Source organism: Micromonospora sp. NPDC049240, from assembly GCF_040647835.1.
Classification (GTDB): Bacteria; Actinomycetota; Actinomycetes; order Mycobacteriales; family Micromonosporaceae; genus Micromonospora.
The window spans coordinates 225,985-281,888 of sequence record NZ_JBEZCX010000005.1; the positions used below are offsets into that span (position 1 = coordinate 225,985).

Sequence of the window (55,904 nt, forward strand, 5' to 3'; positions counted from 1 at the left end):
AGCCGCCAGCCCGGCCGGATCCAGATCGAAGGAGTAGGCGTCCTTCATCAGGAACTCGCGCCCGCGCAGCACGCCGGCCCGGGGGCGGGCCTCGTCCCGGAACTTCGTCTGGATCTGGAACAGCGTCACCGGGAAGTCCCGGTACGAGGTGAACAGGTCCTTCACCAGCAGCGCGGCCATCTCCTCGTGGGTCGGCGCGAGCAGGTGCTCGGCTCCCCGACGGTCGGCGAGCGTGAAGATGTCGTCCCCGTACTCCGTCCACCGCCCGCTGGTCCGGTACGGCTCGGCCGGCAGCAGCGCCGGGAAGTGCACCTCCTGGTCGCCGATCGCGACCATCTCGTCCCGAACGATCGCGGTGATCCGGTCCAGCACCAGCTTGCCCAGCGGCAGCCAGGTGTAGCCGCCCGGCGCGGCCCGGCGGACGTAGCCGGCGCGGAGCAGCAGCCGGTGGCTCGGCACCTCCGCGTCGGCCGGGTCCTCGCGCAGGGTCCGGAGCAGCAGGGTCGACATGCGCAGCAGCATTGCCGCAGCGTACGGCGACCAGCCGGGACCGGGCGATCCGTTTCGGCCCGGTGCTGCCGCACCGGCTGCCGGTTCGGGTGACTGTCGTAGGCGTCGGGTAGGAAGGCCGCCATGAGTGAGCGACCGCGTTTCTCGTTGACGTCCACCGTGCTCGACGCGCCCTCCGCGCAGGAACTCGCCGGCTTCTACGAGCGGCTGCTCGACTGGCCGCGAAGCGAGGACGAGCCGGAGTGGGTGGTGCTGGCCGCGCCGGGCGGCGGGGCCACGCTGGCGTTCCAGGACGAGCCGGCGTACGTGCGTCCGGTGTGGCCGGCCGGCCCGGGGGACCCGCCGATGATGCTCCACCTCGACATCAAGGTCGACGACCTGGAGGCCGCCTCGGCGTACGCGGTGTCGCTCGGGGCCACGCTGGCCGACCACCAGCCGCAGGACGACGTACGGGTGCACCTCGACCCGGCCGGCCACCCGTTCTGCCTCTACCTGTGAGGACGTGCGAGCAGGCCTACGAACCTGATGGCGTGAACGGTTCGTGGCCCCCGCTGAACCGGACGAAGGCACGCCAGGCGTCGGCGGTGAAGGTGAGCACGGGACCGGTCGGGTCCTTGCTGTCCCGCACCCCGACCACCCCGACCAGGCTGCCCGCCACCTCGACGCACTCACTCTGGCCACTACGGCTCGACTTCCGCCAGATCGCGCCGGTCAGCTCCATGACTCGACCACTTCCTTCATCAGCTCGATCGACTGGCGGCGGGACAGCGCGTCGCTCCGGACGCTCTCCCATCTGGACAGCAGGGCAGCCACGTCCTCATCGCGGTCGATCACCGTTCCGCCGAGCTGGTTTTCCAGGTAGCCGATCCACCCACCGTCGCCGCCCCGGGCGAGCGTGAACGGGCCGGTCAGTCCGATGTGCAGGCTGACGTCGGTCGGAACGACATGGACAGCGACATGGCGCAGCTCGCTCGCCTCTATCAGATGCGTGAGTTGCTGGCTCATCACCGCACGAAAGGACTCGTTCGCGCGTCGCAGCACCGCTTCCTCGATCACCGCCACGAACTTGGGTGGGTCCGCCCGGGTGAGCACGGACTGCCGGTCGAGCCGGACCGCCAGCCGGCGGTCGGCGTCCTCGGTGCCGAGCATGTCGTCCGTACCGATCATGGCGCGGGCGTAGTTCTCGGTCTGCAACAGGCCCGGAATCAGGCTCGGCTGGTAACAGCGCAGTTGTTGGGCCTGGCGTTCGGCGTCCAGCCAGGGGCGGAACCAGCTCGGCTGGCCGTCCCGTTCGGCGAGCTTCAGCAGCGACATCAACAGCCCGCCGGTGCCCAGCACCTCGTCGGCCCGGCTCAGGAAGAACCGGTCCAGCGGACGCTGGCCCAGCTCCACGGCCGACACCTGCGAGTTGGAGAAGTGCACGAGTTTCCCGAACTCCTCCTGACTCAGTTCGGCCTTCAGCCGCAGCCGGCGGAGTTGTGCGCGGATCAGCTCAGCGGTCGGCTCGTTCTCCACCCGTCCTCCTCGATCGGCCGTGCGGTTCCCGGATCCGCCCCGCCCCGGCCGTGGCGACTTCCGAGCGTAGTGGTCCGATCAGCACACTGTCACGCATGAACCTGCCCGTACCTCGGCTCGGGCCGCACCCGGACCGACCGCGTCCCTGCCCGCCGGGCCACCCGGCGCACCTGCCGCTCCGGCCGCTGTGGCTCTGCCGCGCCTGCGGCGGCCCGTGGCCCTGCGCCCCGGCCCGGCTGCTGCTCACCGCCGAGTACGCCGACCACCCGGTCGACCTGGCCGTCTACCTCTCCGGGCTCTACCACGAGGCCACCCATGACCTGTTCCGGCTCGCCCCGCACGACGGACCCACCCCACGCGAGTTGTTCGACAGGTTCGTCGGCTGGGGGCCCTACCGTCGAGGCGCTGCCGGGCGAGGCTGACCGGGAGCGTCGGGGATACGATCCACCGACGTGACCGCCCGCAGGAATGTCGTGTCCGGGGACTTCGACCTGACCATGGACGAGTTGCGTGTCGTGGCGCACTACGTGCTCCGGCACGCCGAGGACGTCCTGCCGGTCTTCGAGCGGGCCGTACCCGATGATCCGCGTCCCCGCGCCGCGATCGACGCGGCGCGGACGTTCGCGGATGGCGCCGACCGGACGCGACGGCAACGCGTGACGTCCGTGGATGCCCACCGGGCGGCCCGGTCCGCGCCCACCGAAGCCGCGCGTCTGGCCGCGCGGTCCGCCGGGGACGCCGCTGCGGCGGCGTACCTGCATCCGCTCGCGCAGGCCAGCCAGGTCGGCCACATCCTGCGGGCCGCGGCGAGCGCGGCGTACATCGGAGAGCTGACGGCCGGCGGCGACCCGGCGGTCGGCGACGCGTTGCTGGACCGTTCGCGGCGGTGGGCCACCCCGGCGCTCGTCGACGTGCTCCGCCGCTATCCGCCCGTGACCGGGCGAAGTAGCCGGGTGGCTCACCTGATGAGCATCTTGGACGACGCCCTGCGGCGGACGCCGGCCGCTGGTGAGGAGAGGGACGACTCGTGATCCTGCCGAAGGTCCGGGACCCCCGCTTCGTGACGATCCGTCGCGGCGGGACGCTCACCGACGACGACCACCGGCTGCTCGCGCTCTGGGCCGCCGACTGCGCGGAGCACGTCCTCGGCCTGTTCGAGGCGGTCCGGCCGGACGACCTGCGTCCGCGTGAGGCGATCGCGCACATCCGGGCCTGGGTGCGGGGCGAGGTCACGATGATGGTGTCCCGCGCGGCCGGCGGCCACGCCATGGGGGCGGCCCGGGACCTGCGGGGAGCCGCCCGGCACGCCGCGTACGCGGCCGGTCAGGCCGGGGCCGTCGCCCACGTCGCCGCGCACGAACTGGGCGCCGCCGCGTACGCCATCAAGGCGGTGCGGGCCGCCGCGCCGGACGGGCAGGCGGACGCGGCGGGCCGACGCGAGTGCCGGTGGCAGCGCGACCGCCTCCCGGCAGCGATCCGTGAGCTGGTCCTCGACGACCAGCGGCTGCGCAACGACATCTGCTGGTCGGTGTTCGAGGACTGAGCCACCGGAACCGACCATCCGACGGCGGCAACCATCGAGCGGCGGGGCGACGTCTGGGGAGGCATCAGACCGACGCACCACTGACCCGAAGGATCGGCTCGTGTGGACCCTCTCCTGAGTGAGTTCGACTCGTTCGTGCGCACCCGCACACCGGCGCTCCTGCGCTCGGCGTACCTGCTCACCGGTGACCAGCACCTGGCCGAGGATCTCGTCCAGTCCGCCCTCGCCCGTACCCACCGCTCCTGGAGCCGGCTGCACGACAGCGGCAACGCGGAGGCGTACACCCGGAAGATCATGTACCACCTCCAGGTCTCCTGGTGGCGACGCCGCCGGGTGGCCGAGTCGATGACGGGCGACCTGCCCGAGCCACGCGGAGGCGACTCGGCCCCCGACCACGCCCAGCAGACCACGCTCCGGCTCACGCTCCGGGCCGCGCTGGCCCGACTGTCCGCGAAACAGCGGGCCGTGCTGGTGCTGCGGTTCTTCGAGGACCGCACCGAGACCGAGGCCGCCGACCTGCTCGGCGTCACCGTCGGCACGGTCAAGAGTCAGACCTCGAAGGCGCTCGCCAAGCTGCGCACCGTCGCCCCGGAACTCGCCGACCTGTACGCCACGGAAGGGACCGTCCGATGAACCAGGATCGTCTGCGCTTCGACCTGGCCGACCTGGCCGACGAGGTCACCCCGGTCGACCTGCGGGACCGGGCCCTGCGTACCTCCCGCCGGCTCGGCATCCGGCGGGCCGTCGCCACCTCCGCCGCCGTACTGCTGGTGCTGGCCGCCGCGACCGGGACCGCGCTCGCGATCCGGCCGGACGGTTCGGCGCCCGCGCCGGCCGTCCCGTCGGTGACCAGCACTCCGCCGCCGGTGGAGCCCACCCCGACGCCGTCCGTCGAGCCGTCCGGCACGCCATCGTCGTCGAGGGAGCCGGGCACGAGCCCCGGCCAGCCGCAGTCGGTGTTGACCGGCACCCGCTTCTACCTGGAGCAGGCGCCCACCCGGTCCCGCATCCACGCGGTCCGGGGCACCGAGGACCGGGTGGTCCACGAGGTCGTCCACTCCGGCGACGGCTGCGAGGCCAACACCGTGACCGTCTCGCCGGACGGCCGGCGGGTGGTGTGGGTGCAGGACAGCACCGACAACAACATGAGCGGCGTCCTGTTGATCGCCACCGTCGGGAAGGCCGGGGCACGGACGTTCGCCGAGGGGATCAGCTGCCTCGGCAGCCGGCCGCTGCGCTGGCAGCGCAGCGACCTGCTGATGGTGCAGAAGAAGAACGGCCAGTCCCTGCTGCTGGACGCGTCGACCCGCCAGCCGGTGCCCGGCGACCCCGGCCAGGAGACGGATCGCTGCTGGTCCGTCGACGGCACCTGGCTGGCCGCCGTGGCCGAGGGCACGCCTTACGTCACGGGCGGCACCGGAATACGGCAGTACACCTACACGCCGCCGAAGCAGGAGGCCGACAAGTGGGGCGGCTGGGAGGCGCGCAGCGTCTCCACGGACGGCCGGTACCTCGCGGTGGGCTGGATCGGCACCGACCCGTCCCGCCGGGACGGTAGCTTCGCGGTGGTCGACACCACCACCAGCAAGGTCGTCGACCTGCCCGGGTCGGGTGAGGTGCGCTCGGTCCTGTTCAACGCCGACGGCACCGTGCTGCTGCGGCGGGGAACCGGCATCACGGTCCTCGACAGCACGTTCACGCCGCTCGGCACGGTGACCGAGCCGGCACCGACCCGCAGTCGGGCGCTGCTGGCGTACCTGCCGTGAGTTGATCTCGACGCCGGGCGGTCCAGCCGATGGATCGCCCGGCGCCGAGACGTCCACCACGTCCGGGCCCGGGGGGCGAGCGGGAGCGCACCGGACGGTGACAGACTGGACGACGCTTCTGCGGGGGACGTCGGAGGGAGGCGCCGTGCGCTGGCGCAGCTTCGTGGCGGTGGGCGACAGCTTCACCGAGGGTATGGACGACGCATATCCGGACGGCAGCTACCGAGGGTGGGCCGACCTGGTCGCGACCCGGCTCGCCGCCGAGGCCGGCCCCGACTTCCGCTACGCCAACCTGGCCATCCGGGGCCGGCTGTTCCCGAACGTCGTGGCCGAGCAGGTGCCGGCCGCGCTGGCCATGAAGCCCGACCTGATCAGCTTCGCGGCCGGCGGCAACGACGTGCTGCGCCGCAGCTTCGACCCGGACGTCTTCGTCCCGCGCTTCGACGCGGTGATCGGGCGGCTGCGGTCCGGCGGTAGCGACGTGGTGCTGTTCCGGTTCGCCGACGTGATGGCCCGGCTGCCCGGCCAGCGGCTGGTGGCGCCCCGGGTGACGCTGCTCAACAGGGCCGTCGGTGAGGTCGCCGAGCGGCACGGCGCGATCCTGGTCGACCTCTACGCCGACGAGGCGTACCTCAACCCGATGCTCTGGAGCACCGACCGGCTGCACCTGTCGGCGGCCGGGCACCGGCGGGTCGCCGCGCAGGTGCTCACCGCGCTCGGCGTGGGCTGCGAGGAGGAGTGGCTGATGGTGCCGCCGCACCCGGCGCCCACCCCGTGGCTCGCCGCCCGCGGCGCCGACCTGCGCTGGGCCGGCCGGCACCTGGCCCCGTGGATCAAGCGTCGGCTGACCGGCCGCTCCTCCGGCGACTTCGTCACCGCCAAGCGGCCCGTGCTCGGCCCGGTCGACGCCGGCTGAGCGGTGCGCACCGTCCACGTCGCCGACCTGCTGCGGCTCACCCTCGACGACGAGCCCCGCGCCGGGCTGGCGGTCCTGGTGGGCGGCGACCGCGTCGAGGCGGTCGCGCCGCTGGGCGAGCTGACCGGCGCGTACCCCGAGGTGCGGGTGCGGCGGTGGGCCGGCACGCTCGGGCCGGCGCGGGTGCACGACGGCCCGCTGCCGCCCGCGCCGACGCCGCGTGAACGGGTGCACGCGCTGTTCCGGCTCGGCGTCGCCGCGGTGCTCGACGCCCATGTCACCGATCCGGCGCTACGCGCCGCCGCGACCCGCAACGGGATGACGGTGCGGCCCGCCGCCCGGCCCCCGACGCTGGTGGCCGGTGGCCGGGCCGACCTCGCCGTGTTCGACGCGGACGGCGCCTGCCGGGCCACCGTGGTCGCCGGACGGCTGGTGCACCGCCGCGCCTGACCACCGTCGGTCAGCCAGGCGGGTCAGGAGAACCGCACCCACGTCCGGTCCGTCCCCCGACCGATGCCGAGGAACCACGACGGCCCGCGCCGGACCGTGATCGTGCCGTCCGGCAGGACGCCCAGCGCCGTGTCCGGTGCCGGCGTCGGCAACGCCTCGCGCAGCTCGGGCACCTCGGCGTAGCGACCGCTGGTCACGAACCCCAACCCGCCGTACGCGTCGGCGACCACCAGGAGACCGTCGCCGGGCGCGGCTACCGTCGCGGTGTCGTCCGGCAGGTCCGCCCCGGGCTGCCAACCGTCGCCGGCCGGTCGCCACGTGCCGTTCGGCCGGTCGGTCCGGATCAGCCAGACGTCCCGCCCGTCCGGGGCGAGCGCGAGCTGCCGGGCACCCGCGACCGTCGGCAGCTTCCGCCAGGTGGAACCCTGGTCGGAACTGGTGACCACGGTCAGTCTCCCGGCGGACCAGACGGTCAGCCAGAGCCGGCCGTCCGCGCCCTCGACCAGGGTGTCCTCCGTGTCCGACCGCATCGTGACCGGCGGCTGCCGGAAGTGCTGGCCACCGCTCACCCGGAGCACGCGTCGTCGCTCGCAGTCCGGTCGGACGCCGTCCGGGGGACAGCCGAGGTAGAGCCCGCTCGGGGTGGCGAAGACACGCCGGACGGCCGCCGGCGGCGCGTCGTACGGGTGGCTGGTGAACGCGCGCCCGCCGTCGGTCGTGACCAGGTAGCCGCCGCGCGTCGTCACGACCAGCGTGTCCGCGTCCACGGGCAGGATCTGCACCAGGCCGTCGGGCACCGCCGGCAGGTCGGTGGGCCGCCAGGTCACGCCGCCGTCGGTGGTCCGCGCGACGGTACGCCGGCAACCACTCACCGACTCGTCGGCCGGACAGGTGTCGAAGAGCGCCCAACCGGCCCGGGAGGAGACGAAGCGCAGGTCGGCCAGCTCACCGCGTACCCCGGGAAGGGTGACCGTGCGGATGGTGAGCCGGTCGCCCGCGCTCGGCGAGACCGACGGCGTCGGCAGCGGTCCCGGCCGGTCGCCGCGATGGGCGACCGCGAGCGCCGAGGCCGGCCCGGCCAGCGCCACGGCGAGCAGGCCGGCCAGCAGGCCGCGCCGCCGCCGGCGCTCCCGGATGCGACGTTGCGCGTCGGCCACGCCGGGCGGCCGGAAGGTCGGTACCGCCGCGGTCTCGAACTCGACGAACAGTTCCTCCAGGTCAGGCACGGCGCAACTCCGATCCGGTCTCGGTGAGGTGACGGGCCAGCGCGGCCCGGCCCCGGGACAGCCGGGAACGGACGGTGCCTTCCGGCGCACCGACCTGCTGGGCGATCTCGGCGACGCTCAGGTGCGCCAGGTGGTGCAGCACGATCGCGTGGCGCTGGTCGGCGGGCAGGACGGCCAGCGCGTCGAGCAACGCCACCCGGTCCGGCTCCGGGCCGGGCACGTGCTCCTCCCGCTGCCGGGCCAGGTGCCGCACGGCGGTACGCATCCGGCGCAGCCGACTGGTGGCCAGGTTCCAGGCCACCCGACGGACGAACGCGGACGGATCGTCGTACCCGGCGATGCGGGGCCAGCGTTCCAGCGCCCGGCAGAACGCCTCCTGGGTCAGGTCCTGCGCCTCGCCGTGGTCACCCAGGTACGCGTAGAGCTGCACCGCGATGCGGTGGAAGTGGGCCCGGTAGAACTCGGTGAAGTCCGCCGGTGCGGTCCCGGCCCGGGGTGGCCCGGTCTGTTGCCGTGGGGTCATCGCGGTCCTCCGCGGTCGGGGGCGTTCGCAACTGTCACGTACGACCCGCCGGGTTCGCTGCATCCCGATCCTCCGGTCGACGTGATCATCCGGATGGTTCGGTCGCCTGACCGTTCCGTTCGGGGTGGCCGATTCCCGCGAATCGGGATCGCCCGATGTCCGTCCGCTGGATAGCGGCCGGTGTCACATCCGGCGCGTCCGATCCGGCGTACCTTGGGGCTCATGCCTGTGCCGAGTGATCCGCATCCCCGCCTCCAGTCGTACGCCGACCCGCAGCGCCTGGTCACCACGGAGTGGTTGGCCGAGCACCTGGGCGACGAGGGCCTCGTGGTGGTCGAGTCGGACGAGGACGTGCTCCTCTACGACACCGGTCACCTTCCCGGCGCCGTCAAGGTCGACTGGCACACCGAGCTGAACGACCAGGTCACCCGCGACTACCTGGACGCCGCCAGCTTCGCCGAGCTGTGCGCGGCCAAGGGCATCGGCCGCGACGACACGGTCGTCTTCTACGGCGACAACTTCAACTGGTGGGCCGCGTACGCCCTCTGGGTCTTCTCCCTGTTCGGCCACGCCGACGTGCGGCTGCTCGACGGCGGCCGGCAGAAGTGGATCGCCGAGGGGCGGGAGCTGACCCGGGACAAGGTCAGCCGGCCCCGCGCCTCCTACCCGGTGCCGGAGCGCGACGACGCGCCTATCCGGGCGTACCGGGAGCAGGTCATGGCGCACGTGGCGGCCGGCCGGCCGCTCGTCGACGTGCGGTCGCCGGGTGAGTACACCGGCGAGATGCTGCACATGCCGGACTATCCGCAGGAGGGCGCGCTGCGCGGCGGGCACATCCCGGGCGCGGTGAGCAAGCCGTGGAAGTCCGCCGCGAACGACGACGGCACGTTCAAGTCGGCCGACGAGCTGCGCGCCATCTACGCCGACCAGCTCGGGCTGAGCCCGGCCGACGACGTGGTGGCGTACTGCCGGATCGGCGAGCGGTCCAGCCACACCTGGTTCGTGCTGCACCACCTGCTCGGGTTCCCGCAGGTGCGCAACTACGACGGCTCGTGGACCGAGTGGGGCAACCTGGTCCGGGCGCCCGTCGTCAAGGGCGACCAGCCCGGCGGCCTGAACCGCTGAGCGTTCCCGGCCGGCTCCGGTCGGAGCCGGCCGGTCACCCCTCGATCGCCTCGGGGAACGGCTGGGTCAGATAGCGCTGGATCGTCGGGCCGACCCACCCGGCCAGCTCGTCCGCGTCGAGGTCGACCACCGGGGGCAGCCGGATCACGTACCGGGTGAGGGCGAGCCCGAGGATCTGGCTGGCCACCAGGCCGGCCCGACGGGCGGCAGTGGCCGGGTCGGCGCCGGAGCGGGCCACCGCCGAGGCGAGCTGCCCGGCGAAGATGCCGCGCATCCGTTCGGCCGCGCCGGGGTTGGTGCTGGCGGCCCGGAGCAGGGCGACAAGCGTGCCGTCGGCCTCCCACCGCCGCAGGAAGTGCCGGGCCAGCCTCTCGCCGAGCTGTTCGGAGGGCACCTGGGCCAGGTCGGGCAGGTGCAGGTCGAACTCGGCCGCCGCCGCGAAGAGCCCCTCCTTGCTGCCGTAGTAGCGCATCACCATGGACGGGTCGATCCGGGCGTCGGCGGCGACGGCCCGGATGGTGGCCCGGTCGTACCCGTCGGCGGCGAAGCGTTCCCGCGCAGCGCGCAGGATGGCGGCCCGGGTGGCGTCGGAGCGGCGGGTGCGGGACGGCGGCTCGGTCATGTCCACGACTGTAGGCCAACGCGCGTTGACATCGACGCTAGTGTTATGTCAACAAGCGTTGGCAAACAGTTGTTGACCTAACTTGGAGGTGAAGCGATGCTGACCGAACGCACGGACGTCCTGGTGGTCGGGGCCGGGCCGACCGGCTTGGCCGTAGCCGTCACCCTGGCCGGGCACGGGGTGCGCACGACAGTGGTCGACCGGCTGGTCGAGCCGCCGATCACCTCGCGTGCCGCGGTGGTGCACGCCGGCACGCTCGAGGTGCTCGACCGGATCGGGATCGCCGACCCGCTCGCCGACCGGGGCCTGCACTCGGCCCGGTTCAGCATCCGCGATCGGGACCGGCTGCTGCTCACCGTCCCGTTCGACAGGTTGCCGTCCCGCTATCCGTACGCGCTGCTGATCTCGCAGGCGGAGACCGAGGCGGTGCTCGCCGACCGACTCACCGCGCTCGGTGGGCGGGTGCTGCGGCCGTACGAGCTGACCGGGCTGGACCTCGACGACGACGGCGCGACCGCCCGCTTCGCCGATGGCGGCGCGGTCCGGGCCCGCTGGGTGGTCGGCGCGGACGGGATGCACAGCCGGGTCCGCGAGCTGGCCGGCATCGGTTTCGGCGGCCCGGCCGACCCCGGTGAGTCTTTCCTGCTCGGTGACGTGCGGGTGGACAGCGCGCTCCCGCGCGACCAGGTCAACCTGTTCCTGTCCCGTGGCGGCCCGCTGGTCTGGGCGCCGCTGCCCGACGGCACGGTCCGGCTGGTCGCCACCGTCGACGCCGCGCCGCGCGAGCCGCGGGCGCACCATTTTCAGGCACTGCTCGACGAGCGCGGCCCGGTCCGGCGGCCGGACCGGGTCACCGAGGTGGCGTGGGCGTCCCGGTTCCGGATCCACCACCGGATCGCCAGCCGGTACCGGTCCGGTCCGGTGCTGCTCGCCGGCGACGCGGCGCACGTGCACAGCCCGGCCGGTGGGCAGGGGATGAACCTCGGGCTGCGCGACGCGGTCGCCCTCGGTGAGGCGCTCGCCGCCGGCCCGGAGGCCCTCGACCGGTACGCCGCCGACCGTCGCCCCCGCGCCGAGGAGGTGCTCGGCTTCGCCGCCGGGCTCACCCGGCTCGCCGCTGCCCCGCCCCCCTTGCGACCACTGCGGAACCTCCTGCTCCGAACGGCCTCCGCACTGCCCCCCGCCCGACAACGACTGGCGGTCCGCCTGGCCGGTTTCGAGCCCTCTCCCGCCACGGCCCCGACCCCCTGACTTCGCCGGATCTTGCAGTTGCTGCCCGGGTCAGGTCCGCTTTCTGCCTTTCGCCGGGGCCAGAAGCGCAAGATCGGCGGGTTGGGGTGGGGTGGGTGACCTGACCGGCGGGTAACCACGGGTCCCCCACCTCGAAGGCGAGGTCTAGGCTGGCCCGGTGGCGGTGGAACAGCAGGCGCGGGGGGCGACGGGCGGGGCCCGGCGCCGGTCCCGGCGGGACGAGATCCTGGAGATCGCGGTCGGCCTCTTCGCCCAACGGGGCTATCACGGCGTGTCGATGGACGACATCGGTGCGGCGGCCGGCGTCACCGGTCCGGCGCTCTACCATCACTTCGCCGGCAAGGAGGCGATGCTGGTCGCGGCGCTGGTGCCGGTCAGTGAGGGGCTGCTCGCCGGGGGCCGGGAGCGGGCCGCCGGCCGCCCGGGCGACCCGCGCGGCGCGCTGGAGTCGCTGATCGACTTCCACGTCGAGTTCGCGCTGGCCAACCCGGCGGTGATCGCGCTGCACCTGCACGAACTGGACCGCCTCCCGGACGAGCCGCGCCGCCGGATCCGCCGGCTCCAGCGGATGTACGTCGAGGAGTGGGTCACGGTGCTGACCGCGCTGCACCCGGGCCTGCCGGACGGCGCCGCCCGGGTGCTCGCGCACGCCGCGTTCGGCCTGATGAACTCCACTCCGTTCCTCGGTGGCGAGGTGGATCGTCGGCGCCGGGCCGAGCTGCTGCGCGGCGCGACCCTGGCGGCCCTGCTGGCCCCCACCGACCCGGCGACCCCACCTGACACGCCGCACGCGCCTTAACGCATGTTAAGAAGGGGCCCTGGCTATACATCAGGCGTTAAGAAGGGGCCCTTCCTTGCCGAACATGTTTGATTCGCTGCTGGTGGCCAACCGTGGGGAGATCGCGCGCCGGGTCATCCGCACGGCCCGACGGCTCGGGGTGCGGGCGATCGCGGTGCACTCGGAGGCGGACGCCGACCTGCCGTTCGTGACCGAGGCCGACGAGGCGGTCTGCGTCGGCCCGGCCAACCCGGCGCTGAGCTACCGCAACGTGGAGGCGATCCTCGACGCGGCCCGGAGCACCGGCGCACAGGCGATCCACCCCGGCTACGGCTTCCTGTCGGAGAACGCCGACTTCGCCCGTACCGTCGAGGGGGCCGGCCTGGTCTGGGTCGGGCCCGGCGCGGACGCGATCACCGCGATGGGCGACAAGATCAACGCTCGGAACCTGATGGCGGCGGCCGGCGTGCCGGTCGCGCCCGGCACCACCGAGCCGGCGGCCGACCTGGACGCGGCGGTCACCGCCGCCGCCGAGATCGGCTACCCGGTGATGGTCAAGGCCGCGGCCGGTGGCGGCGGCATGGGCATGGGCGTGGCCGTCGACGAGGCCGCGCTGCGCACCGAGTACGACAAGGTCCGCGCGTTCGCCGAGCGCATGTTCGGCGACGGCTCGGTGCTGATCGAGCGGTACTTCCCCCGGGTGCGCCACGTCGAGGTGCAGATCCTCGGCCTGGCCGACGGCCGGGTGGTGGCGCTCGGCGAGCGCGAGTGCTCGGTGCAGCGGCGCAACCAGAAGCTGGTCGAGGAGTCCCCCTCCCCGGCGGTCTCGGAGGAGCTGCGGGCACGGTTCCTGGCCGCCGCGGTCCGGGCCGGCGAGGCGGTCGGCTACCGCAACGCGGGCACCGTCGAATGTCTGCTCGACCCCACCACGCAGGAGTTCTTCTTCCTGGAGATGAACACGCGGCTCCAGGTCGAGCATCCGGTCACCGAGTACGTCTACGGCGTCGACCTGGTCGAGGAGCAGTTGCGGGTGGCCGCCGGCCTGCCGCCGACGTTCGACCCGGACGCGCTCACCCCGCGCGGGCACGCCATCGAGCTGCGGATCAACGCGGAGGACCCGAAGCGCTTCCTGCCCGGACCGGGCGCGATCACCACCTGGAACGAGCCGTCCGGCACCGGCGTGCGGGTCGACTCCGGTTACGTCGCCGGCAACACGGTCACCCCGTTCTACGACAGCCTGCTGGCCAAGCTGATCGTCAGCGGTGACACCCGGGAGGAGGCCGTCGAGCGGGCGCGGGCGGCGGTCGCGCAGTTCGAGGTCGCCGGCCCGAAGTGCAACCTGCCGTTCTTCGCCGAGCTGCTGGAGAACCCGGAGTTCCGCTCCGGCGACTACGACACCGGCATCGTCTCCCGAATGCGCTGACCGTCGACACGAGTGAGGTGAACCTGATGGCTGAACTGCCCACGTCGGTGAGCATCCGCGAGGTCGGTCCCCGGGACGGGCTCCAGAACGAGGAACCGATCCCCACCGACTCGAAGGTGAAGCTGCTCGACGCGTTGTCCCGGACCGGGGTACGCCGCATCGAGGCCGTCTCCTTCGTGCACCCGAAGGCCATCCCGCAGATGGCCGACGCCGACGAGGTGTGGCAGCGGGCCGAGAAGGTCGACGGCGTGCGCTACTCGGCGCTGGTGCCGAACACCCGGGGCGCGCAGCGGGCCCTGGCCGCCGGCTTCACCGAGATCGAGGTGGTGGTGTCGGCGAGCGACACGCACAACCGGCGCAACGTGAACCGTGCGACCGAGGAGTCGCTCGACGACATCGCCGAGCTGATCGCGCTGCTGCACGAGGCGGGCGCGACCGCCGAGGTGATCGTGGCGACCAGCTTCGGCTGCCCCTACGAGGGCGACGTCGACCCGACGCGGGTGGCCGCCATCGTGGACCGGGTGGTCCGGGACGGCGCGGACCGCGTCGCCTTCGGCGACACCACCGGCATGGGTACGCCCCGGCGGGTCCGCGAGCTGGTCACCGCCGTACGCGACCGCAACGCGCAGGTGCCGGTGCTGCTGCACTTCCACAACACCCGGGGCACCGCGCTGGCGAACATGCTGACCGCCATGGAGCTGGGGGTCACCGAGTTCGACGCCAGCGTCGGTGGCCTCGGTGGCTGCCCGTACGCCCCGGGGGCGAGCGGCAACCTGGCCACCGAGGAGGCGGTGCACATGCTGCACGACATGGGCATCGAGACCGGCATCGACCTGGACGCCCTGATCGAGGCGGCCGAGTTGGCCGAGCACCTGCTCGACAAGAAGCTCCCCTCCGGCGTCCTCCGAGCCGGCCCCCGAACCCGCCTGACCCCCCTCCCCTCCTCTCCCCGTTGATCTTGCACTTCGGGCCCCCTTGTCGTGCGTCTTTTGTGCCGCATGTCGGGGCCGGAAGTGCAAGATCGCGCGGGTGGGGATCGTGGGGGTGGGTGGGGGTGGTGGGTCGCCGGAGGGGGTGGGGGTGGGGTAGCCTAACGATCGTTCAGGTCGGTGGGTGGCAGAGGGAGTTGGCGTGACGCTCGACGGTGAGGCACTGGAGCAGCTGCGCAAGCGCGCCCGCGCCGGCGGTGCGGACAAATACCACGCGGCCAACGCCGCCAAGGGCAAGCTCTTCGCCCGCGAGCGAGTGGCCTACCTGGTCGACGAGGGCTCCTTCGTCGAGGACGGGCTCTACGCCAACGCGATGGCCGACGGCCTGCCCGCCGACGGCGTGGTGACCGGCACCGCGACCATCGACGGGCGACCGGTCTGCCTGATGGCGAACGACTCCACGGTCAAGGCCGGCAGTTGGGGTGCGCGTACCGTCGAGAAGATCATCCGGATCATCGAGCGGGCCTACTCGACAAGCGTCCCGATGGTCTACCTGGTCGACTCCGCCGGCGCCCGGATCACCGACCAGGTCGACCTCTTCCCGGGCCGGCGCGGCGCCGGGAAGATCTTCTGGAACCAGGTCCGCGCCTCGGGTTCGATCCCGCAGGTCTGCGCGCTGTTCGGGCCGAGCGCGGCGGGCGGGGCCTACATCCCGGCGTTCTGCGACGTGGTGGCCATGGTCGAGGGCAACGCCAGCATGTATCTCGGCTCCGACCGCATGGTCGAGATGGTCACCGGCGAGAAGACCACGCTGGAGGCGATGGGCGGCGCCAAGGTGCACTGCGCCGAGTCCGGCGTGGGGCACTTCCTCTGCAAGACCGAGAACGACGCGCTCGACGTGGTGCGGACCTACCTGTCCTACCTGCCGTCGAACTGGCAGCAGGGCCCGCCGGCCGTCGAGGCGAAGCCGGCGCCGGAGAAGGCCGACCTGGCGGCGCTGGTCCCGGCCAGCGAGCGGCAGGCGTTCGACATGCGCCGGTACGTCAAGGGCCTGCTCGACGAGGGCAGCTTCTTCGAGATCCAGGCGCTCTGGGCCAAGGAGCTGACCATCGGCTTCGGCCGGCTGAACGGCGAGGTCGTCGGCGTGGTCGGCAACAACTCGATGTTCAAGGGCGGCGTGCTCTTCGTCGACTCGGCCGACAAGGCGACCCGGTTCGTGCAGCTCTGCGACGCGTTCAACGTGCCGCTGCTGTTCCTGAGCGACGTGCCCGGGTTCATGGTCGGCAGCGCGGTGGAGAAGCAGGGCATCATCCGGCACGGCGCGAAGATGATCACGGCGATCTCCGAGGCGACCGTACCGAAGATCTGCGTGGTGGTCCGCAAGGCGTACGGCGCGGGTCTCTACGCGATGGCCGGCCCCGGCTTCGAGCCCGACGCCACGATCGCGCTGCCCACCGCGAAGATCGCGGTGATGGGCGCGGAGGCCGCGGTCAACGCGGTCTACGCGAACAAGATCGCCGCCATCGCCGACGCGGACGAGCGGGCCGCGTTCGTCGCCGCCAAGCGCGAGGAGTACGAGCGCGACATCGACGTCGTCCGGCTCGCCAGCGAGCTGGTGGTGGACGCGATCGTCGAGCCGCACGAACTGCGCGCCGAGCTGGTCCGCCGGTACGCCGCCGCCCGTACCAAGTCCCGCCACTTCTCCACCCGCCGCCACGGCGTCACCCCCGTCTGACCGGTAAGGACGGGCCCCCTCCTAACGCCTGATGCAGAGGGCGGGGACCCTCCTGACGCTTCCGCCGCTCCCGGCGTCACGAGCGCCCGGCGGCCCGCCCCCTTCCAGGAGGATCGACATGGACTTCCGGCTCGACGAGGAGCAGCAGGCGCTGCGGGAGAGCGTGCGGGACTTCGCGCGCGAGGTGGTCGCCCCGGTGATCGGCGAGCACTACGAGAACCACACCTTCCCGTACGAGGTCGTCCGCCAGATGGGCAAGATGGGGCTGTTCGGGCTCCCGTTCCCGGAGGAGCACGGCGGCATGGGCGGCGACTACTTCGCGCTCTGCCTGGCGTTGGAGGAGCTGGCTCGGGTCGACTCCAGCGTGGCCATCACGCTGGAGGCGGCGGTCTCGCTCGGCGCGATGCCGATCCACCGGTTCGGCACCGCGGAGCAGAAGGAGCGGTGGCTGCCGAAGCTGCTCAGCGGCGAGGCGCTGGCCGGCTTCGGGCTCACCGAGCCGGGCACCGGCTCGGACGCGGGCGGCACCCAGACCCGGGCGGTGCTGGACGGCGACGAGTGGGTGATCAACGGCTCGAAGGCGTTCATCACCAACTCCGGCACCGACATCACCGCGCTGGTCACGGTCACCGCGGTCACCGGCACCAAGCCGGACGGCAGCAAGGAGCTGTCCACCATCATCGTGCCGTCGGGCACGCCCGGCTTCACGGTCGCGCCCGGCTACTCCAAGGTCGGTTGGAACGCCTCGGACACCCACGAGCTGACGTTCGACGACTGCCGGGTGCCGGCGGGCAACCTGCTCGGTGAGCGCGGCCGGGGCTTCGCCCAGTTCCTGCGCATCCTCGACGAGGGCCGGATCGCCATCGCCGCGCTGGCGGTCGGTCTGGCCCAGGGCTGCGTCGACGAGTCGATCAAGTACGCCAAGGAGCGTCAGGCGTTCGGCCAGCCGATCGGCAACTACCAGGCGATCCAGTTCAAGATCGCCGACATGGAGCTGAAGGCGCACACCGCCCGACTGGCCTACTACGACGCCGCCGCCCGGATGCTCGCCGGTGAGCCGTTCAAGCGGCAGGCGGCGATCGCGAAGTTGCACGCCAGCACCGTCGCGGTGGACAACGCGCGGGAGGCCACCCAGATCCACGGCGGCTACGGCTTCATGAACGAGTACCCGGTGGCCCGCTTCTGGCGCGACTCCAAGATCCTGGAGATCGGCGAGGGCACCAGCGAGGTGCAGCGCATGATCATCGCGCGCGACCTCGGCATGTGACCGAGGCCCGGCTCGGCCGTCTGTCGGATATCGGCGTCGGACGGTCGGGTGGTTGACGGTGGACTGTGGAGCGTCGGATCCCCTCCGTACTCTTCCTGCCCATGACTCCCGAACATGATCGTTCGCGGAGCCCGGGTGGTCGGGCGGCGCTGTCCGATCTGTTGCGCGGGCACCGGCTCGCACTCGGCCTGACCCAGGCCGAGCTGGCGGGCCGGGCCGGCGTGGGCGTGCGGACCGTCCGCGATCTGGAGCGGGGGCACGCGACCCGACCCCAACGCACCACCGTCGACCTGCTCGCCGACGCGCTCGGCCTGACCGGCTCGGCCCGCCGGGATTTCGTCGCCACCGCCCGGCCCGTGCCGGCCGCCGCGCCGCCCGCCGCGCCGGTCGAGGCCGATCCGGGTACGCCGATCGCGCTGCCCCAGCCCGTGCCGCTGCTCGGCCGGGACCGCGACGTGGCCGAGGTGACCGCCCTGCTCGACGCGCACCCGGTGGTGAGCCTGGTCGGGCTCGCCGGCGTCGGCAAGACCGCGCTCGCGCTCACCGTCGCCCACGCGGTCGCGGCCCGGCACCCCGGCGGCGTGGTCGGCGTGCTGGTCGGCGACGGCTCGGATGCCGCCGACGTGCTCGCCGCCTCGGTGGCGGTGTTCGGCGTGAGCCGCCTCACCGACCTGCCCTGCCGGCTCGCCGGCCGACCGGCGCTGCTGCTTGTCGACGCCGTCGAGCGGGCGCCCGGGCCGGTGGCCGAGGCGGTGCGGACGCTGACCGCCGCCGCGCCGACCGTACGGATCCTGGCGACCGGCCGTCGTCCGGTCGGGCTGCCCGGCGAACTGGTCCGGCCGGTGGCGCCGCTCGACGTGCCACCCGCCGGCGCCGAGCCGGCGGACCGGGCCGACCTGGACCGCTGGCCCGCCGCGGCGCTCTTCGCCGCCCGGTTCACCCAGGCCCGGCACGCGCCGCCCGCCCCGGCCGAGCTGCCGGCGCTCGCGGCGCTGGTCCGCCGCCTCGGCGGCCTGCCGCTGGCGATCGAGCTGATGGCGGCGCGGGGCCGCATCCTCGACGTCCCCGAGCTGCTGGACCGGTACGGCGACCGGGTCCTCGACCTGGCCGGCGGGCGTCCCGGCTGGGCACCCGCCGACCCGGTCGCCGGCACGGTGACGCTGCGGGAGGCGGTCGCGACCAGCTACCACCTGCTCGCCCCGGCCGAACGCGCGGCGCTGCGCCGGCTCTCCGCCTTCCGTAACCGCTGGTCGGTCGCGCTGGCCGAGGAACTGCTCGCCGACGGCGACGACCGGTGGGACGCGGTGCCGCTGCTGGACCGGCTCAGCGAGCTGGGCCTGCTGAGCGTCCGGGGCACCGGCCCGTTCCGGTTCCGGCTGCTCGACGCGGTCCGCGACTTCGCGGCCGAGCAGGCCGACCTGGCGGGCGAGACGGCGGCGATCCGGCTCCGGCACGCGTCGGTGATCGCCGCACTGGTCCGGCGTACCGCGCCCGGCCTGGTCGGAGCGGATCTGCCCGGCACCGTGCACCTGCTCGACGAGGCGACCGGTGACATCATCGCCGCGCTGGCGTACGCCGCCGAGGAGGCGCCGGCCACCGCGTTGCTGTTGGCCGCCGCGTTGCCCCGGTGGTGGCGGTTGCGCGGGCGGGACGTCTCCGGCCGTCGATGGCTGCGGCGGCTGCTCGCCGATCCGCGTACCGCCGACGCCCGCCCGGTGCTGCGGGCCTGGGCCCTGCTCGGGTCGGCGCGGCTGGCCGCGGAGCACGGTGCGGGGCCGGAGGAGCTGCCGGCGGCCCAGGCGGCGCTGGCCGTCTTCGCCGAGGTCGGCGACGTGACCGGGGAACTGTCCGCCCGGTCGGTGCTCTGCGCCGTGCTGCGCGGCCTCGGGGCCCACGACGAGGCGCGTGCGCAGGCCGAGGCGGCGCTGACGCTGGCCACCCGGCACGGCCGGGTACGCGAGATGGCGGTGGCGCAGCACCACCTGACCTGGCACGACGTACGCGTGGGGGAGCTGGCCGACGCCCGGCGGCGGCTGGCCACGGTGGACCGGTTGGCGGCGCAGTGCGGCGACCAGCGGCTCCGCCTGCTGGCGCGGGCTGATCTGGCCGAGCTGGCCCGGTTGGAGGGTCGCTACGCCGAGGCGGTCGAGCAGGGTCGGCGGGCGGCGTCCGCGCTCGTGGAGCTGGGTGATCCGGGGCGGCGTCGCCGGGCCATCGGTACGGTCGGGTTGGCGCTCGCACTTCAGGGGCGGGACGACGAGGCGCTCGCGGTGGTGACCGAGCTGTGGCCGTCCGGCCCGGTGCCGGGCCCGCGTCGCGCACCGGCCGTCGAGCGGTGGGAACCGGCCGGTACGAGCCGGGACGCCCACACCGAGGACGCGCTCCGCGCGTTGATCGAGGGTCAGGTGGCGCTGCACCGCGGCGACCGCGAGTTGGCGGCGGAGTGGTTCGCCGCGGCGGCGGAAGCGGCGGCCGGGGGCGCGGACCGGCGGGATCTGGTCGAGGCGCTGGTGGGTTTGGCGGCCAGCACCGGCGACCCGGCCGTGCTGGACCGGCTGGACCGGGCACGGCAGATCACCGGCGTGAATTTGCTGCCCCGTGAGGAGGAGTTGCTCTACGCGCTGGCTGCGCAGCGGAGACGCCCGGGCCGGACCTGACGCCTGGCTGCTGTGGCGGAGGGCGCGGGGGTGGCGCGAGCGAGGTAGCCCCCTGGTGCTGCCCCTCGCTCCACGCTCGCGCCGGCACCCCCCGGTGCTCCCCCCGCGTCGAAAGCTTATCCAGCCACCCTGACGGCTTTGGGAGTTATTGATCGCTTTTGCCCTGGCGTACCGGCGGTTCTGCCGGTCATTCTGCCGGTGACCGGCGGGTAGCGACCGGTCTCAGCAGTCGGCGTTCCCGGCCGGTTCGGTGCTGCCGGCCGTGGCGCCCGGGTGGACCGCGTCCCGCACCCGGCGCAACCCGTCCAGAAGCCCGTCGAGCTGGGCCGGTTCGAGCTGGCCGGTGAACCACTGCTCGATGATCTTCAGGTGGCCGGGCAGGATCTCGTCCAGCCGGCCCAGGCCCGCGGCGGTCACCACCGCGAACGAGCTGCGCCGGTCGGAGGGGCAGGCCCGACGACGGATCAGGCCGTCACGCTCCATCCGGTCCACCACCCGGGTCACCCCGCTGGTGGAGAGCGAGGTCTGGGCCGCCAGGTCGGTCATCCGGAGCTGGTTGTTGGGGGAGCGGGCCAGCCGGGTGAGCACCTCGAACTCGACCGGGGAGAGTCCGTGCTCCTCGAACTGGGCCGCGAACCGGGCGGAGAGCCCGGCGTGCGCCTCGACGAGCAGGCCGACGGCGGTGATCCGGGGGTCGTCGAACACGTTCTGATCCACGTCACCATCCTAGCAACACTTGACACAGGGAATATTGCTGTGGCTATAGTTGCTCAGTCAGTCGTTGGGCTACTAAACAATCTTCTCCGGAGGAGCGCATCATGACCAGCAGCACCGAGGCGACTACCCGCGACTGGGAGGGTCTCACCATCCCCGCCCCCGGCACGTACCTCCTGGACGCCGCGCACAAGCGCGTCGGCTTCGTCGCCCGGCACATGATGGTCAGCAAGGTACGCGGCGAGTTCGCCGACGCCACCGCCACCATCACCGTCGCCGACGACCCGCTGCAGTCCTCGGTCACCGCCAGCATCCAGGCGGCCAGCATCAACACCGCGCAGGCGGACCGGGACGGGCACCTGCGCAGCCCGGAGTTCCTCGACGCCGAGCAGTTCCCGACGCTGGAGTTCCGCAGCACCGGCGTGAAGTCCCGCGAGGGCAACGAGTTCGTGCTCGCCGGTGAGCTGACCGTGAAGGGCGTGACCCGTCCGGTGGACCTCCAGGTCGAGTTCGAGGGCGTCGGCCGCAGCCCCTTCGGGCAGGACATCTTCGGCTTCTCCGCGCACACCGAGATCGACCGGGAGGACTTCGGTCTCACCTGGAACGTGGCGCTGGAGACCGGTGGCGTCCTGGTCGGCCGCAAGGTCAAGATCGAGATCGAGGGCGAGGCCATCCGCCAGGGCTGAGCCCCTCGCCGGACCCACGGGCCCGCACCGTCCACCGACGGTGCGGGCCCGTCCCCGTCTCCCGCTCCGCCGGGTGCGGATTGTCACGTGTTGTTCGCTGGTTGACGGCGCTGGGCGGGGCGGCGGCGGGGTACAGGTGCAGACCTGCGCCCGGTCGGCAGTTCACGAGCCGGGCGCTCTTACGCACACCACCTGAATGGTTCACAATGCGTTGCGGAACGCCAACGGTTCCGTGGCACCGGCGCCGGGAGGACACATGGGCAGGGACGTCGAGCAGGGCGCCTTCTCCCGGGAGGATCGGGTCCGCTACCGGCAGAAGGTCCGGCGATGCCTGGACGTCTTCGCGCTGATGCTCGACGACTTCGGCTTCGACGCCGACCGGCCGATGACCGGGCTGGAGATCGAGCTGAACCTGGTCGACGCCACCGCCGAACCGGCCATGCGCAACGACCAGATCCTGGCCGACATCGCCGACCCGCTGTTCCAGACCGAGCTGGGGCAGTTCAACCTCGAACTGAACGCCTCGCCCCGGCTGATCGACGGCACCGGGTTCAGCGACTACGAGCAGGATCTGCGCGGCAGCCTCAGCCGCGCCGACGAGCGGGCCGCCAAGTCCGACGCCACCATCGTGATGGTCGGCATCCTGCCCACCCTCACCGAGGGGCACCTGGTCGCCGACAACCTCTCCACCGACGAGCGCTACCGGGTGCTCAACGACCAGATCGTCGGCGCTCGCGGCGAGGACATCGAGCTGGACATCAACGGTGTCGAGCGGCTGCGGACGCACACCGACTCGATCGCGCCGGAGGCTGCCTGCACCAGCCTCCAGTTCCACCTCCAGGTCGCCCCGGACAGCTTCGCCGACCACTGGAACGCCTCCCAGGCGATCGCCGGCGTGCAGGTGGCCGTCGGGGCCAACTCGCCGTTCCTCTACGGCCGGCAGCTCTGGGCGGAGACCCGCATCGCGCTCTTCGAGCAGGCCACCGACACCCGGCCCGACGAGCTGAAGGCCCAGGGCGTACGCCCGCGGGTCTGGTTCGGCGAACGCTGGATCACCTCGATCTTCGACCTGTTCGAGGAGAACGTCCGCTACTTCCCGCCGCTGCTGCCGATCTGCGAGGAGGAGGACCCGGTCGAGGTGCTGCACGCCGGCGGCGTGCCCCAACTCGGCGAGCTGCGGTTGCACAACGGCACCGTCTACCGCTGGAACCGACCGGTCTACGACATCATGAACGGCCGCCCGCACCTGCGGGTGGAGAACCGGGTGCTGCCCGCCGGCCCGACCGTGGTGGACATGCTCGCCAACGCGGCGCTCTACTTCGGCCTCGCCCGTGGCCTCGCCGAATCGGACCGTCCCATCTGGAGCCAGCTCACGTTCAGCTCGGCGGAGGAGAACTTCCACGCCGCCGCCCGGCGCGGCATCGACGCGGTGCTGCACTGGCCCAAGCTCGGCGACGTGCCGGTCACCACGCTCGTCCTCGACACGCTGCTGCCGGTGGCCGCGCAGGGGCTGGACCGGTTCGGCGTCGCCCCGGCCGAGCGGGACCGCCTCCTCGGCGTGATCGAGGGGCGCTGCCGTACCGGCCGCAACGGGGCGGTCTGGCAGACCGAGACGGTGTGGGCGGCCGAGCGGCACCGGGGCATGGACCGGAAGGCCGCGCTGCACCACATGGTCCAGCGCTACGCCAAGTTGCAACGCACCAACGAGCCCGTCCACACCTGGCCCGTCGACTGATCGTCGCCCGCCCGGCTGTTCGCCAGCCACCCGGGCGTGTCGCCTTCAGGAAAGAAGTCGGCCGGAACGGTATGACACAGAGGCATAAATATGCCCTGGAGGTATATCGCCTCCTGCGGTTTCCTCCCCGTGCAGACGTGACGGAGCGTATCCGTCGGTTCGCCTGCGTCGTGCCGGCCCGGACGCCGGCTGGCTGTCGGGCCGGCTGTCGGAGTCGGGCGGGATCAGCGGGCGCGGCGGCGCGTCTTCGGTTCGACGATCGGGGACCCCGACTCGGGCTGTGGCCCGGCCGGCGTGTCCTCGGTGCCCGACTCGCCCGGGCCCGGCTCCTCGTCGCGGCTGCCGGCGGGCCGGTCCGGCACCACCCCGGGCTGCCGCTGCTGCGGCACCGCCCGGCCCCGACGGTCGGCACCGGTCCGGGCGGCGCGACTCGGCGACCCGGGCCGCTCGCCGGCGCGGCCGGGTGACGCGTCCGGCTTCTCCGCGGTCGTCGGCTGCGAACCGGGGTCGGCCTCGCCGGCCGGCTCGGTGCCCGACGTGCTCTCCGGCTCCGGCTCGACGGAACTCGGCGACGTGGACCCGACCGGCTCCGGCTCGACGGGCCTCTGCGGCGTGCGACCGGCCGGCTCCGCCGGGTCGGGGCCGGTCGGCGTCGCGGTCGCGTCGACCGGCGGTTCCACCTCCGTGCCGCCCCGGCGGTCGGCCCGCTGGGCCAGCGCGGCCATCAGCATCGAGCCGCCCACCCCGGCGATCACCGCGTACGGGGCGATCAGGTGGGCCGACAACTGCTCGGCGGCGATCCCGGCCAGTCGCGGCACGGCCAGCAGGTAGGCCAACGCCACCAGCAGCGGCCCGGCCGCGCCGGAGGCGGCCGCACCCACCCGCACCCGCGGCGACCGGGTCGCGCGCCGGGCGGCCAGCACCCCGATCACCAGCGCGGAGCCCAGCGAGAGCAGCGCCCCCGGCCAGTAGAAGTAGTCACGGATCCAGAAGCGGGCGCTGTCCGCGCTGATCTGCCAGATGCCGAGTTGGGCGGTGGTCAGGCCCCGGCCGGAGAGCACCCCGTCCACCACCGACACCACGGCGAGCAGCCAGAGCCAGCCGGTGGTGGCGATCAGGTTGGTGGCGGCGGCACGGGTGTGCAACGCCCAGGTCGCCAGCAGCACGCCGAGCACCAGCCCCGCCGCCGCGTACGCGGCGGCGACGGTCTGCGGCGCGGTGGTGTCCGGCACCCGCGCGGCCCGGGCCGGCACCGCCACCAGCAGCACGGTGACCAGCGCGCCGACACCGGCGGCCAGGGCGAGCCCGAGCCGGGGCAGCACACCCACCGGCTCGTCGCCACCACCGCGCAGGCGCTGGGCGCAGACCGCACCGGCGATGACCGAGGTCGCGGCGATCCAGGTGGCCCAGGCGAGGCTCGCCACCCAGGCCGACTCGACGCGTACGGTGCCGGTGGGCGCCCAGTTGATGATGCCCAGCCCGTAGCCGAAGCCGAGCTGAGCGGCGCCCGCGCCGGCAGCGACGCCGAGCGCCGCGGCGATCGATGCTCCCCAGCCCCGTCTGGCCATGCCGGGCAGCGTAGCGTCCCGAGGTCGGCCCGGCGAGTCGTGGGAGCGGCCGGCCGGGCCCGGACGGCTTGGCGGCACCGGCTACGGTCGCCGATGACTGAGGCGGGAGACGCGATGACGGACGAGCAGCAGCCAGTACGCGACGAGACCGGTCCGGACCGGACCCGGCTGCTCGTCGGAGGCGGACTGGCGGCGGTCCTGCTGGCCGTGATCGGAGCCAGCGGTGGCTGGATCCTGGCCGGTGACCCGGACCGGCCCACCGCCTCCTCCGAGGCCGTCTCGCCGCCGGCCGCCCCGCCGCCCGTTCCGTCCGGCCCGACCGGGGCGGCCCCCACGACGGACCGTCCGGGCGACGACCGACCCACCGGTACGCGTTCGCGCACCCCGGCCGGCCTCACCGTGCCGGAACTGGTGGGTACCGACTTCGAGCGGGCCCGGCAGCAGTTGCGCGACCGTCGACTCGGTTGGCGGCTGGTGTTCGGCAGCGGCTCGGGACGCGCCGTGGAGCGCACGTCGCCCCGGCCGGGGGCGCCGGTGAAGCGCGGGGTCACCGTCACCGTCTGGGTCACCGGGCCGGCGCCCGAGGTCACCGTGCCCGACGTGGGCGGCGAGTCCTGCTCCGACGCCGCCGACGACCTGGTGGAGGCGGGGCTCTATCCCCGTTACCCGGCCGGTCGGCAGGGGCCGGTCAGCGGGCAGGATCCGGTCGCCGGGGGCACCGCCCACTGGAACGACCAGGTGTCGTTGACCTGTGGGAACGAGCCGTCGAGCACGCCGAGCGACGGCCCGCCGCCGACGCCCTGACGCCGTCCGGCGCGCTGATCCCGGCCGGCCCGGCCGGGGCCCGCTACCGTGGACGTCCGAGGCCGCGAGCCCCGTCCCGGTGCGGGAAGGACGAGTGTCATGAGCGACGACCGTCAGGAACCACCCGCCGACGACGCGGACGCCACCCGGGCCCTGCCCCGGAACGCGGCCGGGACGGGCGAGGACGTCGACGCCACCCGGGCCATGCCGCGGAACGCGGCCGGCGTGGGCGAGGACGCGGACGCGACCCGGGCGGTGCCACGCGACGCGGCCGGCGCCGGTGCCGGTGCCGGTGCGGACGCGACCCGGCCGTTGCCCGGCGGGGCACCTCGGCCCCTCGACGCCACCAGCCGGCAGGAGCCGGTCGGTGGCGCGCCCTGGTCCGGCCGGGCCGGCGTGCCACCGCCACGGTCGGCGGCCTATCCGGAGCCGGGTGCCGAGTGGTACGCCGACGAGCAGGCCGGTCGTCGCTGGTGGATGCCGATCCTGCTGGGCGTCCTGGCCCTGGTCCTGATCGGGCTGATCGCGGCCGGGGCGTGGCTGGCGTTGCGGGCCGCCGACCGCGACTCCGGTCCCGGGCCGGCACCGTCGGCGGTGCCGAGCACCTCCGCACCGACGAGCGCCGCCCCGACCAGCGCGTCGCCGAGCAGTTCACCGACGACCACGCCGCCGACCACGACGGCAGCCGCCGAGGTGCCGATGCCGCCGCTGGTCGGGCTGCCGGAGTCGGCCGCCCGAACGGTGCTGGACCGGCTCGGCATCGACTACCGCGTTCAGCGCCGAGCGTCGGACCGGCCGGCCGGGACGGTGATCGCCACGGATCCGGAGGCCGGTTACGCAGTGGGCGAGGGCGAGCGGGTCACCCTGGTGGTGGCCGCGTCCGCCGCGCCCACCACTGGCGCACCGACGACCGGGACGACCACTCCGGGCTCCGCGCCGGCCACCTCCGCCACGCCCTGACGCGTACTCACCACTGTCGGCGGCGGGCGCCGACCAGGCCGAGCCCGGCCAGCGAGATGGCGAGACCGAATAGACCGGAGTAGAACAGCGGTCGGCTGAGGTCCGTCGGCTCGGTGGGGCGGTCGGCGAGCATGCCGCCGCCGGCCCCGCTGCCCGCCGCACCGGACGGGGGTGACGCGTCGGCCCCGTCCGCCACCGACGGCTGCTCGATCTCGTCCGGCTCGTCGTCGTCCGGTTCGACGGTCGGCCGGGCGTCCGCGCCGGCCACGGTGATCTCCGGGGCCGGTACGGGTTCGGCCAGTTGCTGGGTGGTGGAGAAGGCCGGGTGGCGGACCACGAGCGCGAGCGCGGTCGCGACCCCGAGGAAGACGAAGAGCCCGAGGGCGTAGCCGGTGCGGGACCTGTGGTGCCGCCGCGCGGTGGGCAGATTGACCATGACCATCCCTGGTTCAGGGTCCGTGGCGCGCGGGGTGGAACGTGCCGGGGTGGGCGTACCGATTCTATGGCGGCGGCACGCCCACCGGTCGGGAATCGTGAGGTCAGCCCACCCGGGCCGGGGTCCGGGTGACCGGACGGCGGGCGGTCCGGACGGTGTGCTGCCGGGGGACCGGGGCGGCCTGGATCTGCCGCAGCCCCTCCTGCTGTACGAAGATCGACCGTCGGTTGACCGCGTCCCCCGCCGCGTTCAACTCGTAGCCGTCGAGCCAGAGCCAACCGTCGTAGGCCGGCCAGTCGAGCACCCGGATCATCCGGAACATGATCGGTCGGAAGAACTGGACACTCGCCGCGCGCGTCACGTGCAGTACGTCACCGGAGCGGGGAAGCACATGGGCTCCTGGGAGGGTTCGGCCGGCACGGGGCCGGCGAGTTTGAACGGGTCGGTGCGGTCCGGTGACGGGGGGTCTACCTCGTGGACCGGCGGTCGGTCGGTGCTGGTCGGGCCGTACCCGCGGTGGCGAGCCGCCACCCGACCATCACCCGGCTGCTCCCGGTTACCGCTCCCGCCGCCGCAGCCGAGACGGCGTGCAGCAGCGGGGTCTTCTACTCCGGGGCAGGTCGCACGGCGCGGGACGGCTCCCCTCCGGCCGTCCCGCGGATCGTGGTGTCACCACGCGCGGAGATCAAGCGAAGACGGTGAGTAACCCGTGCCATACGGACAGAGTGCATCAGCGAGGTGCGACATGCAAGTTGCACGTCGACTTTTGCCGATAGGTGAGCGGGACACGTGAACCGGACGCTTGAAGCCTCAGGTGCCGGGCCGGCACACTGGACGCCGGTTTCGCCCGTCGCGGCCGGTCGACGACCGGCACCACCCCCGCCGCGAACGCTTGCCCGCCGCCCGCCGGTCGCGCCCACGGCGGGTGTGGAACCGGGCGCGACCGACCGGAGGTAGCCGGGTGACTGCGAGTCCTGGAGCCGCGTCGTGAGCGAACGGCGCAGCCCGACCATCCGTCGGCGCCGACTCGGCGCCGAACTCCGCCGGCAACGGGAAGCCGCCGGCATCACCATCGAGGTGGTCGCCGAGCAGCTGGAGTGTTCGGCGTCCAAGGTCTCCCGGATCGAGACCGGCCACACCACCGCGACGCCCCGCGACGTGCGGGACATGCTCCGCATCTACGGGGTGGTCGGCGCGGAGAGCGACGAGCTGGTGCAGATCGCCCGCGAGGCACGGCAGAAGGGGTGGTGGCATCCGTACAGCACGGTGCTGGTGGGCGCGTACGTCGGCCTGGAGGCCGCGGCCAGCCAGATCCGGGCGTACGAGCAGCAGGTCGTGCCCGGCCTGCTGGAGACCGAGGAGTACGCCGGGGCGATGATCCGCGCCGCCCGTCCGGACTTCACCGCCGATCAGATCGACCAACGGGTGCGTGTCCGATTGGGCCGACAGTCGTTGTTGACCCAGGACGATCCGGTCGATCTGTGGGTGGTGCTCGATGAAGCGGTGCTGAGCCGGCCGGTTGGCGGCGACGCGGTGATGCGTAGTCAGCTCAAGCGGCTGGTGGAGGTGGCCCAACTGCCGAACGTGACGGTGCAGGTCCTCCCTTTCGAGGTGGGGGCACACGCCGGTATGGACGGCACCTTCACGATCCTCAGCTTCCCCGAACCGAGTGATCCCGATGTCGTGTACGCGGAGAACGCCACGGGTGGGCTCTTCCTGGAGAAGAGCGACGAGCTTCAGAAGTACAGCTTCATCTTCGATCACATTCGAGCAGCGGCCATGAGACCGGAGGAGTCCGTCGCACACATCGCGAGACTGGCAGAGGAGCCGCTGTGGAAATGGCGACCAAGGAGTTCCCCGTGGACCTGACGCAGGCGACGTGGTTCAAAAGCTCGAAGAGCGGACCGAACTGCGACAACTGCGTGGAGGTCGCGTACGTGACCGGGGCGGTCGGTGTCCGGGACTCGAAGGACAAGGCGGGCCCCGCCCTGGTCTTCGCCCCCGGTGACTGGCATGCATTCGTCGCCCGGGCCCGGGGCGGAGCCTTCGGCCAAAGCTGATCGGTACCCCCGAGAAGCGGTCCCGCCCGCCAGCGTCGTCGGGCGGGACCGTTCCACGTCCACCGGCCGCCGACGCCGGGCACCCGTCGCCTGTTCCGTTCCGCCTCGTTGAACCGCACGGATCGGCAACCGAACGAGGCAGGCGAGACTGATGACGACGATCGGTTCAGAGAATCTCACCAACGGCCCGGGCAAGCCCGAGCGGTTCGGTGGCAAGTACCGTGGGGCCCGCCGGGACACCGTCCTGACCGAGGTGGTCTCCACCGACGGCGAGGACCTCGCCGCTCGGGACGCGGGCGCGCCGGAGCCGTCCGCGCCGACGCTCTCCCTGCCGTCGCTGGACCCGAACCCGCTGACCGAGCCGTCGTTCCCGCCCAGCGGGTGGCCGATGGAGCAGCAGGAGTCCCTGGTGGACCACCCGCTGCTGCGCGGGCTGCTGCTGGAGCTGCCGCCCAGGGGGAGCGTGCCCCCGCCCGGCTGGCTGGACCGCTGGTTCGAGGCGACCCGGGCAATCCTCGAACTGCTATACGTGCAGGGCGCCGGCCGGACGCGTTGACACCACGGTCGCCCGGGGCATCGCCCGCTCGGCGAGCCGGTTGTGCCGCAGCGCGTGGCGTACCCCGATCGCGGCCACGCCGAGCACCGCGACGGTGATCGCGGGGCCGGCCACCCCCGGCGCGGCGAACAGGTCGACCCCGACGGCCGGCAGCACCGCCACCAGCGCCGCGAGCGCGGTCGCCTGGATCGGGAGCACGATCAGCGGGTGCGCGGCGGCGGCCCGCAGCCCGTGCGGCGCCGGGGTGCCCGGCGCCGCGGTGAAGGCGCTCGCGCCGGCCCGCAGCCGCCGGAGCCGGCGTACCGTGCAGACCGCGACGAGAGCCGCCGGGGCCGCCGCGACCGCGAGCCCGGCGGCAGCCCGGTCGAGCGCCGTGTCGCCGCCACTCTGCAGGCCCGCGACGAGGACCGCCGCCGTGAGCGTGAGGCCGGTCAGCACCAGTGCGGACAACCATCCGGTACGCCGGCGCAGCGCGCGGGCGCGGCGCCGCCCGGGCAGGCCCTCCGCGACCAGGCCGGCGGCCAGCCAGACGGCGGCGACGGGGAGCAGCAGAGCGAGACGGTCATCCATGGCCTCAGCCTTGCCCAGTTCGACGTCCACCGAATCCGGGACGGCACCCCGGTCGACCCGGAACGTCGTCCCGTAGGGGGCGGGCCGGATCAGACGTCGAAGGTGGACGGACGCCCGGTGGCCGGCGCCGGCGGGGTGGCCTTCCACAGGCCGGTCTTCTGCGCCGCGAGCCGGGCCAGGTAGGCCGGGTTGAGGATGACGTACCGGCGCCAGAGCCGCTTCGGCTCCAGGCCGAGCCGCCAGAACCACTCCAGCCCGGCGCGCTGCATCCACGGCGGCGGGTTGCGCAGCAGGCCGGCGTGGTAGTCGAACGCCGCGCCGACCGCCATCAGGGGCATGTCCAGCAGCGGTCGCATGGCGTACGCGAAGACCTCCTGGCGGGGGCAGCCCAGCCCGACCAGGACGAGGCGCGCGCCACTGCTCCGGATCCGGTCGGCGATCTCGGCGTCCTCGCCCGGCTGGACGGCCCGGAACTTGGACGGCTCGACACCGGCGATCTTCAGCGCCGGGAACTTGCGCTCTAGCGCCGGGACCAGCCGGGACAGCGTCTCCTCGGTGGAGCCGTAGAGGTAGACCGGCAGCCCCTCGTCGGCGAACCGGGCGAGCACCCGCAGGGTCAGCTCCGGCCCGTAGACGCGGTCGGTGAGGCCGGCGCCGTGCAGCAGGTTGAGCGCCCACCGCACCGGCTGGCCGTCCGGGGTCACCACGTCGAACGCGTTGAGCCGGGCGTTGTGCGCCGGGTCGAGCACCCCGGTCATCACGCCGTGCACGGCCAGCGCGGTCAGCGCCAGGGGACGGCGTTCCCGGGCGGCGTCGACCACCGCCTCGGTGGCCCGGGCGTAGTCGGTCGCGTCGACGCCGACGCCGAGCACGTTGCGCTTCGTGCCGCCGTTCATGCCTGCGGCACCCACTTGTCGACGTTCGCCTCGTGGATCTCGCGGAGGATCATCGGCACGTCGTATGTGATCTTCCAGGCCGGGTAGTGCTCCTCGAACCGGGCCATGCTGCTGACGTACCACTGGTGGTCGCCGGTGCGGGCCTGCTCGACGTAGTTGATCCGCGCCTCGCGGCCGGTGATCTCCTGGGCGATCCGGAACGCCTCGATGTGCGAGGTGTTCGAGTGCCGGCCACCGCCGAGGTTGTAGACCTGGGCGGAACGCGGCTCCCGGAAGAACGCCTCGAACGCGGTGAGCACGTCGTGGGAGTGGATCGCGTCCCGGACCATCTTCCCCTTGTAGCCGAAGAGGTTGTACGTCCGGCCCTCCATCACGCACCGCATCAGGTAGGCGAGGAAGCCGTGCAGCTCGGCCGCGGAGTGCGCCGGGCCGGTCAGCGTGCCGCCCCGGAAGCAGGCGGTCTTCATGTCGAAGTACCGGCCGTACTCCTGGACCATCACGTCCGAGGCGACCTTCGAGGCGCCGAAGATCGAGTGCAGCGACTCGTCGATCGACATGTCCTCGGTGATGCCGCCGTACCAGTGGTGGTCCTCGGGCAGCTCGTAGCGCGTCTCCAGCTCGATCAGCGGGAGCGAGTTCGGCCGGTCGCCGTAGACCTTGTTGGTGGAACAGTGGATGAACGGCGCGTCGATCGCGTGCCGCCGGGTGTTCTCCAGCACGTTGAGCGTGCCGCCGGCGTTGACGTCGAAGTCGGTGAACGGCTCCTTGGCGGCCCAGTCGTGGCTCGGCTGGGCGGCGCTGTGGATCACCACGGCGATGTCCCGGCCGTACCGGGTGAAGACCTGCTCCAGGCCGTCGCGGTCCCGGATGTCCACGGCGTGGTGGGTGTACGCGGAGCCGAGGTCGGCGGCGAGCCGGTCGAGGCTCCACGCGGTCGAGCCGTCCTCGCCGAAGAAGTACCGCCGCATGTCGTTGTCGATGCCGACCACGTCGAGGCCGAGGCCGGCGAAGTGCCGGGCCGCCTCGGAGCCGATCAGACCGCCGGAACCGGTCACCAACGCGACACTCACACGCCACTCCTGGTCCATGGGAGGCAGGGAAACCATCGGAGCATAGCGTGACGTCCGGTACGCCCCGATACGGCGCGAGGGCCCCGCAGCCTGCGGAGCCCTCGTTCTGGTGGGGATGGGGGGAGTTGAACCCCCACGTCCTTTCGGACACACGGACCTGAACCGTGCGCGTCTGCCATTCCGCCACATCCCCGTGGCACGACCGGAACACCATATCGCATCCCTCGCCCGCCATCTGCGGCGGGTGTCGGGACATATTACGCTGTCCACTGGTCACGCCACGAACGATCACCGCTCGTGGCGGGCGAAACTGTAGCACGCTCGCGGGCCTGGTCACGAACGGGTCGACGGTAGCCGGCCGAGCGGCGTGTGAGCTGCGGAGGCGGTGTCCGGATACCATCATTGCCTCGGGACCCGAGGAGGAGCCGGTGAGCGTGCTGCAACGCTTCGAGAAGCGTCTGGAAGGCCTGGTCGAGGGGGCCTTCGCCAAGGTCTTCAAAGGGGTGGTCCACCCCGTGGAGATCCTCAACGCCATGCAGCGGGAGGCCGAGGCGCACAAGGCGATCCTGGCCGGTGGGCGCACGTTGGTGCCCAACCGCTACGTGATCGATCTCTCGCCGTACGACCACAGTCGGTTGGCGCCGTACGCCGCCGCGCTGGCCCAGGAGCTGGCCCAGTCGCAGGCGGAGTTCATCGGCGAGCAGGCCTGGACGGTCTACGGCGACGTGATCGTCGAGGTCGAACGTGGTGAGGGGCTGGACACCGGCATGTTCCGGGTCACCGCCGAGGTCTACACCGGCGGCGACGTCGCGCCGGTCTCCGCGCCGGGCGGCTACGACCAGGGCGGCTACGACGCCGGCCCGGCGTACCCGGCCTACGACCAGGGTGGCGGCTACGGTCCGCCGCCCGGCCACGGCGGCGGTCGCAACGTCCGCCTGGTCTCCGGCGACGGGCGCACCTACCCGCTCCAGATGGGCTCGACCGTGATCGGTCGCGGTGACCAGGCCAACCTGCGTCTGCCCGACGTCGGCATCTCCCGGCGCCACGCCCGGCTGGACTTCGACGGCGGCCAGGTCGTGCTGACCGACCTCGGCTCCACGAACGGCACGATGGTCAACGGCCAGCGGGTCTCGGCCGTCGCCCTCAACCCGGGCGACATGATCCAGCTCGGCACCACGACGCTGACCTTCCGCGTGGACGGCTGATCCCCGTTGCCGGAGCTCGTCATCACCGTCGCCCGGTTCGGGTTCCTCATCCTGCTGTGGATCTTCGTCTTCACGGTGGTCGGCGTGATCCGCCGGGACCTCTTCGCCGGGGCCCGGTCGAGTCGCCTGGTGGCCGCGCCACGCGGGGTCGGCGCGTCGACCAACCAGCCCGCCCCGCCCGGCAAGCCGGCGAAGGGTAAGCGGGGCCGCGCCGCCCACCAGATGGTGGTCACCGCCGGTCAACTCGCCGGCACCCGGATCACGCTCGGGGAAGCGCAGATCACCATCGGTCGTGCGGAGGACTCGACACTGGTGATCACCGACGACTACGCCTCGGCGCGACACGCCCGGCTCGTGCCGCGTGACGGGCAGTGGTACGTCGAGGACCTCGGATCAACTAACGGCACCTACCTGGATCGCGCTAAGGTCACCGGACCAACCCCCGTCCCCCTCGGCGTGCCGATCCGGATCGGCCGCACTTCCCTCGAATTACGGCCATGACTCTGACCCTGCGCTACGCGGCCCACAGTGACCGCGGTCTGATCCGAGACGGTAATCAGGATTCCGTCTACGCCGGACCGCGGCTGCTCGCCGTTGCCGACGGCATGGGCGGCATGGCCGCCGGTGACGTCGCCAGCAACATCGTCATCGGTGCCATGGCGCCCCTCGACGAGGACGTCCCCGGTGACGCCCTGGTCGACGCGCTCCGATCCGCCGTGGGCACCGCCAACCAGCAACTCCGCGACACCGTGGACGCCAACCCGCAGCTGGAGGGGATGGGCACGACGCTCACCGCGACCCTCTTCTCCGGCAGCAAGCTCGGCATGGTCCACATCGGTGACTCGCGGGCCTACCTCCTGCGCAACGGCGAGTTCGCGCAGATCACCAAGGACGACACCTACGTCCAGATGCTCGTCGACGAGGGCCGGATCAGCGCCGAGGAGGCGAGCAGTCACCCCCAGCGCTCGCTGCTCACCCGTGCGCTCGACGGCCGGGACATCGACCCGGAGTACAGCGTCCGCCAGGTGCTGCCCGGCGACCGTTACCTGATCTGCTCCGACGGCCTCTCCGGCGTGGTCAGCGCGGACACCATCGGCGACACCCTGCGGGAGTACCCGGACCCGCAGCAGTGCGTGGAACGCCTGGTGCAGCTCGCGCTGCGCGGCGGCGGTCCGGACAACATCACGGTGATCATCGCCGACGCGACCGACCAGGACATCGTCGAGGCGTCCCCGATCGTCGGCGGCGCCGCCGCCCGGGACCGGGGCATGGCGACATCGGCCGACGACTCCACCCCGGCGGCCCGCGCCTCGGCGCTGTCCGCGCCCCGGGCGCCCGTGCCCGAGGAGCCGGCCGACAACCGCGACGACGAGCCCGAGCCGCGCCGGCGACGGCCGCTGCGGACCGTGGCCATGGCGCTCGCGCTGGCGGTCATCGTCGCCGGCGCCGTCTTCGGTGGCTGGACGTACACCCAGCGGCAGTACTACGTCGGTGCCACCGACGACGGTCAGCTCGCGGTGTTCCGGGGGGTGCCCGGCCAGGTCGCCGGCCTCGACCTGTCGGACGTGCACGCCCGCAGCGAGTCCCGGCTCGACGACCTGACCCTGGCCGCCCAGGAGCGGGTGAAGCAGGGCATCCAGGCCAAGAGCGAACCGGACGCCGAGCGCCGACTGGCGGAACTGACAAGCGACGACCCGGCCAACCCGAACCTCAAGCCGCTCTGCCCGCCGAGTCCGGCGCCCGGCACGGCGCCGGCCACGCCCAGCCCGACGCCGGTGGCGACGACTGGTGCGCTGTCCCCGGCGGCCACCGGCAGCGCCGTCCCGCCGACCCCGTCGCCCGTCCCGCCGACGCCCACACCGACGTTGACCATCACGCCCGACGCCGTAGTCTCCGACACCGTTCCGCCGGCCGATCCCGCCGGTTGCCGGTCGCCGGAGTGAGCGCCGGCTCGATCCCGAGGACGCATCCGTGACCGCAGCCGCCGCACCGGCCGCCTCGCCCGCATCGACGGGCGAGCAGTCCGGCGTACGCCTGGCCCGGTCCCGGCGTAACGCCGAGCTGTCCCTGCTCCTGCTCGCCATGGTGCTGGTGGCGGCGTACGCGGCGATGATCGAGGCCAAGGCGCTGGACACCATCACGTCGGATTTCTGGGTTCCGGCCGCCGCGCTGGGGCTGGTCTTCCTGGGTCTGCACCTGGTGATCCGGTGGCTGGCGCCGTACGCCGATCCGGCGCTGCTGCCGGCGGTGGCGCTGCTCAACGGCATCGGGGTCGGCTTCCTGCGCCGCTACGACCTGGCCCAGGCCGCGCCGGCGGAGCGGGCCGACCTGGCCATCTTCGCCGGCACCGGGGGCCGGCAACTGGCGTGGACGCTGGCCGCGGTGGCGCTCGCCGCCGGGCTGCTGGCGATCCTGCGCGACCACCGCACGCTCTCCCGGTACGCGTACACGCTGGGGCTGGCCGGCATCGTGCTGGTGATGATCCCGGCGGTGCTGCCCGGCCGGTTCTCCGAGATCAACGGCGCCAAGCTGTGGATCCGGGTCGGCGGGTTCCAGATCCAGCCGGGTGAGTTCGCCAAGCTCGCGCTGCTCACGTTCTTCGCGTACTACCTGGTGCGCAAGCGGGAGGTGCTGTCGCTGGCCAGCCGGCGGGTGCTCGGCATCGACTTCCCGCGCGGCCGGGACCTCGGCCCGGTGCTGGTGGTCTGGCTGGTCAGCATCCTGGTCCTGGTCTTCGAGAAGGACCTGGGCACCTCGCTGCTCTACTTCGGCATGTTCGTGGTGACGCTCTACGTCGCCACCGAGCGGGTGAGCTGGCTGCTCATCGGTCTGATCCTGTTCTTCGGCGGCGCCTACCTGGCCTACCTGCTGGGCAGCACCGTGGGTGGCCCGTTCGCCAACTTCTACGACCGGGCGCAGATCTGGCTCGACCCGTTCGCCGAGCCGTACGACCGCGGCTACCAGCTCGTCCAGGGCCTGCTCACGCTCGGCACCGGTGGTCTGTTCGGGGCCGGGCCGGGCGGCGGTCAGCCGACGCTGCTGCCCGAGGTGCAGACCGACTTCATCTTCGCCGGCATCGGTGAGGAGATCGGCCTGTTCGGTCTCTCCGCGCTGCTCGTGGTCTACCTGCTGATCGTCGAGCGGGGCCTGCGGGCGGCGCTGGCGGTGCGCGACTCGTTCGGCAAGCTGCTCGCCGGCGGCCTGGCGTTCACGCTGGGCCTCCAGGTCTTCGTCATCGTCGGCGGGATCAGCAAGCTCATCCCGCTGACCGGTCAGACCACGCCCTTCCTCTCCGCCGGTGGTTCCTCGCTGATGGCGAACTGGCTGCTGATCGCCGTGCTGCTGCGGGTCTCCGACGGCGCCCGTCGGCCGGTCACCGGCGGTGGTGGCTCGGCGGCCCGGCCCGCCGGCGGCCCGCCCGACCAGCTGCACGGTGCCCCCACGGAGGTGATCCGGCCGTGAACGCACCCCTGCGCCGCGTCGGTGTGGTCGTGATGATCCTGTTCGGCCTGCTCTTCGCGAACCTGAACTGGATCCAGGCGTACAAGGCCGACGAGTACCGCACCAGCGACTACAACGGCCGGGTCCAGGTCGCCGAGTACGACCGCAAGCGCGGCAACATCGAGGTCGGCGGCACCGCGTACGCGCTCAGCAAGGAGACCGGCGGGGAGCTGAAGTACCTGCGCACCTACCCCCAGGGGGAGATGTACGCGCACGTGCTCGGCTGGAAGCCGGTGAACGGCAGCGCGAGTGGCATCGAGCGGCTGGAGAACGACTTCCTCGCCGGCACGAGCGACGCGCTCATCGCCAACCGGATCAAGGACATGTTCACCGGCGACGAGACCGGTGGCGGCAACGTGCTGCTGACCCTCTCCAAGCGGGCCCAGGAAGCAGCGTTCAAGCAGCTCAACGACAATCAGGTAGGTGCCAAGAAGGGCGCGGCGATCGCGATCGACCCGCGTACCGGCGCGGTGCAGGCGCTGGTCTCCATGCCGAGCTTCGATCCGAATCCGCTGGCCAGCCACTCCAGCACGGAGGCCGACCGGGCCTACAACGCGTTGGAGAAGGACAAGGACCGGCCGCTGGCCAACCGCGCGCTCTCCGAGGTGCTGCCCCCGGGCTCCACCTTCAAGGTCGTCATGGCCGCCGCGGCGCTGGAGAACGGCGTCGGCCAGCAGACGCAGATCCCGGCCGGGTCGAGCTACACCGCGCCGGGCGCCGGCGTGCCGATCCGGAACGCGGCGCCGTCGATCTGCCCCGAGTCCGAGGTGACGCTGCGGGAGGCGGTGACCGAGTCCTGCAACACCGGTTTCGCCCAGCTCGGCGTGCGGCTCGGCGCGGAGAAGGTCAAGGAGAAGGCGAAGCAGTTCGGCTTCGAGCAGGAGGACCTCACGGTCGGGCAGAACGGTGACGGCGGTCTCCCGGTCGCGGCCAGCCGTACCGGCGAGATGCAGAACCCGGACGGCAGCACCGACCAGGCCGCGTTGGCGCAGTCGTCGATCGGCCAGAACAACGTGCGGATGACGCCGTTGCAGGGCGCGCTGATCGCCGCCGCGGTGGCCAACGATGGCAGCCAGATGCGCCCGTACCTGGTGAAGCAGCTTCTCGGGCCGGACCGCACCACGGTCTACGACGCGGCCAAGCCGCGCGAGCTGCGACGCCCGGTCAGCAGCCAGGTCTCCGCCGACCTGCGGTCGATGATGCAGAACGTGGTGAAGGAGGGCACCGGTCGCCGGGCCGCCATCGACGGGTACGTGGTCGGCGGCAAGACCGGCACCGCGCAGTCCGGGCCGGACACACCGGACCACGGCTGGTTCATCGGCTTCGCGCTGGACAAGGACGGCACGCCGCTCTCCGCGGTCTGCGTCGAGCTGGAGCAGGCCGGCAGCGGCGGCAGCGCGGAGGCGGCCCGGATCGCCGGCCGGATCATGGCGGCGGCCATCGCGGACTCCGGGAGGCGCTGACGTGCTGAGCCCGGGGGTGCAGCTCGGCAACCGCTACCGTCTCGACGAGCGGATCGCCAGCGGTGGCATGGGTGACGTATGGCGCGGCACCGACCAGGTGCTGGGCCGGACGGTCGCGGTCAAGAGCCTGCTGCCCGCGTTGCTCGACGAGCCGGGCTTCGCCGAGCGGTTCCGGGGCGAGGCGCGGACCATGGCCACCATCAACCACCCCGGCGTGGTGGACGTCTACGACTTCGGCAGCGACCAGCACATCGCGTTCCTGGTCATGGAATACGTGGAGGGCGACGCGCTCTCCGCCACGCTCGGTCGGGTCGGCCGGCTCACCCCGGCCCGCACCATGGCGTTGCTGGCCCAGGCCGCCGACGCGCTGCACGCCGCGCACGAGAAGGGCATCGTGCACCGCGACGTGAAACCGGGCAACCTGCTGGTCCGGCCGAACGGCACGCTGGTGCTCACCGACTTCGGCATCGCCCGGTCGGAGCTGGTCGGCCAGCTCACCGCCGCCGGCTCGGTGCTCGGCACCGCCTCCTACATCTCGCCCGAGCAGGCCACCGGCGCGGTCGCCACCCCCGCCTCCGACGTGTACGCGCTCGGCGTGGTCGCCTACCAGTGCCTGGCCGGCCGGCGGCCGTTCGAGGGCGACAACCCGCTCGAGATCGCCATGAAGCACGTGCGGGACACGCCCCGCGCGCTCCCCGCCGACATCCCGCCGCAGGTGCGGGCGATCGTCGAGCGGGCCATGGCGAAGGACCCGACGGCCCGCTGGTCCAGCGCCGCCGCGTTGGCCGGGGTCGCCCGGCAGGCCAAGCAGACGCTCTCCCAGCAGGCGCGCGGCGGGCGGCCGATCTCCGGCGTACCGGCCTCGCCGGCCGCACCGGTCGCGCGGGCGCAGGTGCCGAACGCCGCGCCCCGCCCGCAGCCCCGACCGCCGGTGACGCCGCCCCGACCGCCGGTGACGCCGGCCCGCCCACCGGCGGCGCCGCGCCCGACCATGGTCGCGCACCCGGCCCCGCAGGCCCGCCCGCCGGTGGGTCCGCGCGGCGCGGCACCCGTCCCGCAACCCCGCCCCCCGCACAACCCGCTGGGGTACGCTCGTCCGCCCGCCGCGCCGCCGCCGGCACCCCGCCGTTCCCGGTCCGGGCTCTGGACGACCGCGATCCTGGTGGCGGTGCTGGTCATCCTCTGCTCGGGCGTGATCTCGTTCTGGTACCGGAAGTACGGTTCGGCCGCCCCCGGTCCGGCGAGTGTGAGCGTGACCTCCGGCGCGGTGCGCGCGTACGGGGGCGACTATCCGGTCCGCACGTCGTACCGTCGTGAGGTACGCCTCCAGCCGGCCGGCGGCGGTACGACGACGAGCGAAGGACGAGAGACGCGATGACAGCGCAGGCCCGCCTGCTCGGTGGCAGGTACCAGGTCGGCGAGCTGCTGGGCTACGGCGGCATGGCGGAGGTGCACCGCGGTCGCGATCTCCGGCTCGGGCGGGACGTCGCGATCAAGATGCTTCGTGCCGACCTGGCCCGCGACGCGACGTTCCAGATGCGGTTCCGCCGGGAGGCGCAGAACGCCGCCTCGCTCAACCACCCGGCCATCGTCGCCGTCTACGACACCGGCGAGGAGACCGCCCCGACCGGCGAGACACTGCCGTTCATCGTGATGGAGTTCGTCAACGGGCGGACCCTGAAGGAGGTCCTCGGCGTCGAGGGGCGGCTCCAGCCGCGCCGGGCGCTGGAGATCTGCGCCGACATGTGCGCGGCGCTGGAGTTCAGCCACCGGCACGGCATCATCCACCGGGACATCAAGCCCGGCAACGTGATGCTCACCCAGACCGGCCAGGTCAAGGTGATGGACTTCGGCATCGCCCGCGCGCTGGCCAGCGGCGCCACCACGATGACGCAGACCAGCGCGGTCATCGGCACCGCGCAATATCTCTCCCCGGAGCAGGCGCGCGGCGAGGCGGTCGACGCCCGCTCCGACGTCTACGCGGCCGGCTGCGTGCTGTTCGAGCTGCTCTGCGGGCATCCGCCGTTCGTCGGGGACAGCCCGGTCAGCGTCGCCTACCAGCACGTCCGCGAGCAGCCGCCGACGCCGAGCACGATCAACCCGGACGTCAACCCCGCGGTCGACGCCATCGTGCTCAAGGCGCTCTCCAAGAACCCGCTCAACCGCTACCAGAGCGCCGGTGAGATGCGGGCGGACCTGCTCCGCGCCGCGGCCGGCCGGCCGGTGCTGGCCACCCCGGTGATGCCGGCCGAGGAGACCATGCCGATGGCGGCCGCCGCGGGCGGCTACCAGGCGGCGCAGCAGACCCAGATGATGGGCCCGCAGACCCGCCAGCAGCCGCCGGCCCGGGTCGGGGATCCGCGCAAGCGCAGGAGTTCCTCCTGGGTCATCGCCACGTTCGCCGCGCTCGGCGTGCTGGCGGTGATCGCGCTGGGCACCGCGCTCTGGCTCAACCAGGCCGGCAACGAGAAGGTCTCCGTCCCGCAGTTGGGCGACCGGACCCAGGCCGACGCGCAGGCCGCGCTCACCCAGGCCGGGTTGCGGTTCGTTCCCGGCACGCCGGTGAAGAACGCCGAGTGCGAGAAGGGCACGGTGGTGGGGCAGAGCCCCGGGCCGGGCCTCCGGGTGGACAAGAACACCCCGGTCACGGTCCAGATCTGCGCCGGCCCGGGTGAGGTCACGATCCCGCCGGGCCTGGTGGGCGGCACCTACACCAGCGTGAAGGCCCAGCTGGAGGCCCTGGGGCTCACCGTGGATCGTAAGGACGTCAACAACAGCGCTCCGAAGGATCAGGTCACCAACGTGACGCCCAAGGAGGGCAGCTCGGTGCCGCCGAATACCAAGGTGACGCTCGAGGTCTCCAAGGGCAACGTCAACGAGGTGCCCAACGTCCGCGGCTACACCAAGGACCAGGCGGTGCAGCGGCTGGAGGACGCCGGCTACCGGGTCAAGACCGTGGACGGCGACGAGGTCGAGCCGGCCGAGGCGGGCAAGGTGAGCGGCCAGTCCCCGTCCGCCGGCAAGAAGCTGGCCAAGGGCGAGACCGTGACCATCGAGGTCGACGTGCCGCTGCCCGAGGAGTCCGAGAGCCCGTCGCCGAGCGCGACCCCCACCACGTCGCCGAGCACACCGGGTGCCGGGGGTGGCGGCGGTTTCCCGATCCCGTCGATCCCGCCGACGCGCGACCGCTGATCTCTCGTCGGGGCGCGACGCGGCCCCGGCGGCCGGAACCACTGACGTGGCGGTGCCTCACCGGGGGCGCCGCCACGTGGTGTGTCCGGGAGAGTCAGGCGGTGGCGAACGCGGCGCGGCGTCGCGCGTCGACCTCTGCGGCCAGCTCCGGGGCCCGCTCCCGCGCCTCCGGATGGCCGCAGGCGGCCAGCCAGTTCGCCAGCATGAGGTGACCGCCCTCGGTCAGCACCGACTCGGGGTGGAACTGGACGCCTTCGACCGGCAGCGTGCGGTGCCGCATCGCCATCACCACGCCGGAGGCGGTCCAGCCGGTGACCTCCAGCTCGTCGGGGAGCGTCTCGGGCAGCACGGCGAGCGAGTGGTAGCGGGTGGCGGTGAACGGGTCGGGCAGGCCGGCGAGCACGCCGTCGCCGCGGTGGTTGACCTCGGAGGTCTTGCCGTGCAGCAGCTCCGGCGCGCGGGTCACGGTCGCGCCGAACGCCGCGCCGATGGCCTGGTGGCCGAGGCAGACGCCGAGGATCGGGAGCCGGCCGGCGTACTCGCGGATGACGTCCAGGCAGATGCCGGCGCGCTCCGGGCGGCCCGGACCGGGCGACAGCAGGACGCCGGCCGCCCCGACCCGGCCCACCTCGGCGACGTCGATCTCGTCGTTGCGGCGGACCTCGCAGTCCGCGCCGAGCTGGCCGAGATACTGCACGAGGTTGAAGACGAACGAGTCGTGGTTGTCGATCACCAGGACGCGCATCGGGCTCACCCGCCCGGAGCGGTGGGCGGGGCGTTGTTCGTCTCGGTGCTGTAGGGGAGTTCCTCGTCCTGGTCGGGCTGCCCGGTCGGGTCGGTGAGGCCGCCGCCGGGGGCGTCGCCGGGCACGCCGGAATCCTGCGTGACCTGCACGTCGTCGAAGGGCAGCAGCGGCTCGGCCCACGGGAAGACCACGAACCAGAGCAGGGCCACGGTGGCGGTGGCCAGCAGCACCGACCCGATCAGCTTGCCGGGCAGGCCCAGGGGCAGCTTCCGCCAGATCCACGCGTACACGGTTCAGCCCTCCAGCTCGGCCGGTCGGCCCGTCGACTTGGCCTGGGCCCGGTCGAAGCGGGCGTGGATGATCAGCCGCTGGTAGTTGTCGAACTTGGGGTTGCAGGTGGTCAGCGTGAGCAGCTTCTCGGTGGCCCGGCTGCCCGGCTTGCCCGGCACCGGCGCGACCACCTCGACCTGGGACGGCTTGACGATGCGCTGCTGGTAGACCCGGTAGACCAGCCACTCGCCCTTGGTCTCGACCACGATGGCGTCGCCGGAGGTCAGCTCGTCCAGCCGCCAGAACGTGGACCGGATGCGGTGTCCGGCGACGGAGAAGTTGCCCACCTCGCCGGGCATGGCGCTGTCCGGGTAGTGGCCCGGGGCGTACCGGATGTCGTCCGGGGTGACGCCCTCGACCACCACCCAGTGCTTGTCGAGCTTCGGGATGTAGAGGCCGGCGACCGGCTTGCCCTCGGCCGGCGGCTTCGGTTTCGCGCTCGGGCCGGGGGTCGGGCCGACCGTCGGGTCCGCCGCCCACTCCTGGGCGAGCTGACCGGTCAGGTCGTTCTGGTGGGCGTCGACGATGACCGACTTGCCCCAGATCTCGTAGCCGGCGAAGAGGAGCACCACCAGGCCGAACGTGATCAGCAGCTCGCCCGCGCCACGGACCGCCGTGCGTAGCCGGGAGCCGGTGGTGGGCCGCGTCAGCTCGGAGTAGACGCTGCGGTATCCCTCGCCGGTCTGTTCCGGCCGGAGCTGCACCACCCGCTCGCCGCGCCGAGGCCGTGGCGGCTCGGCGGGCGGCTCGCCGTCGTCGCCGCCGGGGTCCGGCGCCGGGGGCACCGCGCCCATCAGGCCGGTGGCGTCCAACCGGGGGTCGGCCGGCCGCCGGGTGACGGCGGGCAGCACCGCCGTCGCGCCGGGGTCGGCCGGTGGGGCCGGGTCCGGGCCGCGCCCGGTCGGGCCACCCGACCGGGGTACGCCGGCGTGGCGCTCGGGACGACTGGCGTGCCGCTCGGGTGCGCCGGCGTGTCGCTCGGGACCACCGGCGTGTCGCTCGGGTGCGCCGGTGGTCCGTTGTGGTGGGCCGGTGTGCTGCCCGGCTGCGGTGGAGCGCTGCTCGGGGCGGCCGGCCACCGGCGGGATGAAGTCGGTCGGCCCGTCGCCCGGCGCGGCCGGTCGGACGCCGACACCGGACCCTCCGCCGGGGCCGGGCATCCCGCCGGGACCGGGCACAGCGCCAGCACCGGGCATCCCGCCGGGACGGCCGGCCGGGGCGTCGGAGGGGTCCAGGCCGGGGCGGCGGTCGTGGGGGGCTTCGGCGGACGGGCGGGAGTGCGCTCCCCGACCCGGCGGGTCGAACCGCCGGGGGTCGGTGGGAGCCGTCGGACCGGCGTACCGCCGGCTGTCGACGTCGGGTGTCTCCGCGGTTCGGCCGGCGGGCGGGCCGCCGGGCGGTGGGGCGTTGAGCCCGCTGCGGACCTCCGGCGGGCGCCCCTCGGGGCCGGGTCGGCGGGACGGCGGGTACGCCTCGGCGCGCGAGGCGGCGGCCGGCGGACGGGCCGGATTGCCCGGCCAGGCCGGCGGTGGGCCGGCGGGGCGGGCGGCCGGCGGGGTGACCGGGCGGGCGGTGGGGCCGCGCCGTGCCGGGGCGGAGTGGGCCGGGCCGGCGTCCGGCCACGGCAGGTCGACCCGGGCCGGGGCGGGCGCCGGACGCTCGACCTTCCGGAGGATCGCGGTCGGCTCCTCCGATCCGGTGCGACGGCGATCGTCGCGTTCCCGGGGTTCGTCGCCGGTCACCGGGGCACCGTCGCCGATTGCAGCGCGGTGGAGTCTTCGAACGCCGGCACCGTCACGGTGGAGGTCTTCTCGCTGTAGCCGAGTTGGTAGTGGTCGGCCACTTCCTTGAACACCCGGACTCCCTCAGAGGCGGCGAGCGCCCGCTGGAACTGGGCGGGGTCGCCGATGGCCACGATCTTGAAAGGAGGGGAGTAAACCCGGCCGTGCAGCAGCAGGGTGTTACCGACGCAGCGTACCGCGCTGGTGCTGAGCACGCGGACGTTCATGATTGACATGGCCTCCGCGCCCCCGGCCCACAGCGCGTTCACCACCGCCTGCACGTCGCCCTGGTGCACGACCAGGTCGTCGTTGCTGGCGCCCTTGGGCAGCGGCTGGCCGGGGCCCCAGTCGGCGTCGTTCAGCTCGATCGTGATGCCGGTGCCGGTGAGCGCGGTGAACCCGGCGGCCTGCCGGATCGCGGCGGCCCGGTCCCGCTGCGTCTTCACCGGCCCGTCGGTGCCGGCCAGCGCCTCGGTCTGCTCCTCGACCTCGTCGCGCAGCCGCGCGGCCTTCGCCTCGCTGGCCGCGACCTGCTCGCGGCGGTCCTCGATGAGCTGGGTGAGCTGGGGTCGCCGGTCCTCGCGCAGCGGGGTGCCGCCGGCGGTGGTCGCGGTGGTGGTGAACAGCAGCCCGGCCGCGGCGGCGATCAGCGGCACGCCGATCGACCAGCCGGGGCGGCGCTGGCGTGCCCGCCGGGGCAGCAGACCGGCGACCGCGCGGCGAAGGACCTTCTGCCAGGAGGCGGCGCCGGACGTGTACTCCACCGGGCGTTCCCTTTCCCGTCGTCTCGTTCCGGCCCGCGCCGATGCGAACCGACCTGCTCGACCCGAAAAGTCCGCTCTTTTCGGTAACTCCGCGCACCGGCCCGACCCCATTCGTGGCCTGGACGGTCTGTCGGGACTACGCTAGCTGTCGACACATTATTGGCCATGGACCGTCGCCCCCGCGCCCGGTTGTCAGGCCGGACGAGGTCGTACCCCCCTCTGGAGAGCGTCGTGCCCAAGTCTCAGGTCCGCAAGAAGAAGGTGTACACCCCGCCGACGGACGTCCGTCCGACGGCGACGGCGTCGACGCGCAAGCCTAGCCCGATCTGGCTGCCGGTCACCGCCGTCGCGCTGATCGTGGTCGGCATCGCCTGGCTGGTGGTCTACTACCTTTCCGAGCAGGCATACCCGGTCGCCTCGTGGGGTTACTGGAACCTCGCGGTGGGCTTCGGCGCGATGGTCTCCTCGCTGATCCTGCTCTCCCGCTGGCGCTGACCGGCGGGTTTCCGCAGCACTCGCATCACGCCACGCCGCCCCTGCCCGGCGCCGGGGCGCCGGCCCACCTAAGGTGTCCGCAGGGCGGCGTGGCCGATGCGAGAAGATTCACGTTACTGCTGAGTAACCTTCCGCGTAGGCTGCACTGACAAGCAGCAGACCGGGAGGCCAACTCGATGGGCAGCGTCCAGATCGTCACCACGATCCTCGCGGCCGCCATCACCGCCGTGGCGGTGTGGCTTGCGGTACGCGCGGTCATGAAGATGACGGCCGTCATCCGGCTCGGGCAGCCCGCGCCCGAGCGGTTCGCCGACAAGGGCGCGCGCACCACCAAGATGCTGGTGGAGACCGCCGGCCACACCCGCATGCTCAAGTGGAGCGTGGTCGGGGCCGCCCACTGGTTCGTGATGGTCGGCTTCATCGTGCTGTCGTTGCTGGTGCTGGAGGCCTACTTCGAGGTGGTCTCGACCGGCGGCGGGCTGCCGATCGTCGGGCACTGGACCGTCTTCGGGCTGGTCACCGAGTGGATCGGCATCCTCGGCCTGGTCGGCATCCTGGTGCTGATGGCGATCCGGCTGCGCAACCGGCCCAACCGGCCGGAGAACCGCTCCCGCTTCACCGGCTCGACCATGTGGCAGGGCTACTTCGTCGAGTGGGTCGTGCTGCTGGTCCTGATCTTCGGCTTCGTCATCCGGGGCTTCAAGGTCGCCACCGACAACTTCGAGTACCCGGTCTGGGCCACCCCGCTCAGCCACGCGGTCGGTTCGGTGCTCCCCGACTGGGCGGCCGGCGTCAGCGTGGCCGCCCTCATCAAGATCGTCATCTCGATGACCTGGCTCATCGTGATCTCGCTGAACGTCACCATGGGTGTCGCCTGGCACCGCTTCCTGGCGTTCCCCAACATCTTCTTCAAGCGCGACCCGCAGAAGGCGGCCGGCTCCGGCCTGGGCCCGCTGCGGCCGATGACGAGCGAGGGCAAGCCGCTCGACTTCGAGGAGGCCGACCCGGAGAAGGACCAGTTCGGCGTCGCCCAGGTCGAGCAGTTCACCTGGAAGGGCCTGCTCGACTTCAGCACCTGCACCGAGTGCGGTCGCTGCCAGTCGCAGTGCCCGGCCTGGAACACCGGCAAGCCGCTGTCGCCGAAGCTGCTGGTGCTGAGCCTGCGCGACCACGCGTACGCCAAGGCGCCCTACCTGCTGGCCGGCGGCGGCAAGGACCTGACCGGCGAGGAGAAGGCCACCGAGGCGCAGCTCGCCCACATGGACGTGCTGGCCCTGGCCGAGGCCGACCGGCCGCTGATCGGCACCGCCGAGGAAGGCGGCGTCATCGACCCGGACGTGCTCTGGTCCTGCACCACCTGCGGCGCCTGCGTCGAGCAGTGCCCGGTGGACATCGAGCACGTCGACCACATCGTCGACATGCGCCGCTACCAGGTGCTGATCGAGTCGAGCTTCCCGTCCGAGGCCGGCGTGATGCTGCGCAACCTGGAGAACAAGGGCAACCCGTGGGGCGCGCCGCAGAACACCCGCGAGGACTGGACCAAGGGGCTCGACTTCGAGGTGCCCCGGGTCGGCGAGGTCGAGGACTTCGAGTACCTCTTCTGGGTCGGCTGCGCCGGCGCGTTCGAGGACCGGGCCAAGAAGACCACCCGCGCGGTCGCCACGCTGCTCAACGAGGCCGGCGTGAGCTTCGCCATCCTCGGCGAGGGCGAGACCTGCTCCGGTGACCCGGCCCGCCGGATCGGCAACGAGTTCGTGTTCCAGATGCTCGCCCAGCAGAACGTGGAGACGCTGAACGAGGCGTTCGACGGCCGGGAGAAGAGCAAGCGCAAGATCGTCGCCACCTGCCCGCACTGCTTCAACACGCTGGGCAACGAGTACGGCCAGCTCGGCGGCGAGTTCGAGGTGGTGCACCACACCCAACTGCTGGCCCACCTGGTCAGCGCCGGCAAGCTCACGCCGGTGCAGCCGGTCGACGGTGGCGTCACCTACCACGACCCCTGCTACCTGGGCCGGCACAACCGGATCTTCGCCGCGCCCCGCGAGGTGCTCGGCGACTCGATGCAGGGCGAGCTGACCGAGATGCCGCGCAACAGCGAGCGCTCCTTCTGCTGCGGCGCCGGTGGCGCCCGGATGTGGATGGAGGAGAAGATCGGCAAGCGGATCAACGTGGACCGGGTCGAGGAGGCCATGTCCACCGGCGCGAAGACCATCGCGGTCGGCTGCCCGTTCTGCTCGACGATGCTCAACGACGGGGTGAACGGCAAGGGCGCCGGGGAGGACGTCGAGGTGGTCGACGTGGCGAGCGTGCTGCTGCGCTCGGTCAAGCCCGACGCGCCGGCCGGCGAGAAGGAGACCGCGCCGGCGGCCGGCTGAGGCGTACCCCCGGCACGGGCCGGACCACGACGGCGGCGGCACCCGGACGGTGCCGCCGCCGTCGTCTCAGCTCGCTGTGGTGACCGCGATGGCGGCCGTGGTGGTGGTCGCGATCATCACCGCCGCCTGCATCTCCTCGATCGCCTTCTTCGTCGCGGCGGAGGCCCAGTCACCGGCGGCGATCTCGGTCAGCCGGGTCTTGACCCGCTCCTTCGGCAGCTCGCGGAAGAGCTTGCGGTCCAGACCGACCGCGCCGGTCAGGGTGAGCAGCGCCGCGGTCCGCGCGTCGACCGGGCCGGCGCCGACCAGCGCGTCCACCATCCGGCGCCGGGCCGCGGTCTCCGCCGCCGGCTCCGCGCCGGTCGGCGAGGGATAGCGGGTACGCGGAAAGACCAGCAGCACCCGGTCGGACTCCCGACGCAGCACCCCGGCGTCGACCAGCCCGTCGAGCACCCGGTCCGGCAGCCCCTTGGCCAGCTTGCCGATCCAGTCCTTCGGCTTGCGGGGCCGCCCGTCCCCGACGGCGGCCAGCGCCTCGTCGAGCAGTGGCACGCCGGTCGGGGTGGGATCGGTCACCACCAGTCGCTTGTCCGCGACCTCCACCCGGCGGGCCAGCGCCAACTCCAGCAGCACCGCGCCGGCGAGGCCGTAGTCCAGGTGTGGACGGCCGAGCCGGTTCGCGCCGGCGTCGTCGTAGGCGAGCAGGACCAGTTCGTCGGTGAGCAGCAGACCGTCCATACCGCCACGCTACGGGTGGCGCGCCATCGGCGCCCGCGTGCCACAATCACGCCCATCGACGGCCTTTTCGTTCTGACGCTGTTGCCCCTGGTCGGCTTCGTGCTGCTGACCGCGGGCAACGCCTTCTTCGTCGCGGCCGAGTTCGCCCTGGTCACGGTGGACCGGGCGGAGATCGACAGGCGGGCCGGCGAGGGCGACGTCCGGGCCGCCACGGTCCGCCGTGCGCTGCGCGACCTGTCCTTCCAGCTCTCCGGCGCGCAGCTCGGCATCACCATCACCGCGCTGCTCACCGGCTACCTGGCCGAGCCCGCCCTGGCCCGGCTCGTCGCGCCGGTGCTGCGCCCGTTCGGCGGGGCGGACCACCTCTCCGGGCTGCTCGCCCTGGCGCTGGCCACGCTGCTCTCGATGCTCTTCGGTGAGCTGGTGCCGAAGAACCTCGCGCTGGCCCGCCCGATGCCGGCGGCGCTGGCCACCGCCGCGCCGATGCGCGCCTTCTCCCGCACCTTCGGCTGGCTGATCCGGCTGCTCAACGACTCCGCCAACCGGTTGGTCCGCCGGCTCGGCGTGGAGCCGCAGGAGGAGCTGGCCAGCGCCCGCTCACCGGAGGAGCTGGGGTTGCTGGCCGCGATCTCGGCGCGGGCCGGCGCGTTGCCACCGGACACCGCGATGCTGCTGCGGCGCACCATCCGGTTCGGCGACAAGCGGGCCGCCGAGGCGATGACCCCCCGGGTGGACGTGATCGCGTTGCGCGCCACCGCCTCCGTCGCCGAGCTGCTCGATCTGTCCCGGCGGACCGGCCGCACCCGGTTCCCGGTGTACGAGGAGACGCTCGACCTGGTCACCGGTGTCGTCGGGGTGCCCGACGCGCTCGGGGTGCCGCTGGCCCGGCGGGCCGCCACCACCGTCGCCTCGGTCGCCCGGGAACCGGTGTACGTGCCGGAGAGCCTGGACCTGGACGGCGTGCTGGCCGCGCTGAAGGACGCCGGCGCGGACCTGGCCATCGTGGTCGACGAGTACGGCGGCACGGACGGCGTGGTGACCGTGGAGGACCTGGTCGAGGAGCTGGTCGGGGAGATCGCCGACGAGTTCGACCCGGCCGCGGTGGACGACCTCGGGCCGGTGGAGCTGACCGTGCCGGGCGGGGAACGGACCGTCCTGGTCGACGGCCTGCTGCGTGCCGACGAGCTGGTCGAGCAGACCGGTTTCCGGCTGCCCGAGGGGCCGTACGAGACGTTGGGCGGGTTCCTGATGGCCCGCCTCGGGCACATCCCGGTCGCCTGCGAGACGGTCGACGAGGCGGGCTACGAGTTCACCGTGGTGGAGGTGGACCGGCACCGGATCGAGCAGGTCCGCGTGCTGCGTCCCGAGGAGCCCGACGACGGTGCCTGAGCTGCTGGTGGCCCTGGTGTTGCTGCTCGGCAACGCCTTCTTCGTGGGCAGCGAGTTCGCGTTGATCGCGTCCCGCCGTACCGTGCTCGAACCGCTGACGGCGACGTCGAAGCGGGCCCGCTGGGCGCTGTCCGCGATGAACCAGATCCCGCTGATGATCGCCGGCGCGCAGCTCGGCATCACGGTCTGCTCGCTCGGCCTGGGCGCGATCGCCGAGCCGGCGTTGGCGCACCTGCTGGAGGTGCCCTTCACCGCGGTCGGGCTGCCCGCCTCGGCGGTGCACCCGGTGGCGTTCGTGATCGCGCTGGCCGTGGTGGTGTTCCTGCACACCGTGGTCGGCGAGATGGTGCCGAAGAACATCACGCTGGCCGGCCCGGAGCCGTCGGCGCTCTGGCTCGGCCCGGCCATGCTCGCGTTCTGCCTGGCCACGAAGCCGCTGCTGCTGGCGATGAAGTGGTCGGCCCGGCAGGTGCTGCGGTGGTGGCGGGTGGAGGCGACGGACGCGGTGAAGACCGTGTTCACCGCCGAGGAGTTGGCCGGGCTGGTCTCCCAGGCCCGCACCGAGGGGTTGCTGGATGCCGAGGAGCACGCTCGGATCACCGGCGCGCTCGCCCTGCACAGCCGTACCGCCGCGGACGCGTTGCAGCCGTGGTCGACGGTGACCACGGTGGCGGAGGACGTCTCACCGGCCTCGCTGGAGGTGCTGGCGACCCGCACCGGTCGGTCCCGGTTCCCGGTGGTGCAGCGGGCCACCCGTCGGGTGCTCGGCTTCGTCCACGTCAAGGACGTGCTCGGGTACGCCGGCGCGAGCCGACGGGCCCCGGTGCCGGCCGAGGTCTACCGGCCGCTGGCGGTGGTGCCCCCGGACCGTACGCTCGCCGATCTGCTGCTGGCGATGCGTCGCGAGCGCCGGCACATGGTGCTGGTCAGCGACGGTCGACGGCCCCTCGGTGTGGTGACGCTCGACGACGTATTGACGGCCATTGTCGGCACGTGAATGAATACCCTTGGTGTGCAAGCGATTGCGGACACGTGATTGAACAGGCGGCCGCCTTGATTCCACCCCGGTGCCTTCCCTAATGTGATGCACCGACCGCCGTGGGTCGTCCGCCTCGATCTTCCCTCTCGCGAGGCGCCCGCCGGTCGGTTGCAAAGGAGTCCGTGCCGGTGGCAACCATGCCCCCTCAACGTCACGTCCCGAGCGCTCCCCCCGGCCGGTCGGCCGGGGTCCACCGGGTGGTACGCCGTCTCCTCACCCTGGTCGCGGCCGTCGCGGTCGGCGCCGGGATGCTGGCGGCCCCGGCGCACGCGGCGCCCTCGGTGGACGAGATCGACGCGCAGATCGACAAGCAGTGGGAGCAGCTCGAACCCACGATCGAGCAGTACAACAAGGTCAGCGCCCAGCTCAAGGCCGACCAGAAGAAGTCGGTCGAGCTGAAGAAGAAGATGGTCCCGCTGGAGCTGGCCTCGACGCTGGCGATGAACAAGGTCGGCGACATCGCCTCCCGGTACTACATGCGCGGCCCGTCCCAGGAGATGGGCGCGCTGCTGGTGAGCACCAAGCCGGGGACGCTTGCCGAACAGCTCGTCATGCTGGACCGGATCGCCGACGACCAGCGCCGGCAGATCGCCGGTGTGCTCGCGGCCCGCGACAAGTACAACGCGCAGAAGCAGAAGCTGGACGCGTTGATCGCCACCGAGGTCAAGCGGAAGAACGACCTGGCGGCGAAGAAGAAGCAGATCGACTCCGAGATCAAGCGGCTGACCGGGATGCTGCCGGTGACCTCGATCCGCCCGGAGGGCTGCCCCTCGATCGACGGGGTGGTGAGCAGCGCCGCGCGCACCGCGATCAAGACGGCGTGCGCCCAGGTCGGCGACCCGTACGTGTGGGGCGCGACCGGCCCGAACTCGTTCGACTGCTCCGGCCTCACCCAGTACGCGTACAAGGCGGCGGGCATCTCGCTGACCCACTTCACCGGCGCGCAGTGGAACGAGGGCCGGAAGATTTCGGCGAGCGAGGCCCGCCCCGGTGACCTGGTCTTCTTCTTCAGCGACCTGCACCATGTCGGGCTCTACCTGGGCAACGGCCTGATGGTGCACGCGCCCCGGACCGGCAAACCGGTCCAGGTGGCCAAGGTGCAGTACATGCCGGTCGCGGGTTACCGCCGACCGTACTGACCCGCGTCACGGCGAAGGCCCCCGGTCCTCATCGGACCGGGGGCCTTCCTCCGTCTGCTGGGCCGTCAGCGCGGCGCGCCGAGCGGCGACGGCAGGATCAGCACGTCGTCGAGGTTCACGAACATGATCCGGTGGCCGAACTGGACCTGCACGTACCGGTTCTCGCCACGGACCACGGTGCGGTCACCGGGGGTGGAGCCGTCGTAGGAGACCGCCCGGTAGTACTCGCCCGGCAGCACACCGCCCACCGCGTACCGCTGGCCGGCCGCGAACGTGTACTGGAGCGGGGAGATGGTCTGGTACGGGATGGTCTCCGGGTAGGCGGCCTGCTCCGGGTAGGCGCGGCCGTACACCGGGATGGTGGCCTTGCCGGGGCGCGGCGTCACCACGAAGCCGGTGGCCCACTTCGCGGTGGGCGCGGCGGCCGGGTTGAGGAACCACGCCTTCTGGCCGAGGTACCAGATCGCGGTCCAGTCCCCCTGACGGCCGGCCACCGTGTACGTCTGTCCGGCGGAGGCGCGGGCGCCGTGGTCGGAGATGTACATCGTGTCCGGCGTGCCGTCCGGGCGCAGCCCGAGGTCGTTGACCAGCGGGGCGTCCGCGCTCGGCGCGGTCCGCAGCACCACCGCCGACGAGCCGCGCGACGGGCAGGTCTCGGCCGGCGGGGTGGGCGTCGGGACGCCCGGCGGCTGCTGGTTGCAGCCGACGAACGCGGGCCGGTTGGTGGCGAAGTCCGGGTCGATGGTGACCAGCCCGGTACGCGACGTGCCGGTGGCCCGGAACGGCGCCTTCATCAGGTCGAAGTAGTGCGACCAGTCCCAGTAGGGGCCCGGGTCCCAGTGCATGCCCCGCACGTTCGCGGCGGTGATGCCGGGCACGTTGTCGTGGCCGATGATGTGCTGCCGGTCCATCGGGATGCCGAACTTCTGCGCCAGGTAGCGGACCAGTTTGGCCGAGCTGCGGTACATCGCCTCGGTGTACCAGGTGCCCTGCCCGGCGAAGCCCTCGTGCTCCAGGCCGATGGACTTGGCGTTGACGTACCAGTTGCCGGCGTGCCAGCCGACGTCCTTGGCCTTGATGTGCTGCGCGACGTAGCCGTCCACCGACCGCAGCGTGTAGTGCCAGCCCAGGTAGTCGGCACGTTTCACCAGGTCGACGCTGGGGGCGAAGTAGCCCTCGGTGTCGTGGATGACGATGTATTCGATCTTCTGCTGCTTCGGCCGGTCGCCCAGGTCGTGGTTGCCGTAGTCGCCCGGGTCGGCGCTGAGCTGCTCGTAGGGGGCGGGAATCCACTCGCAGGCCAGCCGCACCGGGCACTCCAGCCCGTCCGGCCGCGCGGCGTGGCGTAGTCCGAGCCGGGCCAGCACGGCCCGGTCCGGCTGCGCGGCGGTGGCGGCCAGCGTGACCCGTTGCCCGTCGTCGGTGGTCCGGGCCGCGCCCTGGCCGAGCTGGTCGTAGACCTCGTCGGCGAAGGCCGCCGCCGCGTCGGACGTGTCCGCGCCGGAGTAGCGGGCCACCGCGCCGTACCAGGCCGCGACGTCGCTGCCGGCGCCGACCGGCCCACCCAGTGCCTTCTGGTACGACGCCAGCAGCGCCGCGCCGCCGCGGATGTTCGCCGCCGGGTCGGTGCGCAGCGTCTGCGCGTCCAGCCCGGTGAGCGTGGCGGCGGCGTCGAGCGTCTGGAGCGAGGCGGCCGGCAGCGGCGTCTCCCGGGTCGGCGCGGCGGCGGTGGCCGGGTCGAGCCGGAGCGGGCGGGCGTCGTCGCCGCGCGGGTCCTCGTCCTCGTCGACGTGGGCGCTGCCCGGCGTGGCCAGGACGTGCGCGGCGTCGGTCAGGTGCATCGGGCCGTAGCCGCCGCTGGTGCTGGGCTGGCCCGGGTGGGTGTCCCACCTCGACTCCAGGTAGGAGACACCGAGCAGCACGTTCTGCGGTACGCCGTACTCGGCCGCCGCGGCTGCGTACTGCTGCTGACGGTCGCCGGTGGGCCGGTCCGCCTGCGGCGCGGCGCTCACCGGGCCGGTGGTGGCAAGCGCGGTGGCGGTCGCCACGGCGGCGGCGAGCAGTATCCGTCTGCTCGGCGGCGGGGCTGTGAGGTGCATCGAACCTCCTGGACAGGGATGGGGGTCACTGCGTTCCCACCCTCACGCCAGCCACCCGTGGGGGTCAATACCTTTCCAGGAGGCAATCCAACGCGAAGAAAATCTCCATTCACGTTCGTGCGGCGCATCCGGTACGGAGTGTCACGGCCGTTCGGGTTGCGGATCGATAACGGGAATCCTTACTCTGGTCAGTCGTCGGCCGCATGTTTCACCGTCCAGCCCGGTCGGTGACGGCCCGACACCGCCGAGTCGCCCACGGGCGAACCGGGGACCCAGGTTCCTGGGGTGAATCCGCAGCCACTGCGGTAGGGCGCTTCCCTTCCCGCCCGAACCCGTCAGCTAACCCGGTAGGCGGTCAGGCAGAAGGAGTACGGACGCCCGGTGGCCCACCATGCCCCGCGGCCGACGTCGAGCCGGTCGGTCGACCGGTCCGCCGCCGTGCCGCGTTTCCGCTGGTCCCGCTTCACCACCACACTCGCCGCCCTGGTCGGCGCCGCGGTCGTCCTGACCGGTGGCGCGACGGCGGCGCACGCGGAACCCTCGGTCGCCGAGATCGAGGCCCAGATCGACCGCGACTGGAACAAGCTCGAACCCGTCATCGAACAGGTCAACGCCGTCCGCGGGCAGCTCGCGGTGCGCCGCAAGCAGGCCGACGCGCTCGGCAGGCAGATCGCCCCGCTCCAGGCCCGGGTAGACGCCGCGCTCGGCCAGGTCGGCGGGCTCGCCGCCGACGCGTACAAGGGCGACAACCTCTCCACCGTCAACGCGCTGCTGGGCAGCCGTTCGCCGAGTGAGCTGGTCACCGGCCTGGAAATGCTCGACCGCTTCGCGCACCACCAGCAGGAGCAGGTCCGCGACATCGCCGCGCTGCGCGACGAGCTGGCGGCGAAGAAGAAGCCGCTGGACGCGATGGTCGCCGACCTGAGCCGCACCGAGGCCCAGCTCGCGGCGAAGAAGAAGCAGATCGACGCCGAGATCGCCAAGCTCCAGAAGCTGCGGCTCAAGGTGTACGGCAACGGTGGCGGCGGCCCGCTGCGCCCGGCCCCCTGTCCCGCCGGATACCCGGGCGGCGCGGCCGGGGTGGCGGTCAAGTTCGCCTGCGCCCAGATCGGCAAGATCTACGTGTGGGGCGCGGCCGGCCCGGACCACTTCGACTGCTCGGGCCTGACCATGGCCGCCTGGGCGAAGGCCGGGGTCTCGCTGCCGCACAACGCCCGCCAGCAGCACGACGTGACGAAGCGGGTCAGCCGCGCCGAGCTGCGCGCCGGTGACCTGGTCTTCTACTACGGCGACCTGCACCACGTGGGCATGTACGTCGGGGACGGCTGGGTGGTGCACGCCTCCCAGTCCGGCAAGCC

General features: G+C 72.9%; 55 protein-coding genes, 1 tRNA gene and 1 riboswitch (2 of these 57 only partly in view). Of the genes, 36 read left to right on the forward strand and 20 right to left on the reverse strand.

Going from position 1 to position 55,904, the window contains the following annotated elements; all coding sequences use genetic code 11:
* On the reverse strand, positions 1-522 hold the 5' end (the start) of the coding sequence (locus tag AB0B02_RS09930; protein ID WP_357298843.1) for a proline--tRNA ligase. 1,248 nt of this gene lie to the left of the window's left edge; the window shows 522 of its 1,770 coding nt (coding positions 1-522); it begins with the start codon at positions 520-522; its stop codon lies off the left edge, out of view.
* Between the two features lie 111 nt (positions 523-633).
* On the opposite strand from AB0B02_RS09930, the gene AB0B02_RS09935 reads away from it, so the two are divergent.
* Positions 634-1,008 carry a VOC family protein gene (locus tag AB0B02_RS09935; RefSeq protein WP_281933871.1) on the forward strand — a complete coding sequence of 125 codons (375 nt, stop codon included), beginning with the start codon at positions 634-636 and terminating at the stop codon, positions 1,006-1,008.
* A gap of 16 nt (positions 1,009-1,024) precedes the next feature.
* Here the strand turns inward: AB0B02_RS09935 and AB0B02_RS09940 are convergent, their stop codons facing one another.
* Together AB0B02_RS09940 and AB0B02_RS09945 are read right to left on the reverse strand one after the other, a co-directional pair.
* Positions 1,025-1,231 carry a DUF397 domain-containing protein gene (locus AB0B02_RS09940; protein ID WP_357298846.1) on the reverse strand — a complete coding sequence of 69 codons (207 nt, stop codon included), beginning with the start codon at positions 1,229-1,231 and terminating at the stop codon, positions 1,025-1,027.
* The gene (locus AB0B02_RS09945) at positions 1,222-2,025 is read right to left on the reverse strand and encodes a helix-turn-helix transcriptional regulator (RefSeq protein ID WP_357298851.1); all 804 of its coding nucleotides are present in this window, start codon (positions 2,023-2,025) and stop codon (positions 1,222-1,224) included. Before AB0B02_RS09945 ends, AB0B02_RS09940 begins: the two co-directional genes overlap by 10 nt.
* Positions 2,026-2,111: 86 nt before the next feature.
* Here AB0B02_RS09945 and AB0B02_RS09950 point away from each other — a divergent pair, with 86 nt between their 5' ends.
* From AB0B02_RS09950 to AB0B02_RS09980, 7 genes are all read left to right on the forward strand, one after another.
* Positions 2,112-2,447: a hypothetical protein gene (locus AB0B02_RS09950; protein WP_281934626.1), complete on the forward strand. Its 336-nt coding sequence runs from the start codon at positions 2,112-2,114 to the stop codon at positions 2,445-2,447.
* A gap of 30 nt (positions 2,448-2,477) precedes the next feature.
* Positions 2,478-3,056, forward strand: a complete 579-nt coding sequence (locus AB0B02_RS09955; RefSeq protein WP_281933866.1) for a putative immunity protein — start codon at positions 2,478-2,480, stop codon at positions 3,054-3,056.
* Positions 3,053-3,568, forward strand: coding sequence for a putative immunity protein (locus AB0B02_RS09960; RefSeq protein WP_357298856.1), 516 nt, complete (start codon positions 3,053-3,055; stop codon positions 3,566-3,568). The genes AB0B02_RS09955 and AB0B02_RS09960 overlap by 4 nt, the downstream gene beginning before the upstream one ends.
* Positions 3,569-3,670: 102 nt before the next feature.
* Positions 3,671-4,201 carry a SigE family RNA polymerase sigma factor gene (locus AB0B02_RS09965; protein WP_107158158.1) on the forward strand — a complete coding sequence of 177 codons (531 nt, stop codon included), beginning with the start codon at positions 3,671-3,673 and terminating at the stop codon, positions 4,199-4,201.
* On the forward strand, positions 4,198-5,334 hold the full coding sequence (locus AB0B02_RS09970) for a hypothetical protein (RefSeq protein WP_357298859.1): 1,137 nt from the start codon (positions 4,198-4,200) through the stop codon (positions 5,332-5,334). The genes AB0B02_RS09965 and AB0B02_RS09970 overlap by 4 nt, the downstream gene beginning before the upstream one ends.
* A 145-nt stretch (positions 5,335-5,479) precedes the next feature.
* Positions 5,480-6,250, forward strand: coding sequence for an SGNH/GDSL hydrolase family protein (locus AB0B02_RS09975; protein WP_281933824.1), 771 nt, complete (start codon positions 5,480-5,482; stop codon positions 6,248-6,250).
* Positions 6,251-6,253: 3 nt separating this feature from the next.
* The gene (locus AB0B02_RS09980; RefSeq protein WP_357298864.1) at positions 6,254-6,700 is read left to right on the forward strand and encodes a hypothetical protein; all 447 of its coding nucleotides are present in this window, start codon (positions 6,254-6,256) and stop codon (positions 6,698-6,700) included.
* Positions 6,701-6,723: 23 nt separating this feature from the next.
* Here AB0B02_RS09980 and AB0B02_RS09985 read toward each other — a convergent pair whose 3' ends face one another.
* On the reverse strand, positions 6,724-7,926 hold the full coding sequence (locus tag AB0B02_RS09985; protein WP_281933819.1) for a hypothetical protein: 1,203 nt from the start codon (positions 7,924-7,926) through the stop codon (positions 6,724-6,726).
* On the reverse strand, positions 7,919-8,449 hold the full coding sequence (locus AB0B02_RS09990) for a SigE family RNA polymerase sigma factor (protein ID WP_281933817.1): 531 nt from the start codon (positions 8,447-8,449) through the stop codon (positions 7,919-7,921). The genes AB0B02_RS09985 and AB0B02_RS09990 overlap by 8 nt, the downstream gene beginning before the upstream one ends.
* Positions 8,450-8,671: 222 nt before the next feature.
* Here AB0B02_RS09990 and AB0B02_RS09995 point away from each other — a divergent pair, with 222 nt between their 5' ends.
* Positions 8,672-9,574 carry a sulfurtransferase gene (locus AB0B02_RS09995; RefSeq protein ID WP_281933815.1) on the forward strand — a complete coding sequence of 301 codons (903 nt, stop codon included), beginning with the start codon at positions 8,672-8,674 and terminating at the stop codon, positions 9,572-9,574.
* Positions 9,575-9,608: 34 nt separating this feature from the next.
* On the opposite strand, the gene AB0B02_RS10000 is transcribed toward AB0B02_RS09995, so the two are convergent.
* The gene (locus AB0B02_RS10000; RefSeq protein ID WP_281933813.1) at positions 9,609-10,196 is read right to left on the reverse strand and encodes a TetR family transcriptional regulator; all 588 of its coding nucleotides are present in this window, start codon (positions 10,194-10,196) and stop codon (positions 9,609-9,611) included.
* A 96-nt stretch (positions 10,197-10,292) separates the two neighbouring features.
* Between AB0B02_RS10000 and AB0B02_RS10005 the strand changes: the two genes are divergently transcribed.
* From AB0B02_RS10005 to AB0B02_RS10035, 7 genes are all read left to right on the forward strand, one after another.
* Positions 10,293-11,447: an FAD-dependent monooxygenase gene (locus AB0B02_RS10005; protein WP_357298871.1), complete on the forward strand. Its 1,155-nt coding sequence runs from the start codon at positions 10,293-10,295 to the stop codon at positions 11,445-11,447.
* A 157-nt stretch (positions 11,448-11,604) separates the two neighbouring features.
* Positions 11,605-12,246 (forward strand): TetR/AcrR family transcriptional regulator, encoded by a 642-nt coding sequence (locus AB0B02_RS10010; protein WP_357298874.1) that lies wholly within the window; start codon positions 11,605-11,607, stop codon positions 12,244-12,246.
* Positions 12,247-12,310: 64 nt separating this feature from the next.
* Entirely contained in the window at positions 12,311-13,648 is a 1,338-nt protein-coding gene (locus AB0B02_RS10015) for a biotin carboxylase N-terminal domain-containing protein (RefSeq protein WP_281933808.1), read from the forward strand.
* 35 nt (positions 13,649-13,683) lie between these two features.
* A complete protein-coding gene (locus AB0B02_RS10020; protein ID WP_357299071.1) occupies positions 13,684-14,604 on the forward strand; it encodes a hydroxymethylglutaryl-CoA lyase in 921 nt (306 codons plus the stop codon).
* Between the two features lie 175 nt (positions 14,605-14,779).
* Positions 14,780-16,312 (forward strand): acyl-CoA carboxylase subunit beta, encoded by a 1,533-nt coding sequence (locus AB0B02_RS10025; RefSeq protein WP_281933807.1) that lies wholly within the window; start codon positions 14,780-14,782, stop codon positions 16,310-16,312.
* A gap of 118 nt (positions 16,313-16,430) precedes the next feature.
* Positions 16,431-17,579 carry an acyl-CoA dehydrogenase family protein gene (locus tag AB0B02_RS10030; protein WP_281933805.1) on the forward strand — a complete coding sequence of 383 codons (1,149 nt, stop codon included), beginning with the start codon at positions 16,431-16,433 and terminating at the stop codon, positions 17,577-17,579.
* Between the two features lie 101 nt (positions 17,580-17,680).
* Entirely contained in the window at positions 17,681-20,236 is a 2,556-nt protein-coding gene (locus AB0B02_RS10035) for a helix-turn-helix domain-containing protein (RefSeq protein ID WP_357298879.1), read from the forward strand.
* Between the two features lie 222 nt (positions 20,237-20,458).
* Here AB0B02_RS10035 and AB0B02_RS10040 read toward each other — a convergent pair whose 3' ends face one another.
* Positions 20,459-20,953, reverse strand: coding sequence for a MarR family transcriptional regulator (locus AB0B02_RS10040; RefSeq protein WP_281933800.1), 495 nt, complete (start codon positions 20,951-20,953; stop codon positions 20,459-20,461).
* A gap of 101 nt (positions 20,954-21,054) precedes the next feature.
* Between AB0B02_RS10040 and AB0B02_RS10045 the strand changes: the two genes are divergently transcribed.
* Together AB0B02_RS10045 and AB0B02_RS10050 are read left to right on the forward strand one after the other, a co-directional pair.
* Complete coding sequence (locus AB0B02_RS10045; RefSeq protein ID WP_281933798.1) at positions 21,055-21,636, forward strand: YceI family protein; 582 nt, start codon at positions 21,055-21,057, stop codon at positions 21,634-21,636.
* 256 nt (positions 21,637-21,892) lie between these two features.
* Positions 21,893-23,371, forward strand: coding sequence for a glutamate--cysteine ligase (locus AB0B02_RS10050; protein ID WP_357298883.1), 1,479 nt, complete (start codon positions 21,893-21,895; stop codon positions 23,369-23,371).
* Between the two features lie 224 nt (positions 23,372-23,595).
* Here the strand turns inward: AB0B02_RS10050 and AB0B02_RS10055 are convergent, their stop codons facing one another.
* Positions 23,596-24,939: a hypothetical protein gene (locus AB0B02_RS10055; protein WP_357298886.1), complete on the reverse strand. Its 1,344-nt coding sequence runs from the start codon at positions 24,937-24,939 to the stop codon at positions 23,596-23,598.
* Positions 24,940-25,032: 93 nt separating this feature from the next.
* On the opposite strand from AB0B02_RS10055, the gene AB0B02_RS10060 reads away from it, so the two are divergent.
* Positions 25,033-25,743, forward strand: a complete 711-nt coding sequence (locus AB0B02_RS10060; protein WP_281933792.1) for a PASTA domain-containing protein — start codon at positions 25,033-25,035, stop codon at positions 25,741-25,743.
* 99 nt (positions 25,744-25,842) lie between these two features.
* Complete coding sequence (locus AB0B02_RS10065; RefSeq protein ID WP_357298889.1) at positions 25,843-26,703, forward strand: PASTA domain-containing protein; 861 nt, start codon at positions 25,843-25,845, stop codon at positions 26,701-26,703.
* Between the two features lie 7 nt (positions 26,704-26,710).
* On the opposite strand, the gene AB0B02_RS10070 is transcribed toward AB0B02_RS10065, so the two are convergent.
* Entirely contained in the window at positions 26,711-27,145 is a 435-nt protein-coding gene (locus AB0B02_RS10070; protein ID WP_281933788.1) for a hypothetical protein, read from the reverse strand.
* A 97-nt stretch (positions 27,146-27,242) separates the two neighbouring features.
* Positions 27,243-27,530 carry a hypothetical protein gene (locus AB0B02_RS10075; RefSeq protein WP_357298892.1) on the reverse strand — a complete coding sequence of 96 codons (288 nt, stop codon included), beginning with the start codon at positions 27,528-27,530 and terminating at the stop codon, positions 27,243-27,245.
* A 596-nt stretch (positions 27,531-28,126) separates the two neighbouring features.
* Between AB0B02_RS10075 and AB0B02_RS10080 the strand changes: the two genes are divergently transcribed.
* The 3 genes from AB0B02_RS10080 (at position 28,127) to AB0B02_RS10090 (ending at position 29,755) form a co-directional block, all read left to right on the forward strand.
* Positions 28,127-29,008: a helix-turn-helix transcriptional regulator gene (locus AB0B02_RS10080; RefSeq protein ID WP_281933785.1), complete on the forward strand. Its 882-nt coding sequence runs from the start codon at positions 28,127-28,129 to the stop codon at positions 29,006-29,008.
* A complete protein-coding gene (locus tag AB0B02_RS10085) occupies positions 28,978-29,199 on the forward strand; it encodes a DUF397 domain-containing protein (protein WP_107158178.1) in 222 nt (73 codons plus the stop codon). The genes AB0B02_RS10080 and AB0B02_RS10085 overlap by 31 nt, the downstream gene beginning before the upstream one ends.
* 151 nt (positions 29,200-29,350) lie before the next feature.
* A complete protein-coding gene (locus tag AB0B02_RS10090) occupies positions 29,351-29,755 on the forward strand; it encodes a hypothetical protein (RefSeq protein WP_281933783.1) in 405 nt (134 codons plus the stop codon).
* Here AB0B02_RS10090 and AB0B02_RS10095 read toward each other — a convergent pair.
* The 4 genes from AB0B02_RS10095 to AB0B02_RS10110 form a co-directional block, all read right to left on the reverse strand.
* Positions 29,723-30,325 carry a hypothetical protein gene (locus AB0B02_RS10095; protein ID WP_357298897.1) on the reverse strand — a complete coding sequence of 201 codons (603 nt, stop codon included), beginning with the start codon at positions 30,323-30,325 and terminating at the stop codon, positions 29,723-29,725. The two genes, AB0B02_RS10090 and AB0B02_RS10095, sit on opposite strands and share 33 nt — an antisense overlap.
* Positions 30,326-30,414: 89 nt before the next feature.
* The gene (locus tag AB0B02_RS10100; RefSeq protein WP_357298900.1) at positions 30,415-31,221 is read right to left on the reverse strand and encodes a WecB/TagA/CpsF family glycosyltransferase; all 807 of its coding nucleotides are present in this window, start codon (positions 31,219-31,221) and stop codon (positions 30,415-30,417) included.
* The gene (locus AB0B02_RS10105; protein WP_281933778.1) at positions 31,218-32,327 is read right to left on the reverse strand and encodes an NAD-dependent epimerase/dehydratase family protein; all 1,110 of its coding nucleotides are present in this window, start codon (positions 32,325-32,327) and stop codon (positions 31,218-31,220) included. Before AB0B02_RS10105 ends, AB0B02_RS10100 begins: the two co-directional genes overlap by 4 nt.
* A 71-nt stretch (positions 32,328-32,398) precedes the next feature.
* Positions 32,399-32,484 (reverse strand) — tRNA-Leu (locus AB0B02_RS10110).
* 208 nt (positions 32,485-32,692) lie between these two features.
* Between AB0B02_RS10110 and AB0B02_RS10115 the strand changes: the two genes are divergently transcribed.
* Genes AB0B02_RS10115 through pknB form a run of 7 tightly spaced genes read left to right on the forward strand, consistent with a single transcriptional unit; the run spans position 32,693 to position 41,652 of the window.
* A complete protein-coding gene (locus AB0B02_RS10115; protein WP_107158181.1) occupies positions 32,693-33,496 on the forward strand; it encodes a DUF3662 and FHA domain-containing protein in 804 nt (267 codons plus the stop codon).
* A 6-nt stretch (positions 33,497-33,502) separates the two neighbouring features.
* Complete coding sequence (locus AB0B02_RS10120) at positions 33,503-33,997, forward strand: FHA domain-containing protein (protein ID WP_281933777.1); 495 nt, start codon at positions 33,503-33,505, stop codon at positions 33,995-33,997.
* Positions 33,994-35,439 (forward strand): PP2C family serine/threonine-protein phosphatase, encoded by a 1,446-nt coding sequence (locus AB0B02_RS10125; RefSeq protein WP_281933775.1) that lies wholly within the window; start codon positions 33,994-33,996, stop codon positions 35,437-35,439. Before AB0B02_RS10120 ends, AB0B02_RS10125 begins: the two co-directional genes overlap by 4 nt.
* A 28-nt stretch (positions 35,440-35,467) precedes the next feature.
* Entirely contained in the window at positions 35,468-36,958 is a 1,491-nt protein-coding gene (locus AB0B02_RS10130; protein ID WP_281933772.1) for an FtsW/RodA/SpoVE family cell cycle protein, read from the forward strand.
* Positions 36,955-38,460, forward strand: coding sequence for a penicillin-binding transpeptidase domain-containing protein (locus AB0B02_RS10135; protein WP_281933770.1), 1,506 nt, complete (start codon positions 36,955-36,957; stop codon positions 38,458-38,460). The genes AB0B02_RS10130 and AB0B02_RS10135 overlap by 4 nt, the downstream gene beginning before the upstream one ends.
* 1 nt (position 38,461) lies before the next feature.
* Positions 38,462-39,838 carry a serine/threonine-protein kinase gene (locus tag AB0B02_RS10140; protein ID WP_357298906.1) on the forward strand — a complete coding sequence of 459 codons (1,377 nt, stop codon included), beginning with the start codon at positions 38,462-38,464 and terminating at the stop codon, positions 39,836-39,838.
* Positions 39,835-41,652: a Stk1 family PASTA domain-containing Ser/Thr kinase gene (gene pknB, locus AB0B02_RS10145; RefSeq protein WP_281933766.1), complete on the forward strand. Its 1,818-nt coding sequence runs from the start codon at positions 39,835-39,837 to the stop codon at positions 41,650-41,652. The genes AB0B02_RS10140 and pknB overlap by 4 nt, the downstream gene beginning before the upstream one ends.
* Before the next feature lie 94 nt (positions 41,653-41,746).
* Here the strand turns inward: pknB and AB0B02_RS10150 are convergent, their stop codons facing one another.
* Genes AB0B02_RS10150 through AB0B02_RS10165 form a run of 4 tightly spaced genes read right to left on the reverse strand, consistent with a single transcriptional unit; the run spans position 41,747 to position 45,272 of the window.
* Positions 41,747-42,397, reverse strand: coding sequence for an aminodeoxychorismate/anthranilate synthase component II (locus AB0B02_RS10150; RefSeq protein ID WP_281933746.1), 651 nt, complete (start codon positions 42,395-42,397; stop codon positions 41,747-41,749).
* A 5-nt stretch (positions 42,398-42,402) separates the two neighbouring features.
* Positions 42,403-42,687: a hypothetical protein gene (locus AB0B02_RS10155; protein ID WP_281933744.1), complete on the reverse strand. Its 285-nt coding sequence runs from the start codon at positions 42,685-42,687 to the stop codon at positions 42,403-42,405.
* 3 nt (positions 42,688-42,690) lie between these two features.
* The gene (locus AB0B02_RS10160) at positions 42,691-44,469 is read right to left on the reverse strand and encodes a class E sortase (protein WP_281933742.1); all 1,779 of its coding nucleotides are present in this window, start codon (positions 44,467-44,469) and stop codon (positions 42,691-42,693) included.
* On the reverse strand, positions 44,466-45,272 hold the full coding sequence (locus AB0B02_RS10165; protein ID WP_281933740.1) for a DUF881 domain-containing protein: 807 nt from the start codon (positions 45,270-45,272) through the stop codon (positions 44,466-44,468). The genes AB0B02_RS10160 and AB0B02_RS10165 overlap by 4 nt, the downstream gene beginning before the upstream one ends.
* Before the next feature lie 231 nt (positions 45,273-45,503).
* Here AB0B02_RS10165 and AB0B02_RS10170 point away from each other — a divergent pair, with 231 nt between their 5' ends.
* Positions 45,504-45,767 carry a cell division protein CrgA gene (locus tag AB0B02_RS10170; protein WP_281933739.1) on the forward strand — a complete coding sequence of 88 codons (264 nt, stop codon included), beginning with the start codon at positions 45,504-45,506 and terminating at the stop codon, positions 45,765-45,767.
* Between the two features lie 176 nt (positions 45,768-45,943).
* Entirely contained in the window at positions 45,944-48,142 is a 2,199-nt protein-coding gene (locus AB0B02_RS10175) for a (Fe-S)-binding protein (RefSeq protein WP_357298914.1), read from the forward strand.
* A gap of 66 nt (positions 48,143-48,208) precedes the next feature.
* Here AB0B02_RS10175 and AB0B02_RS10180 read toward each other — a convergent pair whose 3' ends face one another.
* On the reverse strand, positions 48,209-48,880 hold the full coding sequence (locus tag AB0B02_RS10180) for a GPP34 family phosphoprotein (RefSeq protein ID WP_281933736.1): 672 nt from the start codon (positions 48,878-48,880) through the stop codon (positions 48,209-48,211).
* Positions 48,881-48,961: 81 nt separating this feature from the next.
* Between AB0B02_RS10180 and AB0B02_RS10185 the strand changes: the two genes are divergently transcribed.
* From AB0B02_RS10185 to AB0B02_RS10195, 3 genes are all read left to right on the forward strand, one after another.
* The gene (locus AB0B02_RS10185; RefSeq protein WP_281933734.1) at positions 48,962-50,269 is read left to right on the forward strand and encodes a hemolysin family protein; all 1,308 of its coding nucleotides are present in this window, start codon (positions 48,962-48,964) and stop codon (positions 50,267-50,269) included.
* The gene (locus AB0B02_RS10190; protein ID WP_281933732.1) at positions 50,262-51,266 is read left to right on the forward strand and encodes a hemolysin family protein; all 1,005 of its coding nucleotides are present in this window, start codon (positions 50,262-50,264) and stop codon (positions 51,264-51,266) included. Before AB0B02_RS10185 ends, AB0B02_RS10190 begins: the two co-directional genes overlap by 8 nt.
* A 179-nt stretch (positions 51,267-51,445) precedes the next feature.
* Positions 51,446-52,447, forward strand: coding sequence for a C40 family peptidase (locus AB0B02_RS10195; RefSeq protein WP_281933730.1), 1,002 nt, complete (start codon positions 51,446-51,448; stop codon positions 52,445-52,447).
* Positions 52,448-52,512: 65 nt separating this feature from the next.
* Here AB0B02_RS10195 and AB0B02_RS10200 read toward each other — a convergent pair whose 3' ends face one another.
* Entirely contained in the window at positions 52,513-54,546 is a 2,034-nt protein-coding gene (locus AB0B02_RS10200; protein WP_357298922.1) for a peptidoglycan recognition family protein, read from the reverse strand.
* A gap of 232 nt (positions 54,547-54,778) precedes the next feature.
* Positions 54,779-54,914: riboswitch (cyclic di-AMP (ydaO/yuaA leader) on the forward strand.
* A 13-nt stretch (positions 54,915-54,927) separates the two neighbouring features.
* Between AB0B02_RS10200 and AB0B02_RS10205 the strand changes: the two genes are divergently transcribed.
* Positions 54,928-55,904: the 5' portion of an NlpC/P60 family protein gene (locus AB0B02_RS10205; protein ID WP_281933726.1), read on the forward strand. Its footprint extends 58 nt past the window's final position; only the first 977 of its 1,035 coding nucleotides appear in the window; its start codon is at positions 54,928-54,930; its stop codon lies off the right edge, out of view.

Excerpts from the sequence above, each read along its gene's own strand:
- AB0B02_RS09935 (WP_281933871.1), top strand. The coding sequence starts at position 634 with ATGAGTGAGCGACCGCGTTTCTCGTTGACGTCCACCGTGCTCGACGCG.
- AB0B02_RS09940 (WP_357298846.1), bottom strand. The coding sequence starts at position 1,231 with ATGGAGCTGACCGGCGCGATCTGGCGGAAGTCGAGCCGTAGTGGCCAG.
- AB0B02_RS09970 (WP_357298859.1), top strand. The coding sequence starts at position 4,198 with ATGAACCAGGATCGTCTGCGCTTCGACCTGGCCGACCTGGCCGACGAG.
- AB0B02_RS09990 (WP_281933817.1), bottom strand. The coding sequence starts at position 8,449 with ATGACCCCACGGCAACAGACCGGGCCACCCCGGGCCGGGACCGCACCG.
- AB0B02_RS09995 (WP_281933815.1), top strand. The coding sequence starts at position 8,672 with ATGCCTGTGCCGAGTGATCCGCATCCCCGCCTCCAGTCGTACGCCGAC.
- AB0B02_RS10000 (WP_281933813.1), bottom strand. The coding sequence starts at position 10,196 with ATGACCGAGCCGCCGTCCCGCACCCGCCGCTCCGACGCCACCCGGGCC.
- AB0B02_RS10005 (WP_357298871.1), top strand. The coding sequence starts at position 10,293 with ATGCTGACCGAACGCACGGACGTCCTGGTGGTCGGGGCCGGGCCGACC.
- AB0B02_RS10015 (WP_281933808.1), top strand. The coding sequence starts at position 12,311 with ATGTTTGATTCGCTGCTGGTGGCCAACCGTGGGGAGATCGCGCGCCGG.
- AB0B02_RS10030 (WP_281933805.1), top strand. The coding sequence starts at position 16,431 with ATGGACTTCCGGCTCGACGAGGAGCAGCAGGCGCTGCGGGAGAGCGTG.
- AB0B02_RS10035 (WP_357298879.1), top strand. The coding sequence starts at position 17,681 with ATGACTCCCGAACATGATCGTTCGCGGAGCCCGGGTGGTCGGGCGGCG.
- AB0B02_RS10045 (WP_281933798.1), top strand. The coding sequence starts at position 21,055 with ATGACCAGCAGCACCGAGGCGACTACCCGCGACTGGGAGGGTCTCACC.
- AB0B02_RS10050 (WP_357298883.1), top strand. The coding sequence starts at position 21,893 with ATGGGCAGGGACGTCGAGCAGGGCGCCTTCTCCCGGGAGGATCGGGTC.
- AB0B02_RS10055 (WP_357298886.1), bottom strand. The coding sequence starts at position 24,939 with ATGGCCAGACGGGGCTGGGGAGCATCGATCGCCGCGGCGCTCGGCGTC.
- AB0B02_RS10060 (WP_281933792.1), top strand. The coding sequence starts at position 25,033 with ATGACTGAGGCGGGAGACGCGATGACGGACGAGCAGCAGCCAGTACGC.
- AB0B02_RS10065 (WP_357298889.1), top strand. The coding sequence starts at position 25,843 with ATGAGCGACGACCGTCAGGAACCACCCGCCGACGACGCGGACGCCACC.
- AB0B02_RS10070 (WP_281933788.1), bottom strand. The coding sequence starts at position 27,145 with ATGGTCATGGTCAATCTGCCCACCGCGCGGCGGCACCACAGGTCCCGC.
- AB0B02_RS10085 (WP_107158178.1), top strand. The coding sequence starts at position 28,978 with ATGGCGACCAAGGAGTTCCCCGTGGACCTGACGCAGGCGACGTGGTTC.
- AB0B02_RS10090 (WP_281933783.1), top strand. The coding sequence starts at position 29,351 with ATGACGACGATCGGTTCAGAGAATCTCACCAACGGCCCGGGCAAGCCC.
- AB0B02_RS10095 (WP_357298897.1), bottom strand. The coding sequence starts at position 30,325 with ATGGATGACCGTCTCGCTCTGCTGCTCCCCGTCGCCGCCGTCTGGCTG.
- AB0B02_RS10100 (WP_357298900.1), bottom strand. The coding sequence starts at position 31,221 with ATGAACGGCGGCACGAAGCGCAACGTGCTCGGCGTCGGCGTCGACGCG.
- AB0B02_RS10105 (WP_281933778.1), bottom strand. The coding sequence starts at position 32,327 with ATGGTTTCCCTGCCTCCCATGGACCAGGAGTGGCGTGTGAGTGTCGCG.
- AB0B02_RS10125 (WP_281933775.1), top strand. The coding sequence starts at position 33,994 with ATGACTCTGACCCTGCGCTACGCGGCCCACAGTGACCGCGGTCTGATC.
- pknB (WP_281933766.1), top strand. The coding sequence starts at position 39,835 with ATGACAGCGCAGGCCCGCCTGCTCGGTGGCAGGTACCAGGTCGGCGAG.
- AB0B02_RS10150 (WP_281933746.1), bottom strand. The coding sequence starts at position 42,397 with ATGCGCGTCCTGGTGATCGACAACCACGACTCGTTCGTCTTCAACCTC.
- AB0B02_RS10175 (WP_357298914.1), top strand. The coding sequence starts at position 45,944 with ATGGGCAGCGTCCAGATCGTCACCACGATCCTCGCGGCCGCCATCACC.
- AB0B02_RS10180 (WP_281933736.1), bottom strand. The coding sequence starts at position 48,880 with ATGGACGGTCTGCTGCTCACCGACGAACTGGTCCTGCTCGCCTACGAC.
- AB0B02_RS10195 (WP_281933730.1), top strand. The coding sequence starts at position 51,446 with ATGCCCCCTCAACGTCACGTCCCGAGCGCTCCCCCCGGCCGGTCGGCC.
- AB0B02_RS10200 (WP_357298922.1), bottom strand. The coding sequence starts at position 54,546 with ATGCACCTCACAGCCCCGCCGCCGAGCAGACGGATACTGCTCGCCGCC.